Raw genomic sequence first — 55,376 nt, 5'->3', positions numbered from 1 at the left:
ATGGGAGCCGCCTTCATGGAAGGCTTCGCCTCCTGGTTGAACGGCGTCGTGCCGCTGCCCGTCTCCGTCGCCCGGGACGGCGAGCGGGCGGAGGCCGGCCGGGTCTACGTGGCGCCCGGAGACCGGCACCTCGAATACGCGCCGGGCGGCATCCTGCGCATCCTCGACAGCGCCCCGGTCGGCGGCCAGCGGCCGGCCGCGACCGTCCTGTTCCGATCCGTCGCGCGCCAGTCCGGGCCGCGGGGCATCGGCGTGCTGCTCACCGGCATGGGCGAGGACGGGGCGCTCGGCCTCCTCGACATGCGCCAGGCCGGCGCCGCGACGATCGCCGAGCACGAGAGCAGCGCGGTCGTCTACGGCATGCCCGCCGCGGCGGTGCGGCTCGCCGCCGCCCGCTCGGTGCTCCCGCTCGACCGCGTCGCGGGGCACATCCTGCGGAGCGTAGACCGAGCGCCCGAGCCGGGCCTGCCCGAATGAGCACGCCCCCGCCCCCCGCCGAGGTGCGGGCCCGGATCCTCCTCGTGGAGGATTCCGAGACCCAGGCCCTCGAACTGCGGCTGTTCCTGGAGGCCCAGGGCTTCGCGGTGGAGCGCTGCGCGACCGCCGAGGCCGCGCTCGATCACCTGAACACGACGCTGCCCGATCTCGTGGTGGCGGACTACCACCTGCCCGGGATGAACGGCGACGAGTTCACCCGCCAGCTGCGCCTCTCCCTGCGCACGCGGGGCCTGCCGGTCGTCATGCTGACGGGCGCGCGCGACAGCGAGCGCCAGGGCTTCGACAGCGGTGCCGACGCCTACGTGGAGAAATCCGCCGACCGCGATCTCCTGATCCTGCGCATCCGGGCGCTCCTGCGCGAGCGGAAGGCCGGGGTGGCCGGCGGTGCCGCGGAGGGGCCCGGAAGCGCAGCGTTCCGGCGCGGTCGCATCCTCCTCGTCGATGGCAGCGCCACCTACCGGACCTTCCTGTCGGGCCTGCTGACCCAGGAGGGCCACGCGGTCACGGCGGTCGACGGCGAGGCTCCGGCCCTCGCAGCCCTCGATGCCGAGGGCGCGGCCTTCGACTGCGTGGCCATCGACCTCCTCGCGACGGCCTATGACGGCCTGACGCTCTGCCGCGCCATCGACCAGCACCGGACCGCGGGCGAGGCCGGTCCCGTCTTCCAGCTCGTCGGCATGGCGGGCAGCACGCCCGCGAAGGACTTCCTGGTGAAGGCCTTCGCGGCCGGCGCCGACGACGTCGTCTCGAAGGCCGATGCCGAGGTGCTGGTGATGCGCGTCCGCAGCCTCGTGCGCCGCCGCCTCCTCGAAGAGGACGATCGCCGCATCGCGGGCGAGTTCGGCGCCCGCGAGCGCGCGGTGGAGCGGGCCCGCGCCGATGCCGAGGCGGCGGAATCCCGGGCTCGCCTGGCGGATGCCCTGGAGCGGGCGAACAGCGACCTCGCCACGGCGAACCGCAAGCTCACGGATGCGCAGGCGAAGCTCGTCCAGGCCGCCAAGATGGCCTCCCTCGGCGAGCTCGTTGCCGGCATCGCCCACGAGATCAACAACCCCCTGGCCTTCATCCTGGCGCACCAAGGCACCGTCGAGCGGCTCCTCGGCGAGCTGCCCCCGGCCGGCGACGAGCGCGCGCAGCGCTCGCTCGCCAAGGCCCGCGAGCGGATCGGGTCCATGCGGATGGGCATGACCCGGATCCAGGACCTCGTCCTGAACCTGCGGAAGTTCTCGCGCCTCGACGAGGGAGAGCGGTCCCGCGTCAACGTGCCGGAGGCGATCGATACGGTGCTGGCGCTCATCCAGCACCGGCTGGGCGGCCGCATCACCGTCGAGCGCGACCTCGCCGGACGCCCGGAGATCCACTGCACGCCGGCCCTCCTCAACCAGGTGGTGATGAACATCCTCGGCAACGCCGCCGACGCCATGCCGGAGGGCGGCACCATCCGGGTCGTCACCGAGGCGTTGCCGGACACCGATCTGATCCGGATCAGCGACACCGGCCCCGGAATCCCGGAGGCGCTGCGGGAGAAGATCTTCGAGCCGTTCTTCACGACGAAGCCCGTGGGCTCCGGCACGGGGCTGGGCTTGGCGATTGCCTACAGCGTCGTTCAGGCGCATAGCGGCTCGCTCACCGTGGAGACCGCGCCCGGGGGAGGTGCCTCCTTCGTGATCGGAATTCCGCGCCGGTCGGATTGAAGCTTGATCGGGATGCCGGAGGCTCCGCCGCGACCCCAGGGGCGGAGCGGCGACCTTCCAACCCGCTGGTGACGTTCAGGGCATGATCACGGGCATGAATGCAGGGCGCGGGACGATCCTCGCGGTCGACGACGAGCCGGACATCCTGGTTGCCCTCGAGGATCTGTTCGAGGACGATTACCGCATCGTCACGACGACGAAGCCGGCCGAGGCGCTCGAGATCCTGCGCCAGGACCCCGACATCGCCGTCATCCTGTCCGATCAGCGCATGCCAGGCATGACCGGCGACGCCCTGCTGGCCGAGGCGCGCGGCTTCCACGAGGCCCAGGCGATCCTGCTCACCGGCTACGCCGACATTACGGCCGTCATCGCCGCGCTCAACCGCGGCGGCATCATCGGCTACGTGACGAAGCCGTGGGATGCGACGCTCCTGCGCAGCACCCTGCGCAACGCCTTCGAGCGGCACCAGATGCGGCGCGATCTGGCGACCGAGCGGGCCCTCCTGCGCGGCCTCCTCGACCACGCGACGGACGCGATCTCGTTCAAGGATCCGGAGGGGCGCTTCGTGCGGCTGAACGCGCGCAAGGCCGCCCTCATGGGACGCGACCTCACGGAATGCCTCGGACGCACCGAGGCGGAGCTGCGGGACGCCGCGGAGCCCGGCGCGGCGGCCGATGCCGAGGCCCTGCGCTCCGGCGCCGTCACCGACCGGCTCACCGCGGAGGGGCCGATCGGCGCCGAGCGCTGGACCCACGTCATCCGCGTGCCGATCCGCGGGATCGGCGGTGCGATCGACCACCTCGCCACGATCGAGCGCGACGTGACCGAGCAGAAGAGCCTGGAAGCCCGGCTGCGTCAGTCGGACAAGATGCAGGCGCTCGGCACGCTCGCGGGCGGAATCGCGCACGACTTCAACAACCTGCTGACCGCGATCCTGGGCAGCCTCGAACTGGTGGGCCCGAAGGTCGAGGGGCAGCCGCGCGTCCAGCGCCTGATCGAGAACGCGACGGGCGCCGCACAGCGCGGCGCCTCGCTGACGAAGCGGCTCCTGAGCTTCAGCCGCTCACACGACCTGCGGGCCCGCCCCACCGACGTGAACGGCCTCATCGAGGGAATGGGCGAGCTGTTCGCCCGCAGCCTCGGCGGCCTCGTCACCGTGCGGACCGACCTCGCGCCGGAGCTGGCACCGACGCAGGTCGATCCCGATCAGCTCGAACTCGCGATTCTCAACCTCTGCATCAACGCCCGCGACGCGATGCCGGACGGCGGCGTCATCACCGTCGCCACCGCGCTCGAGACGGTGGCGCCGGACACCGTCCAGTCGGGCGACCTGGCGCCTGGCGACTACGTGCGCATCGCGGTCTCGGATACCGGCACGGGGATCGCGCCCGAGATCCTGCAGCGCGTCTGCGAGCCGTTCTTCACCACGAAGGCGGTGGGCCAGGGCACCGGCCTCGGCCTCGCGATGGTGTTCGGCCTCGCCCAGCAGTCGCAGGGACGCCTGCGCATCGAGAGTGCGCTCGGCGAGGGCACGCGCGTCGAGCTGCTGCTGCCGCGTGCGGAGGCCGTCGCGGTCGCCGAGCCCGATGCCGCCCTCGACCGGCCGACGGCGGTGCGCCCCGCCGACATCCTCGTCGTCGACGACGACCCCGAGGTCCGGCACGTCACGGCCTCCTTCCTGGCGAGCTTCGGCTACACGGAGACGGAGGCCTCCGACGGCACCGGCGCCCTCGCCCTCATCGAGCGCCGCGCCTTCGACCTCGTCGTCGCCGATCTCGCCATGCCGGGCATGACCGGCGTGGAGCTCGCCGCGGAGCTGCGCGCCCGCCGGCCCGGCTTGCCCATCCTGATCCTCACGGGCCACGCGGAGGCCGTGCAGATCCCGAGCGACGTCCCCGTGCTGACGAAGCCGTTCTCGTCCGCCGACCTCGCCACCCGTGTCGCTGCGCTCCTCGCGTCCGACGAGGATTGAGGGGCGTCCGCGGGGCCGTCCGCGAGCGCCGCGCAAAGAAAAAGGCGGCCCAGGGGCCGCCTCTCGTCCTTCCGAACCTGCGCGGCGATCAGGCCGCGGCGCTTTCGGTGCCCTGCACCGGGCCGGAATCCTTGCCGCGGGCGTCGACGTCGCGATCGACGAACTCGATCACCGCCATCGGGGCGTTGTCGCCGTAGCGGAAGCCGGCCTTCATGATCCGGCAATAGCCGCCCGGGCGCGCGTTGTAGCGCGGGCCGAGGACCGCGAAGAGCTTCTTCACCATCGCGTCGTCGCGGATCTGCGACATCGCGAGGCGACGGGCGTGGATGCTGTCGGTCTTGCCGAGGGTGATGAGCTTCTCGACGACCGGACGCAGGTCCTTGGCCTTCGGCAGCGTCGTGATGATCTGCTCGTGCTTGATCAGCGCGGCGGACATGTTGGCGAACATCGCCTTGCGATGCTCGGTGGTGCGGTTGAAGCGGCGACCGCGATAACCGTGACGCATGGTTGGCTCTCCTTATGATTGCGGCCGCCGTGCCACGGTACGGCCGTCCCTATGAGCGGACCCGGACTGCTCCGGGCCGCCGTGCTCTGCTCGACCGAGGTGCCTGCGGCGCCTCAGTAGTGCTCCTCGAAGCGCTTGGCGAGATCCTCGATGTTCTCCGGCGGCCAGCCGGGGACGTCCATGCCGAGGTGCAGGCCCATGCCGGCCAGCACTTCCTTGATCTCGTTGAGCGACTTGCGGCCGAAGTTCGGGGTGCGCAGCATCTCGCCCTCGGACTTCTGGATGAGGTCGCCGATGTAGACGATGTTGTCGTTCTTCAGGCAGTTCGCCGAGCGGACGGACAGCTCCAGCTCGTCCACCTTCTTGAGCAGCGCGGGGTTGAAGGGCAGCTGCGGCGCGAGCGGCGCGGCCTCCTCCTTGCGGGGCTCCTCGAAGTTCACGAACACCTGCAGCTGGTCCTGGATGATGCGCGCGGCGTAGGCCAGCGCATCCTCCGGCGAGACCGCGCCGTTGGTCTCGATCGTCATCGTCAGCTTGTCCTTGTCGAGATCCTGGCCCTCGCGGGTGGTCTCGACGCGGTAGCTGACCTTGGTCACGGGCGAGAACAGGGCATCGACTGGGATGAGGCCGATGGGCGCGTCCTCCGGACGGTTCCGCTCGGCCGGGACGTAGCCCTTGCCGGTGGCGACCGTGAACTCCATGCGGATCTCGGCGCCGTCATCGAGGGTGCAGATGACGAGGTCCGGGTTCAGGATCTGGATGTCGCCGACCGCGCCGATGTCGCCCGCCGTAACGAGGCCGGGGCCGGTCTTGCGCAGGGTCATGCGCTTCGGCTGGTCCGTCTGGGAGCGGATCGCGATCGTCTTGATGTTGAGGACGATGTCCGTGACGTCCTCGCGCACGCCCGGGATCGAGGAGAACTCGTGCAGCACGCCGTCGATCTGCACCGAGGTGACCGCCGCGCCCTGGAGCGAGGAGAGCAGCACCCGCCGCAGGGAGTTGCCCAGCGTCGTCCCGAAGCCGCGCTCCAGGGGCTCAGCCACGACGGTGGCGACGCGCTTCGGGTCGTCCCCGGTCGAAACCTGGAGCTTGTTCGGCTTGATGAGCTCTTGCCAGTTCTTCTGAATGACCACGATCCTACCTCTCGCCTCTCACGCGGATCCCGGGCCCGGGAACCGCGTTTCGGCCGGTCCGTGCGCAGCCCCCGTGCGCCGGACCGGTCCCGTATCGATTACTGTGCCGCGACCCAGAGCTCGGGCACGAAGCTGTAGCCGGCCCCGTCCCGCACGACGTAGCCGAGGGCCGGGAACTCCAAATGGTTGCCGGCGATGAAGGTGCGCTCGCCCGCCGCCATGTCGAGGACGCGCTTGCGCGTCGAGCGCGCCTGCTCCACGTCCACGTCGAAGGCCATGCCGGCCTCCGGCTGCTTGAACTGGATCGCCGGCAGATGCACCACGTCCGTCCAGCTGAAGAGGGACTTGTCCCCGGACGTGATGCGGAATCCCGTGTGTCCGGGCGTGTGTCCGGGCAGGTGCACCGCCTCGATGCCCGGCAGGACCTCCCCGCCGTCATGGATCCGCGTCCGGTCCGCGTAGGGCCCGACGGCCTTCTGCGCGTTCTCGAAGTAGGACCGCGCCTCCTCCGGCGCCCGCGACAGCGCATCCGCGCCGAGCCAGTGCGCCGCCTCGTCGGCGTGAAGCACGATCTCGGCGTTCGGGTAGCGCGCGGTGCCGGCCGCATCGATCAGGCCGCCGACGTGGTCGGGGTGGAGGTGCGAGACCAGGACGGTCCCGATCTCGTCCGGCGACACCCCGGTGAGGGCCAGGGCGTCCGGTACGCGGCCCAGCGTGTCGCCGCCGAAGCTGCCCATGCCGGTGTCGATCAGGACGGGCTTGCGGCCCGGGCCGGTGATCAGGAAGGCGTTGAGCGTGATCCGAGGAGCCTGGGACCGGAAGCCGGCAGCCTGGAGCTTGCCGGCCTCCTCCTTCGAGATGCCCGTGACGAGATCGAGGGACCCCTGCAGGTAGCCGTCGTTGAGCACGGTGACCGTGAGGTCGCCGAGGGGCCAACGCAGGGCGCCCGGAAGGGCCTTCGAACCGTCCGCCATGGGCGTCTCCGTTCCTTGCTCGTCCGTCCCGCCTCAGACGCGGCGGCGCTTGCGCGGCCGGCAGCCGTTGTGCGGGATCGAGGTGACGTCGCGGATCGAGGTCACCGTGAAGCCGGCGGCCTGGAGCGCCCGCAGGGCCGACTCGCGGCCCGAACCCGGCCCGGAGACCTCGACCTCGAGGGTGCGCATGCCGTGCTCGGACGCCTTGCGGCCGGCATCCTCGGCCGCGACCTGCGCGGCGTAGGGCGTCGACTTGCGCGAGCCCTTGAAGCCCATCGCGCCGGCGGACGACCACGAGATGGTGTTGCCCTGCGCGTCCGTGATGGTGATCATCGTGTTGTTGAACGACGCGTTCACGTGCGCGACGCCCGAGACGATGTTCTTCCGTTCGCGCCGGCGGACGCGGGTCGGTTCCTTGGCCATGCTCTCTTCTCTCGTCCTTCAATCACGCCCGTAACACCAGGCGCTCGGGATTTCTTTGAGTTCGACGGCCCGCCCTCGGGGTGGCCGTCGGAGGTGTGCGGGGTCCCGGAGGGGACACCTCGCACGATGGACGGGCGACCGGGCGCGAGCCTGGGCCGCCGGCGCCCGAACCTTACTTCTTCTTGCCGGCGATCGGCTTCGCCTTGCCCTTGCGGGTGCGGGCGTTGGTGTGGGTGCGCTGGCCGCGGACCGGGAGCTGCTTGCGGTGACGCAGGCCGCGATAGCAGCCGAGATCCATCAGGCGCTTGATGTTCATCGAGACTTCGCGGCGCAGATCGCCCTCTACCACGTAGTCGCGGTCGATCGCCTCGCGGATCTGGAGCACCTCGGCGTCGGTAAGCTGGTTCACGCGGCGCTCCGCCGGGATGCCGACCTTGCCGGTGATCTCCCCGGCCTTCTTGGGGCCGATGCCGTGGATGTACTGGAGCGCGATGACGACGCGCTTGCCGGTCGGGATGTTGACGCCTGCGATACGGGCCAAGGAACTTCTCCATGAGGCGCCGGGCTCGTGCCGGGCCGGTGTGGCTTGTCTCGACGCGCGTCCGGTGGAGGCCGGCCCCTGCGCGCCCGTTCAACGACAAATCGGCCCGCGGCCGCTCCTCATGGAGCACCTCGGACCAATTCCCGTATGGACGAAGACCGGCCTGCTAGCGCGGGCGGGTCACCCTGTCAACCCTGCGGGGTCAGGTGGCGGCGGCTGCCTCGTGCGGCGCGAGGACCGTCATCACCGCGTCCGTCACGGCATCGATCGGCATCATGCCGTCGATCGTCTGCAGGAGGCCGGTCTTCTCGTAATAGGCGGAGAGCGGAGCGGTTTGGCGCCGGTAGGCGTCGAGCCGGGTCTTGAAGACCTCGGGGGTGTCATCCTTGCGCACGGGCAGGCCGCGGGCCGCGGTCTCCTCTGCGCGCCGGGCGATGCGGCCGAGGAGGGCCTCCTCGTCCACCCTGAACTCGACGACGGTCGAGAGGGCGAGGCCCTTCTCGTCGAGCATCCGGTCGAGGGCCGCGGCCTGCTCGACGGTGCGCGGAAACCCGTCCAGGATGAAGCCCCGGCGGGCGTCCGGCTCCTCGATGCGGTCCGCCACGATGCCGACGACGACCGCGTCCGGGACGAGGCCGCCGCTCTCCATGATCGCCTTCGCCTCCAGCCCGACCGGCGTACCGGCCGCGACGGCCGCGCGCAGCATGTCGCCCGTGGAGAGCTGGGGGATGCCGAACCGCTCCACGATCCGCTCGGATTGCGTTCCCTTGCCGGCCCCGGGTGGTCCGAGCAGGATGATCCGCATGGCGCTTGCTCCCTCGTCCGACCCGCTTTCCCGGGCTTCATTGGCGTCCGGCGGCACCCCAGCGGCGCCGCCCTCGCGGCCCTTCTAGCCGTTTCTCGCGTCGGTGCGAGACGGAGAAAAGGCCGAGGCGTTGGAAACCGTCTGGAATGTCGCCCGGCTCAGCGGCGGCGCTGGGTCGTGGAGGCGCCGCGCAGCTTCGCCTTCTTCACGAGCCCCTCGTACTGATGAGCCATCAGGTGTCCGTGGATCTGGGCGACCGTGTCCATCGTGACGGACACCACGATGAGCAGCGACGTGCCGCCGAACCCGAGGCTCGCCGAGGCGTAGGAGGCCAGGATCTCCGGCACCAGGCAGACGAAGGTGAGGTAGAGCGCGCCGATCAGGGTGATGCGGGTCAGCACCTTGTCGATGAAGGCCGCGGTGCGCTCGCCGGGACGGATGCCCGGGATGAAGCCGCCATGCTTCTTCAGGTTGTCGGCCGTCTCCTGCGGGTTGAACACCACCGCCGTGTAGAAGAAGGCGAAGAAGATGATCAGCGCGGCGTAGAGCGCCATGTAGAGCGGCCGGCCGTGGCCCAGGTAGGTCGTGATCGTCGCCAGCACGCCGGTGCCGCCCTGGTTCGCCGAGAAGCTCGCCACGGTGGCGGGCAGCAGCAGCAGCGAGGAGGCGAAGATCGGCGGGATGACGCCCGAGGTGTTGAGCTTGAGCGGCAGGAACGAGGTCTGGCCCTCGTACATGCGGTTGCCGACCTGGCGCTTGGGGTAGTTGATCAGGAGCCGGCGCTGGGCGCGCTCCATGAACACGATGAAGTAGACCAGCGCCACAGCCGCGACGCCCACGCCGAGGATGACCGCCGACGAGAGCGCGCCGGTGCGGCTGAGCTCCAGGGCGCCGACGATCGCCACCGGCAGGTGGGCGACGATGCCCGCGAAGATGATCAGCGAGGAGCCGTTGCCGATGCCCCGCGAGGTGATCTGCTCGCCAATCCACATCAGGAACAGCGTGCCGCCCGTGAGCGTGATGACGGTGGAGAGCAGGAAGAACGGCCCGGGATCGATCGCCGCGCTGGAGGATTGCAGGCCGACTGCGATGCCCCAGGACTGGACCAGCGCCAGCACCACCGTGAGGTAGCGCGTGTACTGGTTGATAACCTTGCGGCCGGACTCGCCCTCCTTCTTCAGCGTCTCGAGGCTCGGGATCACCGAGGTCAGGAGCTGGATGATGATCGAGGCCGAGATATAGGGCATGATGTTGAGCGCGAAGATCGCCATGCGCTCCACCGCCCCGCCCGAGAACATGTTGAACAGCCCGAGCACGCCGCCCGCCTGCTGCTGGAAGTTCCGGGCGAACTGCTCCGGGTCGATGCCGGGGATCGGGATGTAGGTCCCGAGGCGGAACACCACGAGCGCACCGAGGGTGAACCAGATGCGCTTCTTCAGCTCATCGGCCTTGGCGATCGCCCCGAAGTTGAGGTTGGCGGCAAGCTGCTCGGCGGCTGAGGCCATGGCCGGTATCCTGAAGGTGGGCTTCGCCGGGCGGCACGGGGCGCGCACCGGGACCAGAAACGAGAGCGGCGGCCGCGCGAGGTCGCACGGGCCGCCGCTCGATGCTCCGACTTAAGGGCTGCGGGGAGCCGGTGCAACCGGCTCCCGAACCCGGCAGCCTCAGGCCGAGGCCGTGGCGGTGCCGCGCGTCGCGACGCCCGCGGCGTAGGCCACGGTCACCGTGCCGCCGGCCTTCTCGACCGCCTCGACCGCCGACTTCGACGCGCGGGTCACCTCGAAGCTGAGCTTCGTGGTGAGCTCGCCGACGCCGAGCAGCTTCACGCCGTCGCGGGCGCGGCTGATGATGCCGGCCTCAACGAGGGCGTCGACCGTGACGGTGGCGGCCTTGTCGAGCTTGCCCGCATCCACCGCGGCCTGCACCCGGCCGAGGTTCACCTCGTTCAGGTCGGCGGCGTGGATGTTGTTGAAGCCGCGCTTCGGCAGGCGACGATGCAGCGGCATCTGACCGCCCTCGAAGCCCTTGATGGACACGCCGGTCCGGGCCTTCTGGCCCTTCACGCCGCGCCCGGCGGTCTTGCCCTTGCCGGAGCCGATGCCCCGGCCGACGCGCATCCGGTTCTTGGTGGCGCCTTCGTTCTCACGGATTTCGTTGAGCTTCATGGTGCCCTCCTCAAGCCGCGCCGTCGATGACGCGCACGAGGTGCTGCACCTTGCGGATCATGCCGCGGACGGAGGGCGTATCCTCCAGCTCGGCGACCCGGTGCAGCTTGTTGAGCTTGAGGCCGACCAGCGTCGCGCGCTGGGAGGCCTCGCGGCGGATCGGCGAGCCGATCTGCTCGACGCGGAGAGTCTTGGTAGCCATTCCACCCTCCCCTTACGCGACCGCGGCTTCGGACTGGTCGGCCGGATCGGCATCGCGGCGGCGCGCCTGAAGCGCGGACACCTTGAGGCCGCGGCGGGCCGCCACGGAGCGCGGGCTGTCCTCGTTCTTGAGCGCCTCGAAGGTGGCGCGCACGAGGTTGTAGGGGTTCGAGGACCCGAGCGACTTCGCGACGACGTCCTGCATGCCGAGCGTCTCGAAGACGGCACGCATGGGGCCGCCCGCGATGATGCCGGTGCCCTGCGGGGCAGCGCGGAGGATCACCTTGCCGGCGCCGTGGCGGCCGTTGACGTCGTGGTGCAGGGTGCGGCCCTCGCGCAGCGACACGCGGATGAGCCCGCGCTTGGCGGCCTCGGTCGCCTTGCGGATGGCCTCCGGGACCTCGCGGGCCTTGCCGTGGCCGAAGCCGACGCGGCCCTTCTGGTCACCGACGACGACGAGGGCGGCGAAGCCGAAGCGCCGGCCGCCCTTCACCACCTTGGCGACGCGGTTGATGTGGACGAGCTTGTCCACGAACTCGCTGTCGCGCTCCTCGCGGTCGTCGCGGCGGCCGCGGCCACCGCCTTCACGTTCACGTGCCATGTATCCTGATCCGTCTCACTGACGCGGGCGGCGGGCCCGCTCGCTTGATGATGTGACGGCCCGCCTCGCGCGGGCCCCGGGAGGGCGCGGACGCCCTCCCCCGCCGAGCCTCAGAATTCGAGTCCGCCCTCGCGGGCCGCCTCGGCGAGCGCCTTGACGCGCCCGTGGTAGAGATAGCCGGAGCGGTCGAAGATGACCTTGGTGACGCCGGCGGCCTTGGCGCGCTCGGCGACGAGCTTGCCGACCGCGGTGGCGGCGGCGACGTCGGCGCCGGTCTTCAGGCTGCCCTTGAGGTCCTTCTCCAGGGTCGAGGCCGAGGCGAGGGTCTTGCCCTGCGCGTCGTCGATGACCTGAACGTAGATCTGCTTGGACGACCGGAACACCGACAGGCGGGGACGCCCGTTGGCGGCCGCGCGCAGGGCGCGACGGACGCGCGCCTTGCGGCGATCGAGGGCTTCGAGCTTGCGAGACATGATGCCCTCCTTACTTCTTCTTGCCTTCCTTGCGGAAGATGAACTCGCCGGCGTAGCGCACGCCCTTGCCCTTGTAGGGCTCGGGACCGCGATAGTCGCGGATCTCGGCGGCCACCTGGCCGACGCGCTGGCGATCGATGCCGGTGACGACGATCTCCGTCGGCTTCGGCGTCGCGATGGTGATGCCGGCCGGGATCTCGTACTCGATGTCGTGGCTGTAGCCGAGCGACAGCTTGAGGGCCTTGCCGGCCATGGCGGCGCGGTAGCCGACGCCGGTGATCTCGAGCTTCTTCTCGAAGCCCTTCGACACGCCCTCGACGAGGTTCGCGACCTGCGCCCGCGAGGTGCCCCACAGGGAGCGCGCCTGCTTCGACTGGTCCTTCGGCTGCACCGAGACGGCGCCGTCCTTCAGCTCGACGTTCACCAGGGTGGGAACCACGAACTGCAGCTCGCCCTTCGAGCCCCTCATCTTCACGGTCTGACCGGTCACGGTCGCCGTCACGCCGGACGGGACGGTGACGGGCTTCTTGCCTACGCGAGACATCTGCCTTCCTCCTCTCGTCCGATCAGAACACCTGGCAGAGCACTTCACCGCCGACGTTGCGCTCGCGCGCCTCGTGGTCGGCCATGACGCCCTGCGGGGTGGATACGATGGTGACGCCGAGACCGTCGGCGACGCGCGGCAGCTCGCCGACCGACGAGTAGACCCGGCGGCCGGGCTTCGACACGCGCTGGATCGAGCGGATGACCGGACGGCCGTCGTAGTACTTCAGCTCGATCGCGAACTCGGTGCGCCCGTTGCCGAGCTCCGTGGTCGCGTAGTCGCGGATGTAGCCCTCGGACTTCAGGACGTCGAGGACGCTGGCGCGCAGGCGCGAGCCGGGCGTCTGCACGACGTTGCGGCGGCGCTGCTGGCCGTTGCGGATACGGGTGAGCATGTCACCCACGGGATCGTTGACCATGGATGCGCCTCCTTACCAGCTCGACTTGACGAGACCCGGGATCAGGCCCCGGTTCCCGAGCTCACGCAGCGCCACGCGCGAGATGCCCATCTTGCGATAGAAGGCACGCGGGCGGCCGGTGATCTCGCAGCGGTTGCGGATGCGCGTGGCCGACGAGTTGCGAGGAAGTTCCGCGAGCTTGAGGCGCGCCTCGAAGCGCTCCTCCATGTCGAGGGACTCGTTGTTCGCCACCGCGAGCAGGGCGTTGCGCTTCTCGGCGAAGCGCTTCACCAGCGCCCGGCGGTGGTTGTTCTTCTCGACTGAGCTTTTCTTTGCCATGTGTGCTCTCTCCAGTGTCCGCGTCTAAGGTCCGGGGACCTTACTGCCGGAACGGGAACTTGAAGGCGGCCAGCAGGGCGCGGGCCTCCTCGTCGGTCTTGGCCGAGGTCTGGACCACGATGTCCATGCCCCACATCTGCTCGGCCTTGTCGTAGGAGATCTCCGGGAACACGAGGTGCTCCTTGAGACCGAGCGCGTAGTTGCCGCGCCCGTCGAACGACTTCGGGTTCAGGCCGCGGAAGTCGCGCACGCGCGGCAGCGCAATGGTGATCAGCCGGTCCATGAACTCGTACATGCGCTGCTTGCGCAGCGTCACCTTGCAGCCGATCGGCATGCCCTCGCGGACCTTGAAGGTCGCGATGGCCTTGCGGGCCCGGGTGATCACGGGCTTCTGGCCGGCGATCAGCGCGAGGTCGCCCGCGGCGACCGTGGCCTTCTTGGAGTCCGCGGTGGACTCGCCGACGCCCATATTGATGACGATCTTCTCGATCTGCGGCACCTGCATGGGGTTCTTGTAGCCGAACTGCTCGATGAGCTGCTGGCGAACCACCTCGTCGTAGTGCTTGCGCAGGCGCGGAGCGTACGCGTCCTTATTTGCCTCAGCCATCGATCAGATCCCCCGAGCGCTTGGCGAACCGAACCTTGCGGCCGTCCTCGAGAATACGGAAACCAACGCGCGTCGCCTTGCCGTCCTTGGGATCGGCCACCGCGATGTTGGACAGGTGAATGGCGGCCTCCTTGGAGATGATGCCGCCCTCCTGGTTCTGCGTCTGCTTCTGGTGACGCTTGACCAGGTTGATGCCGCGCACCAGGGCCTTCTCGTCCTTGGGCAGCACCTGGATGACCTCGCCGGAGCGACCCGCGTCGCGGCCGGTGAGAACGACGACCGTGTCGCCCTTCTTGATCTTGGCAGCCATCACAGCACCTCCGGGGCGAGCGAGATGATCTTCATGTGATTGCGTGCGCGGAGCTCGCGCGGCACGGGCCCGAAGATGCGGGTGCCGATCGGCTCCTTCTGATTGTTGATCAGGACGGCGGCGTTCTTGTCGAAGCGGATCACCGAGCCGTCGGGGCGCTTCACTTCCTTGGCGGTGCGCACGACGACCGCCTTCATGACGTCGCCCTTCTTCACGCGGCCGCGCGGGATCGCCTCCTTGACGGAGACGACGATGACGTCGCCGACGCCGGCATACTTGCGCTTCGACCCGCCGAGGACCTTGATGCACATCACGCGACGCGCACCAGAATTGTCGGCGACGTCCAGATTCGTCTGCATCTGGATCACGGGAGTGACCTTTCCTTGTTTCAGGCGGGTTTCCGCACGCGGGCGGTATTGCCCGGCGGACGACGCCTGATGGGGATCTGATGTCCCCGGCTCATATGAACGACCGCGCTAGCGGCGCTGGAGAGCGCCGGCGCGGTCACCGCAATCGAAGGAGGACGCGCGGCGTCCCCGCAGATCTGTCGCGAAGGCCGGTCGGTTACACCGAACGGCCGCCCCGCGCAAGGGGTTGACGGGCGCCGATCAGGCGCCCGCGGCCTCGGCCACCGCAGCCTCGCCCTCGATGAGCTTCCAGGTCTTGGTCTTCGAGTAGGGGCGCGACTCCTCGATGAACACCGTCTGCCCGACCTTGGCCGCGTTGGCCTCGTCGTGCGCGTGGTAGTTCTTGGAGCGGCGGACGGTCTTCTTCATCACCGGGTGGGTGAAGCGGCGCTCCACCTTCACGACGATCGTCTTCTCGCCCTTGTCGCTGACGACGACGCCTTGCAGGACGCGCTTCGGCATGGGTTTCTCCTTCAGGCCTGCGCCGACGCGAGCGTCTTCTGACGCTGCAGCGTGCGGACGCGGGCGATGTCGCGGCGGACCTCGCGCACGCGGGCAACGTTCTCGAGCTGGCCGGTGGCCCCCTGGAAGCGCAGGTTGAACTGCTCCTTCTTCAGGTTGAGCAGCTCGTCGCTCAGCTGATCCGCGGACAGGGCCTTCAGATCAGACAGTCTCTGGGATGACTTCATGATCTCCCTCCTCAGTCTGCGATGCGGGCGACGACGCGGGTGCGCACGGGGAGCTTCGCGGCGCCCAGGCGCAGGGCCTGGCGGGCGATGTCCTCGGCGACGCCGTCGACCTCGAACATGATGCGGCCGGGATGGACGCGGGCCGCCCAGTAATCCGGCGCGCCCTTGCCGGAGCCCATGCGGACCTCGGTGGGCTTCGACGAGACCGGCACGTCCGGGAACACCCGGATCCACACGCGGCCCTGGCGCTTCATCTCGCGCGTGATCGCGCGGCGGGCCGCCTCGATCTGCCGCGCGGTGACCCGCTCCGGCTCGACGGCCTTCAGGCCGAACTGACCGAAGTTCAACTCGAAGCCGCCCTTGGCCGCACCGTGGATGCGGCCCTTGAACTGCTTACGGAACTTCGTCTTCTTGGGTTGCAGCATGGCAGCCTCTCAACTCTCTCTCGCGGCCAGCGGTCACGCGTTGGCGTGATCGCGGCGACCGCGCTCGCGACCGCCGTCACCGTCGCGCTCGCGACGGCCGCCGGACCGGCCACCCTCTTCCTGCGCGCGCTTGTCCTGGGCCATCGGGTCGTGCTCGAGGATCTCGCCCTTGAACACCCACACCTTGATGCCGCAGGTGCCGTAGGTCGTGAACGCCGTGGCGGTCCCGTAATCCACGTCCGCCCGCAGGGTATGCAGGGGCACGCGGCCCTCGCGGTACCACTCGGTGCGGGCGATCTCGGCGCCGCCGAGGCGACCCGAGCAGGTGATGCGGATGCCCTCGGCGCCGAGGCGCATGGCCGACTGCACCGCCCGCTTCATGGCGCGACGAAAGGCGACGCGACGCTCGAGCTGCTGAGCGATCGAGTCGGCGACGAGGGTCGCGTCGATCTCGGGCTTGCGCACCTCGACGATGTTGATGGTCACGTCGGCCTTGGTCATGGTGTTGACCAGCTTGCGCAGCTTCTCGATGTCCGCGCCCTTCTTGCCGATCACCACGCCCGGACGGCCCGAGTGGATGGTGACGCGGCACTTCCGGTGCGGGCGCTCGATGACGATCTTGGAGACCGCGGCCTGCTTCAGCTGCTTCATGAGCGCGGCGCGGATCGCCACGTCCTCGTGCATCAGCTTGGCGTACTCGCCCTTGTTGGCGAACCAGCGGGAGTCCCAGGTCCGGTTGATGCCGAGCCGGAGACCGATCGGGTTGACTTTCTGACCCATCAGATCCTCCTCAGGCCGCTTCGGCCCGGACTTCGCGAACCACGATGGTGAGGTTCGAGAAGGGCTTCAGGATGCGCGCGCCGCGGCCGCGGGCGCGGGCGTGGAAGCGCTTCAGGACGAGCGCCTTGCCGACGAAGGCCTGGCTGACGACGAGGTCGTCCACGTCGAGGTCGTGGTTGTTCTCGGCGTTGGCGATCGCGCTCTCGAGGCACTTCTTGACCTCGCGGGCGATCCGCTTGCGGGAGAACTCGAGGTCGGCCAGCGCGCTGTCGACCTTCTTGCCACGGATCAGCGCCGCGACGAGATTGAGCTTCTGGGGGCTGACGCGGAGCATCCGCGCGACCGCCTTGGCCTCGTTCTCGGGGAGCGCGCGGGGGTGAGCCTGCTTGCCCATATCAGCGCCTCTTCGCCTTCTTGTCGGCCGCGTGACCGTGGAAGGTGCGGGTCGGCGAGAACTCGCCGAACTTGTGGCCGACCATTTCCTCGGAGACGTAGACCGGGATGTGCTTCTGTCCGTTGTGCACACCGAAGGTGAGCCCGACGAACTGCGGCAGGATCGTGGAGCGGCGGCTCCAGATCTTGATGACTTCGTTGCGGCTGGATCCGCGCGCGGTGTCAGCCTTCTTGAGGAGGTAGCCGTCGACGAACGGCCCCTTCCAGAGGGAGCGTGCCATGATGGTTACTTCTTGCGGTTGTGGCGGCTGGACAGGATGAAGACGTCGGTCCGCTTGTTCGAGCGGGTCTTCTTCCCCTTGGTCGGGACGCCCCACGGCGTCACCGGGTTACGGCCGCCCGAGGTGCGTCCCTCGCCGCCGCCGTGCGGATGGTCGACCGGGTTCATGGCCACGCCGCGGTTGTGCGGGCGCTTGCCGAGCCAGCGGTTGCGACCGGCCTTGCCGAGCGAGATGTTCATGTGGTCCGGGTTCGACACCGCACCGACGCTCGCGAAGCACTGGCCGTGCACGAGGCGCTGCTCGCCGGAGTTCAAGCGCAGCGTCACGTAGCCCTGGTCGCGGCCGACGATCTGGGCGTAGTTGCCCGCGGACCGCGCGATCGCGCCGCCCTTGCCGATCTTCAGCTCGACGTTGTGGACGATGGTGCCGACCGGCATGTTGCCGATCGGGCCTGCATTGCCCGGCTTGATGTCGACGGTCTCGCCGGCCACCACCTTGTCGCCCGGCTGCAGGCGCTGCGGCGCGAGGATGTAGCTCTGCTTGCCGTCCGGGTAGGCGATGAGCGCGATGAACGCGGTGCGGTTCGGATCGTACTCGATCCGCTCCACGTTCGCGGCCACGCCCAGGTTCTCGCGGCGCTTGAAGTCCACGTTGCGCAGGACGCGCTTGTGGCCGCCGCCGCGGAAGCGGACGGTGATGCGACCGAGGTTGTTGCGGCCGCCCGAGGACGTCTTGCCCTCGGTGAGCGCCTTAACCGGCTTGCCCTTGTAGAGCTCACGGCGGTCGACCAGCACGAGCTGGCGCAGGCTCGGCGTGACCGGTTTGAATGTCTTCAAGGCCATCGGCTTGTATCCCTACCCGGTCTTGTCTCAGAGGCCGGTCGTGACGTCGATCGTGTGACCCTCGGCGAGGGTAACGATCGCCTTCTTCACGTCCGAACGCTGTCCGCGGAGTCCGCGGAAGATCTTCTTCTTGCCCTTGGTCACGAGGGTGTTCACCGCCGTGACCTTGACGTCGAACAGCTTCTCGACCGCTTCCTTGATCTGCGGCTTGGTGGCCTTCGGGGCGACCCGGAAGACGACCTTGTTCTGCTCGGTGAGGTTCGTCGCCTTCTCGGTGATCACCGGGGAGACGATGATGTCGTAGTGGCGTGGATCGAGGCTCATTTGAAACGCTCCTCCAGCGCATCGATGGCGGCGCGCGTCAGCACGAGCGTGTCGCGGCGCAGGATGTCGTAGACGTTGATGCCCTGCACGGGCAGGACGTCGATCTGCGGGATGTTGCGGGCGGCGCGACCGAAGTTCACGTCGACCTCCGCCCCGCCGATGATCAGCGCGCTCGACAGGCCGAGCTTGCCGAAGCGCTCCACGAGGCCCTTGGTCTTGTGGTCGTCGACCCGGATGTCGTCCACGACGATCAGGGTCGATGCCTTGGCCTTGGCCGAGAGGGCGTGCTTCAGGGCGAGCGCCCGCACCTTCTTGGGCAGGTCGTGCCCGTGGTCGCGGACCACCGGACCGAAGGCCCGGCCGCCGCCGCGGAACTGCGGCGCCGAGGCCGCGCCGTGGCGGGCGTTGCCGGTGCCCTTCTGCTTGTAGAGCTTCTTGCGGGTGCGGTTCACGTCCGAGCGGTTCTGCACGGCGTGGGTCCCGGCGCGGCGCTTGGCGAGCTGATAGCGCACCATGCGCTGCAGCAGGTCGGCGCGGGGCTCGAGGCCGAAGATCGCCTCGTTGAGCTCGACCGAGCCGGCGCCCTGGCCGTCAAGGGTGGTGATATCGAGCTTCATCACGCGGTCTCCTCGGTGGAGGCAGCCTCGGGAGCCGGAGCCTGGGACGCGGCGGAGCCGGTCTCACGGAACTTGCCCGGCAGCGGAACGTCGGCGGGGAGCTTGCGCTTCACCGCGTCGCGGATCTGGATCCAGCCGCCGGCGACGCCCGGAACCGCACCCTCGACGAGGATGAGGCCGCGCTCCGGATCGGTGCGAACGACGCGCAGGTTCTGGGTCGTGACCCGCTCGACGCCGAGGTGTCCCGGCATCTTCTTGTTCTTGAAGGTCTTGCCCGGATCCTGGCGACCGCCGGTCGAACCGATCGAGCGGTGCGAGATCGAGACGCCGTGGGTGGCGCGCAGGCCCCCGAAGTTCCAGCGCTTGATGCCGCCCGCGAAGCCCTTACCCGTGGTAGTGCCCGTGATGTCCACGAACTGGCCCGGGATGAAGTGGTCCGCGGTGATCTCGGCGCCGACCGGGATCAGCGAGTCCTCGGACACGCGGAACTCGGCGAGCTTGCGCTTCGGCTCGACCTTGGCGACCGCGAAGCGGCCGCGCTCGGCGGCGGACACGTTCTTGACCTTGGCCTTGCCGACGCCGACCTGCAGCGCGACGTAGCCGTTCTTCTCGACGGTGCGGTGGGCAACCACCTGGCATTGATCGATCTTGAGCACGGTGACGGGGACATGCTCGCCCGCTTCCGTGAAGACGCGGGTCATGCCGACCTTCTGTGCGATGACGCCTGAGCGCATAGGTGTCTCCCTCGCGCGATGATACGGTAAGCTCTAAGCCTCAGCGGCTCAGAGCTTGATCTCCACGTCCACGCCAGCGGCGAGGTCGAGCTTCATCAGCGCGTCCACGGTCTGGGGGGTCGGATCGACGATATCGAGGACGCGCTTGTGGGTGCGCATCTCGAACTGCTCGCGCGACTTCTTGTCGATGTGCGGCGAGCGGTTGACGGTGAAGCGCTCGATATGGGTCGGCAGCGGGATCGGGCCCCGGATCTGAGCACCCGTGCGCTTGGCAGTGGAGACGATCTCGCGGGTCGACGCATCGAGGATGCGATGATCGAACGCCTTGAGGCGGATGCGGATGTTCTGACCGTTCATGACCTGTTGCCTTCAGCAGGACGACGCGGGGGCGGGCACGAGGGCCTGCCCCCGATCGATCCCTGTCGGACGTTTGCGGTGTTGCTTACTCGACGATGGCTGCGACGACGCCAGCTCCGACGGTGCGTCCGCCCTCGCGGATGGCGAAGCGCAGCTTCTCCTCCATGGCGACCGGCACGATCAGGGCGACGTCCATGGTGACGTTGTCGCCCGGCATCACCATCTCGGTGCCCTCCGGCAGCGTGCACACGCCCGTCACGTCGGTGGTGCGGAAGTAGAACTGCGGCCGGTAGTTGGTGAAGAACGGCGTGTGGCGACCGCCCTCCTCCTTGGTCAGGATGTAGGCCTCGGCCTTGAACTTAGTGTGCGGCTTCACCGAGCCCGGCTTGCACACCACCTGGCCCCGCTCCACGTCTTCGCGCTTCGTGCCGCGCAGCAGGACGCCCACGTTGTCGCCAGCCTGGCCCTGGTCGAGCAGCTTGCGGAACATCTCCACGCCCGTCACCGTCGTCGTCGTGGTCGCCCGGATCCCGACGATCTCCACCGTCTCGCCGACCTTCACGATGCCGCGCTCCACGCGACCCGTCACCACCGTGCCGCGCCCCGAGATCGAGAACACGTCCTCGATCGGCATCAGGAACGGCAGGTCGATCGGACGCTCCGGCTGCGGGATGTACTCGTCCACCGTCGCCATCAGCGCCAGCACCGCCTCGCGGCCGATCTTCGGCTCCTTGTCCTCGAGCGCCATCAGGGCCGAGCCCTTGGTGATCGGGATGTCGTCACCGGGGAAGTCGTACTTCGAGAGAAGCTCGCGCACCTCGAGCTCGACCAGCTCCAGGAGCTCCTCGTCGTCGACCATGTCGACCTTGTTGAGGAACACCACCAGCGCCGGCACGCCCACCTGGCGGGCCAGCAGGATGTGCTCGCGCGTCTGCGGCATCGGGCCGTCGGCGGCCGAGACCACCAGGATCGCCCCGTCCATCTGCGCCGCACCCGTGATCATGTTCTTCACGTAGTCGGCGTGGCCGGGGCAGTCCACGTGCGCGTAGTGGCGGTTCTGCGTCTCGTACTCCACGTGCGCCGTCGAGATGGTGATCCCGCGCGCCTTCTCCTCCGGCGCCTTGTCGATCTGGTCGTAGGCCGTGAACGTCGCGCCACCCGACTCCGCCAGCACCTTCGTGATCGCCGCCGTCAGCGACGTCTTGCCGTGGTCGACGTGGCCGATCGTCCCAATGTTGCAGTGCGGCTTCGTGCGCGAAAACTTCTCTTTGGCCATGGTAGCCTCCGTCAGCGTGGGGTTTCGCGCGGGTGGCCTGCGTTCAGGCCGCTCCGCGCGGAGGATGCGTGTGAGGGTCGTGCCTCAGGCGTACTTCGCGATGACCTTGTCGGCCTCGCCGCGCGGCACTTCCTCGTAGTGGTCGAACTGCATCGTGAAGTTCGCGCGCCCCTGGGACATCGAGCGCAGGTTGTTCACGTAGCCGAACATGTTGGCGAGCGGCACCATCGCGTTGATGACGTTCGCGTTGCCGCGCATGTCCTGGCCCTGGATCTGCCCGCGGCGGGAATTGAGGTCGCCGATGACCGAACCCGTGTAGTCCTCGGGGGAGACGACCTCGACCTTCATGACCGGCTCGAGGAGCACCGAGCCGCCCTTCTGGAGGGCTTCGCGGAGCGCCGCACGGGACGCGATCTCGAAGGCGAGGGCCGAGGAGTCGACGTCGTGGTAGGCGCCGTCGATGAGCTCGACCTTGATGTCGACCACCGGGAAGCCCGCCAGGATGCCCGCGCCGAGGACCGAGTTGAGGCCCTTCTCGACGCCGGGGATGTACTCCTTCGGCACCGCGCCGCCGACGATCTTCGACTCGAACTCGAAGCCCTTGCCGGGCTCGTTCGGCTCGACCACGAACTTCACGCGGGCGAACTGGCCGGTACCGCCGGTCTGCTTCTTGTGCGTGTAGTCGATCTCGGTGCGGCGGGTGAGCTTCTCGCGGTAGGCAACCTGCGGCTGGCCGATATTCGCGTCGACCTTGTAGGTGCGGCGCAGGATGTCGACCTTGATGTCGAGGTGCAGCTCGCCCATCCCGCGAAGGATGGTCTGGCCCGACTCCTGGTCCGTGGAGACCCGGAAGGACGGATCCTCGGCGGCGAGCTTCGAGAGCGCGATGCCGAGCTTCTCCTGGTCTGCCTTGGACTTCGGCTCGACGGCGATCTCGATCACCGGCTCGGGGAATTCCATGCGCTCGAGGATCACGGCCTTCTGCGGATCGCAGAGGGTGTCGCCCGTGCGGGTGTCCTTGAGGCCGGCCAGCGCGACGATGTCGCCCGCGAAGGCTTCCTTGATGTCCTCGCGGTTGTTGGCGTGCATGAGGAGCATCCGCCCCACCCGCTCCTTCTTGTCGCGGGTCGAGTTGATGACGTTGGCCCCCGACTCGACCTTGCCGGAGTAGACGCGGCAGAAGGTGATCGTGCCGACGTGGGGATCGTCCATGATCTTGAAGGCGAGCATGGAGAAGGGATCCGAGTCGGTCGGGTGGCGGACCACCTCCTCTTCGGTCTTGAAGTCGATGCCTTCGACGTCGCCGCGATCGGCGGGCGAGGGCAGGTAGTCCACGACGGCGTCGAGGAGGGGCTGCACGCCCTTGTTCTTGAAGGCCGAGCCGCAGAGCACCGGGTGGAAGGCGCGCAGCTGCACGGCGCGGCGGACGAGGCGGTGCATCGTCTCCACGTCCGGCTCGGTGCCGTCGAGGTAGGCGGCCATGGCGTCATCGTCGAGCTCGACGCAGGCCTCGATCAGCTTCGTGCGGTACTCGACGGCCTGGTCCTGCAGGTCGGCCGGGATCTCCTCCTCGGAGAAGTTCGCACCGAGAGCCTCACCCGACCAGACGATCGCCTTCATCTTGATGAGGTCGATGACGCCCTGGAAGCTCGACTCGGCGCCGATCGGCAGCTGCAGGCAGACGGGCTTGCCGGCGACGCGGTCGATGATGTCGGCGACGCACTTGAAGAAGTCGGCGCCGATCTTGTCCATCTTGTTGACGAACACGACGCGCGGCACGTCGTACTTGTCGGCCTGGCGCCACACGGTCTCGGTCTGGGGCTCGACGCCCTGGTTGCCATCGAGCACGCACACGGCGCCGTCGAGCACGCGCAGGCTGCGCTCCACCTCGATGGTGAAGTCGACGTGGCCGGGGGTATCGATGATGTTCAGGCGCTTCTCGCGCCAGAAGCACGTCGTCGCGGCCGACGTGATCGTGATGCCCCGCTCCTGCTCCTGCTCCATCCAGTCCATCGTGGCGGCGCCCTCATGGACCTCGCCGATCTTATGGGACTTGCCGGTGTAGTAGAGGATCCGCTCGGTCGTCGTGGTCTTGCCGGCATCGATGTGGGCCATGATGCCGAAGTTGCGGTAGTCCTCGATCGCGTGCGTGCGGGGCATCGGGGTAACTCCGAAGATGGGTTGGGCCGCTGGTTACCAGCGGTAGTGCGAGAAGGCGCGGTTGGCCTCGGCCATCCGGTGCGTGTCTTCCCGCTTCTTCACGGCGTTGCCGCGGTTGTTGGCGGCGTCGAGGAGCTCGGCGGAGAGCCGCTCGACCATGGTGCGGTCGTTGCGCGAGCGCGCGGCCTGGATCAGCCAGCGGATCGCCAGGGCCTGGCGGCGCTCGGTGCGGACCTCGACCGGGACCTGGTAGGTCGCGCCGCCGACGCGGCGGGAGCGGACCTCGATCGCCGGGGCGACGTTGTCGAGGGCGGCGCGGAACACCTCGATCGGGTTGGCGCGGGCGCGGCTCTCGACAAGGTCGAAGGCGCCGTACACGATCCGCTCGGCGGTCGACTTCTTGCCCTCGTACATGATCGAATTCATGAACTTGGTGAGGACGATGTCGCCGTACTTGGCGTCGGGGATGATCTCACGCTTCTCGGCACTGTGGCGGCGGGACATGCGCGCGCTCCGTCGAATCTTGGTCTGTCATCAAACCACCCCGCGCAGGCCGCCTTGAGCTCCATGGAAGCCGGCGACATCCTTGCGGGGTGCGCGAAAGTCTTACTTCGGGCGCTTGGCGCCGTACTTGGAGCGGCGCTGCTTGCGGTTCTTGACGCCCTGCGTGTCGAGCACGCCGCGCAGGATGTGGTAGCGCACGCCCGGAAGGTCCTTCACGCGGCCGCCGCGGATCATCACCACGGAGTGCTCCTGAAGGTTGTGGCCCTCGCCCGGGATGTAGCCGATCACCTCGAAGCCGTTGGTGAGGCGGACCTTGGCGACCTTGCGGAGCGCCGAGTTCGGCTTCTTCGGGGTCGTGGTGTAGACGCGGGTGCAGACGCCGCGCTTCTGCGGGCAGGCATCGAGGGCCGGCACCTTGTTGCGGGCCTTTTGCGCCTTACGCGGCTGGGCGATCAGCTGGTTGATCGTCGGCATTCTCTGCCCTCTTCCTCAGGCCCGACGGGGTGGGCCGCAAAACGAATATGCGCCAGGGGTCGGTCAGGACCCGTGGCGCGGTGTCGGCAGAGGAGCACTCCGGTGCAGGCGCGCTCGTACCTACTGATCTGACATGGGCGTCAGGCGATGTGAGCCCCGGCGTCGCGATGGCGATGGTCTGAAGCCTGAGCTTCGACCCGTCGGCGGCGTGCGTCCGACCGGAGTGGCGCGCTTCTACGCGCCGAGTTGGTCAACGTCAATCCCGATCAGGGATTTTCTTGCCCGATCCCGGGCGGATCCGCGCTCGCGTTCGGAACGCCGGGAGCGTCGAAACGAGAAGGGGCGGCCTCGCGGCCGCCCCCTGCCCGTCTCATGGTGTTTCCCGTCGCCTCACTCGGCGGCGGGAAGCTCCTGATAGGCCTGCGCGCCGCTCTCCGCCTGCTTCTGCTGCAGGATGAGGTTGTCGCGCCGGCGGGCCACCGCGCGGATGTCCGCGGCCATGGAGCCCGTGCCCGCCGGGATGAGCGAACCGACGATCACGTTCTCCTTGAGGCCCTCGAGGTGGTCCACCTTGCCGTTGACCGCGGCCTCCGTGAGGACGCGCGTGGTCTCCTGGAACGAGGCCGCCGAGATGAACGACTTCGTCTGCAGCGAGGCCTTGGTGATGCCGAGCAGGACCGGGACGCCCTGGATCGGCTTCTTGCCCTCGGCGGTGAGCCGCTCGTTGATGTCGGTCAGCTCCGTGCGATCGATCTGGTCACCCGAGAGGATGTCCGAATCGCCGCCGTCGGTGACCTCCACCTTCTGCAGCATCTGGCGGACGATCACCTCGATGTGCTTGTCGTTGATGGACACGCCCTGGAGCCGGTAGACCTCCTGGATCTCGTTGACGAGGTAGGCGGCGAGCTCCTCCACGCCCTTGATCGCCAGGATGTCGTGCGGCGCCGGGTTGCCGTCGACGATGTAGTCGCCGAGCTCCACCACGTCCCCGTCCTGCAGGTGGATGTGCTTGCCCTTGGGGATCAGGTACTCGACCGCGTCGGTGCCGTCGTGCGGGGTGAGCGTCAGGCGGCGCTTGTTCTTGTAGTCCCGCCCGAACGCGATGGTGCCGGACTTCTCGGCGATGATCGCCGCGTCCTTCGGACGGCGCGCCTCGAACAGCTCCGCCACCCGCGGCAGACCGCCGGTGATGTCGCGGGTCTTGGCCGAATCGGTCGAGACGCGGGCGAGGATGTCGCCGGCCTTGACCTTGCCGCCCGGATCGAAGCCGATGATGGCATCCACCGGCAGGAAGTAGCGGGCGTCCGAGCCGCGGGGCAGCTTGATCGCCTTGCCGTCCCGGTCCGTGATGACCATCGCGGGCTTGAGGTCCGAGGTACGGGCCGAGCCGCGCCAGTCGATGACGACGCGCTTGGCGATGCCGGTCGACTCGTCGGTGGTCTCCGTGATGGACTGGCCATCGTAGAGATCCTCGTAGGCCACCACGCCGTCGACCTCCGTGAGGATCGGACGGGTGTAGGGGTCCCACTCCGCGATGCGCTGGCCGCGCTTGATCTTGTCGCCGTCGTCCACCCGCACCTTCGCGCCGTACTGCAGACGGTGCACGGCGCGCTCGGTCCCGTCGGCGCCGACGATCACCACCGCCACGTTGCGGCCGGTGGCGATCAGGTCGCCGTCCGAGTTCTTGGCGAGCGCCCGGTTGCGGATCTTGATCGTGCCCTCGAAGCTCGACTCGATGAAGGACGAATCCGCGATCTGGGCCGCACCGCCGATGTGGAAGGTGCGCATGGTGAGCTGGGTGCCGGGCTCGCCGATCGACTGCGCCGCGATCACGCCGACGGCCTCGCCCATGTTCACGGGCGTGCCGCGGGCGAGGTCGCGCCCGTAGCAAGTGGCGCAGACGCCGCTCTTCGTCTGGCAGACGAGGACCGAGCGGATCTTCACCTCCTGGATGCCCGCGGCCTGGATGGCCGGCAGGTGCTTCTCCTCGATGGTCTCGCCGGTGGCGACGATGACGCTGCCGTCCTGGGCCACCAGGTCCTCGGCCGTGGCGCGGCCCAGGATGCGGGTGGCCAGCGTCGCGACGACCTGGCCGGCGTCGATGATCGCCCGCATGCGGATGCCGTTCTCGGTGCCGCAATCCGTCTCGCGGATCACGGCGTCCTGCGCGACGTCCACGAGGCGGCGGGTCAGGTAGCCCGAGTTCGCGGTCTTCAGCGCCGTGTCCGCGAGGCCCTTGCGGGCGCCGTGGGTGGAGTTGAAGTACTCGAGAACGTCGAGGCCCTCCTTGAAGTTCGAGATGATCGGCGTCTCGATGATCTCGCCGGAGGGCTTGGCCATCAGGCCGCGCATCGCCGCGAGCTGCTTCATCTGCGCCGGCGAACCGCGGGCGCCCGAGTGGCTCATCATGTAGATCGAGTTGACCTGCTTGTCGGCGCCCTTCTCGTCCTTCTGGACGGCGGAGATCCGACCCATCATCTCGGCGGCGAGCTTGTCGGAACACTTCGCCCAGGCGTCGACGACCTTGTTGTACTTCTCGCCCTGGGTGATCAGGCCGTCGTTGTACTGCTGCTCGTAGTCTTTCACGAGCGCGCGGGTGTCGTCGACGATCGACCACTTGTTCTCTGGCACCACCATGTCGTCCTTGCCGAACGAGATGCCGGCCTTGAACGCGTGGCTGAAGCCGAGCGCCATGATGCGGTCGCAGAAGATCACCGACTCCTTCTGACCGCAGTGGCGGTAGACGGTGTCGATCATCGCCGAGATCTCCTTCTTGGTCATCAGCTTGTTGACGACGTCGAAGGGCACCTTCCGGTGCAGCGGCAGCGCGCCCGACAGGATCACCCGGCCCGGCGTGGTGTCGTAGGTCTTGGTCAGGGGCTCGCCGTCCGGGCCGATGCCCTTCCAGCGCCACTTGATCTTGGAGTGCAGCGAGACGGCCTTGGCGGCCAGGGCGTGCTCGAGCTCGCCCAGGTTGCCGTAGACGCCCTGCATCGGGTTCTCTTTGTTGCCGGGCTTGAACTCGCCCGGCGCGCCCTCGGCCACGATCGACAGGTAGTAGAGGCCGAGCACGATGTCCTGGCTCGGCACGATGATCGGCTGGCCGTTGGCGGGGTGCAGGATGTTGTTCGTCGACATCATCAGCACGCGCGCTTCGAGCTGAGCCTCGAGGCTCAGCGGCACGTGCACGGCCATCTGGTCGCCGTCGAAGTCCGCGTTGAAGGCGGCGCAGACGAGCGGGTGCAGCTGGATCGCCTTGCCCTCGATCAGCTTCGGCTCGAAGGCCTGGATGCCGAGGCGGTGGAGCGTCGGGGCGCGGTTGAGCATCACGGGATGCTCGCGGATCACCTCGTCCAGGATGTCCCAGACCTCGGGCTTCTCCTTCTCGACGAGCTTCTTGGCCTGCTTGACGGTGGCCGAGAAGCCCTTGGCGTCGAGGCGCGCGTAGATGAAGGGCTTGAACAGCTCCAGGGCCATCTTCTTCGGCAGGCCGCACTGGTGCAGCTTCAGCTCAGGGCCGACCACGATGACCGAGCGGCCCGAGTAGTCGACGCGCTTGCCGAGGAGGTTCTGGCGGAAGCGGCCCTGCTTGCCCTTCAGCATGTCGGCCAGCGACTTCAGCGGGCGCTTGTTGGCGCCCGTGATGACGCGGCCGCGGCGGCCGTTGTCGAACAGCGCGTCGACGGCCTCCTGAAGCATGCGCTTCTCGTTGCGGATGATGATGTCCGGCGCGCGCAGCTCGATCAGCCGCTTCAGGCGGTTGTTGCGGTTGATGACGCGGCGGTAGAGGTCGTTGAGATCGGACGTGGCGAAGCGGCCGCCGTCCAGGGGGACGAGCGGGCGCAGGTCCGGCGGGATCACCGGCACCACGGTGAGGATCATCCACTCGGGCCGGTTGCCCGACTGCTGGAAGGCCTCGATGATCTTGAGCCGCTTGAGGAGCTTCTTGGGCTTCAGCTCGGAGGTCGTGGTGGCGATCTCCTCGCGCAGCGAATTCGCGATGCCGTCGAGGTCGAGCTCCTGCAGGATCCGGCGGATCGCCTCGGCGCCGATCATCGCCGTGAAGGAATCCTCGCCGTACTCCTCCTGGGCGCGCAGATACTCCTCCTCCGACAGGAGCTGGCGCTCCTTGAGGGGGGTGAGGCCCGGCTCGATGACGCAGTAGGACTCGAAGTAGAGGATCCGCTCCAGGTCCTTGAGGGCCATGTCGAGCAGCAGGCCGATGCGGCTCGGCAGCGACTTCAGGAACCAGATGTGCGCGACCGGGGCGGCCAGCTCGATGTGGCCCATGCGGTCGCGCCGGACGCGCGCGAGGGTGACCTCGACGCCGCACTTCTCGCAGATGACGCCCTTGTACTTCATGCGCTTGTACTTGCCGCACAAGCACTCGTAGTCCTTGATGGGCCCGAAGATGCGCGCACAGAACAGGCCGTCACGCTCGGGCTTGAAGGTGCGGTAGTTGATCGTCTCGGGCTTCTTGATCTCTCCGTAGGACCAGGAGAGGATCTTCTCCGGGCTTGAGATCGAAATCTTGATCTGGTCGAAACTCTGAGGCTGGGCCTGCTGGTTGAAAAGATTCATGACCTCTTGGTTCATGATCTACTCCTTGATGAGCGGGCCGTGCCCCACGCCTGCGGGCCGCCGCGCTTGAAAACCGAAGGCGCGACGCCCGCCGAGGCGCCGCTGGCCCTGAAGAACCGTGACGGAGGCCCTTCCCCTCCCCGCTCGGACCGTGCCGGCATCGCCTGCCGGCACGGGAAGTGTCGTCCGTCCTACTCGGCCGCGTCCGCAGGCGGCTCGATCTGGTCGTTGGCGGCGTTCTGCTTCGAGGAGGTGAGCTCGACGTTGAGGCCGAGCGAGCGCATCTCCTTGACGAGCACGTTGAAGCTCTCGGGAATGCCGGCCTCGAAGGTGTCGTCGCCGCGCACGATCGCCTCGTAGACCTTGGTGCGGCCGGCCACGTCGTCCGACTTCACCGTGAGCATCTCCTGCAGCGTGTAGGCCGCGCCGTAGGCCTCCAGCGCCCAGACCTCCATCTCGCCGAAGCGCTGCCCGCCGAACTGCGCCTTGCCGCCCAGCGGCTGCTGGGTGACCAGGGAGTACGGACCGATCGAGCGCGCGTGGATCTTGTCGTCCACGAGGTGGTGGAGCTTCAGCATGTAGATGTAGCCCATGGTGACCTTGCGGTCGAAGGGCTCGCCGGTTCGCCCGTCGTAGAGCGTCGACTGCGCCGAGCGGTCGAGCCCGGCCATCTCCAGCATCTGCTCGATGTCGGCCTCCTTGGCGCCGTTGAACACCGGGGTGGCCATCGGCACGCCGCGGCGGACGTTGTTGCCGGCCTCCGCGAGGTCCTCGTCCGACAGGCCTTCGAGCTCGGCCGGCGAGTAGATGCTCGCCATCTCCGCCCGCAGGGGCTTGATGTCCTGCGTCTTCAGATAGGCGTCCACCGCCTTGGCCACCTTGCGGCCCAGGCCCGCAGCCGCCCAGCCGAGGTGGGTCTCCAGGATCTGGCCGACGTTCATGCGGCTCGGCACGCCGAGGGGGTTGAGCACGATGTCGGCGTGCGTGCCGTCCTCGAGGAACGGCATGTCCTCGATGGGGACGATGCGCGACACGACGCCCTTGTTGCCGTGGCGGCCGGCCATCTTGTCGCCCGGCTGGATCTTGCGCTTCACCGCCACGAAGACCTTGACCATCTTCATGACGCCGGGCGGAAGCTCGTCGCCGCGCTGCAGCTTCTCGACCTTGTCGAGGAAGCGCTGCTCCAGGCGCTTCTTCGACTCGTCGTACTGCTTCTGCATCGCCTCCATCTCGGTCATGAGACGGTCGTCGACGACGGCGAACTGCCACCACTGCGAGCGCGGGTACTCGCTGATGAGCTCGCGGGTCAGGGTGGTGTCCTTGCGGAAGCCCTTCGGGCCGGCGATGGGGGCCTGTCCCATCAGGACGTCCGAGAGGCGCGCGTAGGTGTTGCGGTCGAGGATCGCCTGCTCGTCGTCGCGGTCCTTGGCGAGCCGCTCGATCTCCTCGCGCTCGATCGCCTGGGCGCGCTCGTCCTTGTCGACGCCGTGCCGGTTGAACACCCGCACCTCGACGATGGTGCCGGTGACGCCCGGGGGCACCCGCAGGGACGTGTCGCGCACATCGGAGGCCTTCTCGCCGAAGATGGCGCGCAGGAGCTTCTCCTCCGGCGTCATCGGGCTCTCGCCCTTCGGCGTGATCTTGCCGACGAGGATGTCGCCGGCATGGACCTCGGCGCCGATATAGACGATGCCGGCCTCGTCGAGGTTCTTGAGCGCCTCCTCCGAGACGTTCGGGATGTCGCGGGTGATCTCCTCCGGCCCGAGCTTGGTGTCGCGGGCCATCACCTCGAATTCCTCGATGTGGATCGAGGTGAACACGTCATCCTTCACGATCCGCTCGGAGAGCAGGATCGAGTCCTCGAAGTTGTAGCCGTTCCAGGGCATGAACGCGACGAGGACGTTGCGGCCGAGCGCCAGCTCGCCGAACTCCGTGGACGGCCCGTCGGCGATGATCTCGCCCTTCCGGACCGGCTCGCCGACGCGCACCAGCGGCTTCTGCGTGATGCAGGTCGACTGGTTGGAGCGCTGGAACTTCTGCAGGCGGTAGATGTCGACGCCGGGCTTGTTGGCGTCGGCCTCCTCGGTGGCGCGGATGACGATGCGGGTGGCGTCCACCTGATCGACGATGCCCGTCCGGCGCGCCGCGATGGCGGCACCCGAATCACGGGCGACCACGGCCTCCATGCCGGTGCCGACGAACGGCGCGTCGGCGCGAACCAGCGGCACCGCCTGGCGCTGCATGTTCGAGCCCATCAGCGCGCGGTTGGCGTCGTCGTTCTCGAGGAACGGGATCAGCGCCGCCGCGACCGACACGAGCTGCTTCGGGCTCACGTCCATGAGATCGACGCGCTCGGGCCCGACGACGATCACCTCGCCGGCGCGACGGCAGACCACGAGGTCCTCCGTGAGCTTGCGACCCTCGTCCATGGCGGCGTTCGCCTGGGCGACGTAGTACTTCGCCTCCTCCATGGCCGACAGGTAGGCGACCTCGTCCGTGACGACGCCGTCCTTCACGCGCCGGAAGGGGGTCTCGATGAAGCCGTACTTGTTCACCCGCGCGAAGGTCGCGAGCGAGTTGATCAGGCCGATGTTCGGGCCTTCCGGCGTCTCGATCGGGCAGATGCGGCCGTAATGCGTCGGGTGCACGTCGCGCACCTCGAAGCCCGCGCGCTCGCGGGTGAGGCCGCCCGGGCCGAGCGCCGAGAGGCGGCGCTTGTGGGTGACCTCGGAGAGCGGGTTCGTCTGGTCCATGAACTGCGAGAGCTGCGACGAGCCGAAGAACTCGCGCACGGCGGCCGCCGCCGGCTTCGCGTTGATCAGGTCCTGCGGCATCACCGTGTCGATGTCGACCTGGCTCATGCGCTCCTTGATGGCGCGCTCCATGCGCAGGAGGCCCAGGCGGTACTGGTTCTCCATCAGCTCGCCGACCGACCGCACGCGGCGGTTGCCGAGGTGGTCGATGTCGTCGATCTCGCCCTTGCCGTCGCGCAGGTCCACCAGCGCCTTGACGACCGCGAGCATGTCCTCGCGGCGCAGCGTCCGCACCGTGTCGGCGGCGTCGAGGTCGAGGCGCATGTTCATCTTCACGCGGCCGACCGCGGAGAGGTCGTAGCGCTCGGCGTCGAAGAACAGCGAGTGGAACATCGCCTCCGCCGTATCGAGGGTCGGCGGCTCGCCCGGGCGCATCACCCGGTAGATGTCGAACAGCGCGCCCTCGCGGGCCGAGTTCTTGTCCACCGCGAGCGTGTTGCGGATGTAGGGGCCGACGTTGACGTGGTCGATGTCGAGCACGGGCAACTCGGTGACGCCCACCTCGTCGAGGCTTTTCAGGAGCTTCTCGGAGATCTCGTCGCCGGCCTCGGCCCAGATCTCGCCGGTCTTCAGGTTGACGAGGTCCTCGGCGATGTACTGCCCGACGAGATCCTCGTCGGTGGCGCGCAGGAACTTGGTGCCCTTCTCGGCGATCTGGCGGGCGTTGCGGGCGTTGAGCTTCTTGCCCGCCTCCAGCACCACCTCGCCGGAATCGGCGTCGATCAGGTCCACGCTCGCCTTGAAGCCCTTCAGGCGCTCGGCGTCGTAGGGCACGCGCCAGTCCGCCCCGTCGCGGTCGTAGGCGACGCGCTTGTAGAAGGTCGACAGGATCTCCTCGCCGTCGAGGCCGAGGGCGAACAGCAGCGACGTGACCGGCAGCTTGCGCTTGCGGTCGATGCGCACGTGCACGATGTCCTTGGCGTCGAACTCCACGTCGAGCCAGGAGCCCCGGTAGGGGATGATGCGCGCGGCAAACAGCAGCTTGCCCGAGGAGTGCGTCTTGCCCTTGTCGTGGTCGAAGAACACGCCCGGCGAGCGGTGCATCTGCGAGACGATGACGCGCTCGGTGCCGTTGACGATGAAGGTGCCGTTGTCCGTCATGAGCGGCATGTCGCCCATGTAGACGTCCTGCTCCTTGATGTCCTTGACGGACTTGGCGCCGGTGTCCGGGTCCACGTCGAACACGATCAGGCGCAGCGTCACCTTGAGGGGCGCCGCGAAGGTGATGCCGCGCTGGCGGCACTCGTCGACGTCGTACTTCGGCGCCTCGAAGGTGTAGCGCACGAACTCGAGGAGCGAGGTCGCGGCGAAGTCCGAGATCGGGAAAACCGACTTGAAGACGCTCTGCAGGCCCTCGTCCGCCCGGCCGCCCTCGGGCTCGTCCACCATCAGGAACTGGTCGTAGGACGCCTTCTGAACCTCGATGAGGTTCGGCATCTCGGCGACTTCCCGGATCTTACCGAAGAACTTGCGAATGCGCTTGCGACCGACCAGCGTGTTGGCCATGGGTTGACCTCGCTCCACCATCTCAGCGTCCTGGTTGCCCGGGGAAAGCGTCCTGCTTCCCGCGCCGGGCCGTGGCACGCGCCCCGCCGGACCGCGCCACCCGAATCGATTGTCGTCGGACCCGTTCCGGGGCCCACCGGCCGCTCCCGCGGCCTCGCCTCGTCCAGCGCCTGTCCTGAAAGCGCTGTAGCCCGCGGGTGAATCACCCGCGGGCTCCGGTCACGGACGGCCCGCGAAGGCCGCCCGCGCGGTGATGGGCCTGAGGCGGCCCATCGGGGTCTTACTTGAGCTCGACCTTGGCGCCGGCCTTCTCGAGCTGGGCCTTGATCTTCTCGGCCTCGTCCTTGGCCACCGACTCCTTGACGGGCTTCGGGGCGCCCTCGACGAGGTCCTTGGCCTCCTTGAGGCCGAGGCCGGTGATCGCGCGGACCTCCTTGATGACCTCGATCTTCTTGTCGCCGGCGCCAGCGAGCACGACCGTGAACTCGGTCTGCTCCTCGACGGCGGCGGCAGCGCCGCCACCGGCGGCGGGGCCGGCGGCCACGGCGACGGCCGCGGCGGCGGAGACGCCCCACTTCTCTTCGAGCATCTTGGCGAGGTCAGCGGCCTCGAGGACGGTCAGCGACGAGAGGTCGTCGACGAGCTTGGCGAGATCAGCCATGATTGTATCCCTTCAGATATCGGTTTGAACGCTGTGGTTGTTCAAGGGGGTGAGACGGCCTCAGGCCGCTTCGTCCTTGGTGGCATAGGCCCCGAACACGCGGGCGAGCTTGGCCGCCGGCGCATTGACGACCTGGGCGATCTTGGTCGCGGGAGCCTGCACGAGGCCCACGATCTTGGCGCGCAGTTCGTCGAGGGACGGGAGCGAGGCGAGGGCCTTCACGCCGTCCGGGTTCAGGGCTGTCGTTCCCATGGCGCCGCCGAGGATCACGAGCTTGTCGTTCACCTTGGCGAAATCCACCGCCACCTTGGCGGCCGCGACCGGATCGCTCGAATAGGCGAGCAGGGTCGGGCCCTTCAGGAGGGGCTTGATGGAGGCGACGTCCGTGCCATCGAGAGCGATGTTGGCGAGGCGGTTCTTGGCGACCTTCACGGTGGCGCCGGCCTGCTTCATCTGCGAGCGCAGCTTCTGCATGTCGGCGACCGTGAGGCCCTTGTAGTGGGCCACGACGACCACGGCGCTCGATGCGAACACGCCGTTGAGCGTCGAGACGAGATCAGCTTTAGCTGTCCGGTCCACTGGGGCTCTCTCCGGTTGGCGGAACCCGGGATCGGGTCCGCCGGTTGCACATGCCGCCCGGAACGGAACTCGGCCTTGATCAGACCGGAACGTCCTGGACGACGCTTCGCGGCCCTGTCCCCGGACGCCGCCCGCTTGGGGCGCCGACCTGGGCGAGATGGTTCAAACCGATACCCCGCAGCCCCGCGGGAAGCGGGCCGGCGAGGCAACTTCAATTCGGTCATCCCCGTCTGTGCAGGCTGGGGAATTAAGCCGGCGAGCCGGCGCCTGCAGTCTCGGACAGGACATGGCCGGACGCGGCTGCGGCGGGTGTTTCGCCCTCCGAGCCCTTCCGGCCATAGCCACCCGGTTGCCCGGGCGACACCTCATGCGGAATGCGACCGATCGGTCGCCTCCCTACGAAAGTGTGAATTCGTGGAGCGCGGTGTATAGAGCCTAGCAAGCGGCCTGCCAAGGCCCAAAGCGCGACTTTTCGGTCGCAGGCAAGCGCCCTCGCCGCGCCGCAGCACGCCGGGGTGCGACGCCCCTCCCACGCCCCGCGCCCGTCTCAGGCGGCCTCGCGCTCCGGGGTCAGGCGGCGGCGGGCATTCTCCCACCAGGTCCGCTGCCGCGCCGCCTCCGTCTCGGCGGCCTTGGCCGCGTAGAACGAGGCGTTGTGCTCGCCGCGCAGGGCCTCGCGGGTGAAGCGGATCAGGTGGTGGGCGACGAAGCCCATGTTGAACACCGCCTCGATCTGACCTTTCCGCAGGGCATGCGCGGCCGCCCGCCAGAAGGGGCCGCGGTAGTCCGAGAACAGCCCGACCCGGGTGATGATGTTGAAGCCGAGGATCAGGCCGCGCCGCAGGTTCGTGGCGGTGAGCTTGCCCTTCGTGGGCGTCGTGATCCGGTGCGGGTAGGTCACGTCGCACTGGTGCTTGAAGCGCTCGAAGATCTTCTCCGGTGCGTAGGCATGGGCGATCGCTCGGCGCCAGCTCGCCACCACGCTGTCGTGGGGGCGCTTGAACAGCACGTTCGATTCGAGGGCGGCGTCGTGCACGAGGCGGTTCTCCCGCTCCAGCCGGTCCCACAGGGGCGTCTTCGGCAGGGCCTGGAGCAGGTTGATCGTCAGCACCGGGATGGCGGAGCGGTCGATGAAGTCGATCAGGTTGTCCTCGGACCGGTCGGTGTCGGTGTCGAGGCCGAGGATGATGCCCGAGGTCACCTCCAGACCGTAGCTGTTGAGGGTCTCGATCGCCTCGTACATCGGCACCGCGGCGTTGTGCTTCTTGTCGATGCCGGCGAGGGCCTCCTCCTCCGGTGTCTCAATGCCGACGAAGACGGTCATGAAGTTCGCCTGGCGCATCAGCTCGAGGATCTCGGGCTGCTTGGCCATGTTGAGGGTCGCCTCGCAGGCGAACTGCAGCGGGTAGTCGTTCCGCTTCTGCCAGGCGACGAGGTGAGGGAGCATGTCCCGCGTCGCCTTGCGGTTGCCGATGAAGTTGTCGTCGACGAAGTAGACCACCGCCGGGTGGCCGGGCTGGCTGATGATGGCGTCGAGCTCGGAGCACATCTGCTCCGGGGTCTTGAGCCGGGGCTGGCGACCGTAGAGCTGTGGGATGTCGCAGAACTCGCAGCGATAGGGGCAGCCCGACGAGAACTGCAGGGAGCCGATCAGGTAGCGCTTCAGCGGTGCCGCCTCGTAGGCCGGGGCCGGGAAGTCGGCCAGCGCCAGGCGGTCCTTCGTCTCGAGCCGCACCGGGCCGGCGGGCCGCGCGACGCTGCGATCGAGGATCTCCACGAGCTGGTCCGTGGCGTCCCCGATCTCGCCGAGGTGGAGGTAGTCGAAGTCGTCGTACTTCTCGGGGCAGCCGGACACCGAGGGACCGCCCAGCACCGTCACCTTGCCGGCAGCGTGCGCGCGGGCGCGGATCTCGTGGATCTGCGGCTCCTGGATGTGCATCCCCGAGACGAACACCGCGTCGGCCCACCCGAACTCGTCGGGCGTGGTGCGCCGGATGTTCTCGTCGATGAAGCGGCACTCCCACGCCTCGGGCATGTAGGCCGCGATCAGCAGGAGCCCCTGGGGCGGCATGAACGCCTTCACGCCGCCCATCAGGGGGTAGGCGTGTGAGAACGTTCCGAAGGACGGCGTGTAGGCGGGAAAGACGCAGAGGATGCGTCGGCGGGACGTGACCGGGAGGGAGCAGCGCATGGGCCGCTGTCTAGCACGCTACGGCGCAGGTGGTCTTCCCCCGGCACGAAATCGTTTGTGCCGCACGGCTGCGATTTCGTCGCCCTCGCGGTCCCTTGAACGCGAGAGCGCCCGGCCGCGGACGGCCGGGCGCTCTCTAGGTCTGGTCGAGACCGCTCAGGCGGTCAGGACGGTGCCGGGCTCCACCTTGACGCCCGGGCCCATCGTCGAGGTGACGGCGATGCGCTGGATGTAGGTGCCCTTGGCGCCCGCGGGCTTCGCCTTGGCGACGGCGTCCGCGAAGGCCTTGATGTTCTCGACGAGCTTCTGCGCGTCGAACGAGACCTTGCCGATGCCGGCATGCACGATGCCGGCCTTCTCGACGCGGAACTCGACGGAGCCGCCCTTGGCGCCCGCGACCGCACCCTTCACGTCCATCGTGACGGTGCCGACCTTCGGGTTCGGCATCAGGCCGCGCGGGCCCAGCACCTTGCCGAGGCGGCCCACGAGGGGCATCAGATCCGGCGTCGCGATGCAGCGGTCGAACTCGATCTTGCCGCCCTGGACGATCTCGAGGAGGTCCTCGGCGCCCACGATGTCGGCGCCGGCGGCCTTGGCCTCGTCGGCCTTGGCGCCGCGGGCGAACACCGCGACGCGCACCGTGCGGCCGGAACCGTTCGGCAGGTTGCAGACGCCGCGGACCATCTGGTCGGCGTGGCGGGGGTCGACGCCGAGGTTCATCGAGATCTCGACGGTCTCGTCGAACTTCGCGTTCGCCCGCTCCTTCACCAGGGCGATCGCGTCGCCGAGGGCGTAGAGCTTGGTCGGCTCGATGCCCTCGCGGGCCGAGCGGATGCGCTTTCCTTCACGTGCCATGATGCCCTCCCTTACGCGACGACGTCGAGGCCCATGGCCCGCGCGGAGCCACGGATCATCGCGACGGCCGCTTCGACCGAATCGCAGTTGAGGTCGGGCATCTTCCGCTCGGCGATCTCGCGGAGCTGGGCTTCCGTGACCTTTCCGACCGTCGGGCCCTTGCCCGGGGTCTTCGAGCCGGAGGCCGGCTTCTTGCCGAGCTTCAAGCCGGCGGCCTTCTTCAGGAAGAAGGTGACCGGGGGCTGCTTCATCTCGAAGGTGAAGCTGCGGTCCTGATACGCGGTGATGATCACCGGGATCGGGGTGCCCTTCTCCATCTGCGCGGTCTTCGCGTTGAAGGCCTTGCAGAATTCCATGATGTTGAGGCCGCGCTGACCGAGCGCGGGACCGATCGGCGGCGACGGGTTGGCGGCGCCGGCCGGGACCTGAAGCTTCACGTAGCCCGTGATCTTCTTCGCCATGGGACTGCTCCCAAATCTTGCCCGCCGCCGGGCTGCCTAGGGCTCCGGCGGTGCGGACGGTTGCAGGTCGCGGTGCGGCCCGTGGCTCCCGGCGGCGAACCGGGCGGACCTCCCGCGGGGTTTTGAGCGAGTAGGGAGTAGCGAATAGCGAATAGGGCTGCCGAGCCCGGCATGACGGCCGGAGCCTGCGGAGACGCCCGCTACGCGCTATTCGCTACTCCCTACTCGCTCTACGTTCAGGCCTTCTCGACCTGCGCGTATTCGAGTTCCACCGGAGTGGCGCGCCCGAAGATCGACACGGCGACCTTGAGGCGCGAACGGCTCTCGTCGATCTCCTCGACGGTGCCGTTGAAGCTCGCGAAGGGGCCGTCGGCGACCCGCACCGTCTCGCCGATCTCGAAGGAGATCGACGGCTTCGGCCGGTCGACGCCCTCGGCGACCTGACCCTTGATGCGCTCGGCCTCGGCATCCGGGATCGGAACCGGCTTCGACTTGTCGGCTCCGAGGAAGCCCGTGACTTTCGGGGTGTTCTTGATGAGGTGGTAGACCTCGTCGGTGAGGTCACACTTCACCAGGACGTAGCCGGGGAAGAACTTGCGCTCGGCATCGACCTTGCGGCCGCGGCGCACCTCCACGACCTTCTCGGTCGGGACCATGACCTCGTCGAAGAGCTCCAGGAGTCCGCGCTGCGCCGCCTGATCCTTGATGGACTGGGCGACCTTGTTCTCGAAGTTCGAGTAGGCGTGGACGATGTACCAGCGCTTCGACACGGCTCAGTTCAACTCCGGACGTCCGCGCGCCGCCGAGGCGGCCCGCACCAATCTTTGCGAGACTTCAGACCCCGAGGATCAGGCCGACGAGGTAGCGCAGGGCCTGATCCACCACGGTGAAGAACAGGCTCGCGAGCACCACCATGATGAACACCATGATGGTTGTGACCGTGGTCTCCTTGCGGGTCGGCCAGGTGACCTTGCGGCCCTCGTCCCGGACCTGCGCGAGGAACTCCATGGGGCCGACGCGCTTCTGCGCGGGGCGTGCCGGCGGCGTCTGACGCGGCGGCGTCGGCGTCGACGCTCCGCGCGGGGCGCCGCGCGTCACGTCCAGTTTCTTCGTCGCTTCGTTCGATGCCATGGCGTCGGGGACCGCGTCTGTCCGAGAATGAGGCAGTCCGGTGTCGGGCAGGACCCGCACCGGCAACCTTCGAGGATCTCGGAATGCGCCCGCTCTAGCGCAAGTCGGACGCCTTGTCGACAGGGCGTCGACGCGGGACGGAGCGGAGGAGCAGGCCGGGAATGAACTGGCAGGAGTGGAGGGACTCGAACCCGCAACCTCCGGTTTTGGAGACCGGCGCTCTGACCAGTTGAGCTACACTCCTAGGCGCCACGCTCCATGCCCCATCGCGGCGCGAGGCGCAAGAGGTGCGGGCCGCGCGGTCCTCACCGCCCGTGGTCGGTGAGCTCGCGCCCGGCGAGGGGGCGCAGGCCGGCGGCGTCGGAGCGGAACAGCTCGTCGCTGCGGCCGTAGGGACCCCGCCGCATCTGCGCCCGCACGTCCGCCGCGAAGGCTGCCCGGGCCGGGCTGTCCGCCGGCCACGCCATGAGAAGGTCCCGCGTCGGGGCCGCGACGGTCAGCGCATCCGCCTTGAGGGCCCTGCGCAATGAGCCCAGGTAGCCCGGCAGGAGGAGGCGGGCGGCGTCGTAGCCGTCGCCCGTCATCACCATGGCGAGGACCGGCACACCGTCCGCCACGGCGAGGGAGATGTCCGCATCGGCGGAGGCCGTCTCGAGGTTGGCGCTCGCCTGTCCTTCGAGGGCGGCGGCCTCGATGCCCCAATCCTCGAACATCGCCCGGGTCACGTACTGATAGCGGTCCTTGTCGTCGAGGACGTAGGTGACCGCCAGCTGGTCGGAGAAGGGCCGATGCACCAGCAAGTCGGTCCCGCCGAGTGCCGCCTTCGACGAGAGCTGGATGCGCAGGCGCGCCTTGGCCTCGGCGAAGCTCGGACCCTCGCCGCCGCAGCGCGGTCCGCAGGCGGCCGCGAGGGCGCGCGTCAGGTGCGTCTCGATCGTCCTGCGCCGGTCGGCGGGAGCCAGGCCCTCGACCGTCTTGTACAGGTCGCCAAGGTACAGGGTCTGGCGATCGATGCGGATCTGCAGCGGGTCCGGATCGGGGATGATCCGCGCGTCGGGCCGCACGGCCCGGAGGATCCCCGCGACCTCGCGGTGGAAGCGGCCATCCGTCAGCGCGTCGGCCCGCGCCGCGGCCGGCAGGAGGAGGCCGAGCCCGAACCCCAGCCCGAACCCCAGGATGCTGCGACGGGACGGCCGCGCGGCCGGAGCGTTCACCACCATCCTGCACCCCCGTCGATCGGCGACGAAGCAGGAAGACAATTTCGCCGGCGCCTCGTCAAGACGAGGGCCGGCGAAGGATTGATAAAACGCACCCTTGCAGCGATTAATGCAAGTCGAGCGCGTAGTGATGTCAGGTCAGATCGCGTCGCGGGTGTATTCTCACCCGCGCCCCGATCCTACTCGACGATGGCTGCGACGACGCCAGCTCCGACGGTGCGTCCGCCCTCGCGGATGGCGAAGCGCAGCTTCTCCTCCATGGCGACCGGCACGATCAGGGCGACGTCCATGGTGACGTTGTCGCCCGGCATCACCATCTCGGTGCCCTCCGGCAGCGTGCACACGCCCGTCACGTCGGTGGTGCGGAAGTAGAACTGCGGCCGGTAGTTGGTGAAGAACGGCGTGTGGCGACCGCCCTCCTCCTTGGTCAGGATGTAGGCCTCGGCCTTGAACTTAGTGTGCGGCTTCACCGAGCCCGGCTTGCACACCACCTGGCCCCGCTCCACGTCTTCGCGCTTCGTGCCGCGCAGCAGGACGCCCACGTTGTCGCCAGCCTGGCCCTGGTCGAGCAGCTTGCGGAACATCTCCACGCCCGTCACCGTCGTCGTCGTGGTCGCCCGGATCCCGACGATCTCCACCGTCTCGCCGACCTTCACGATGCCGCGCTCCACGCGACCCGTCACCACCGTGCCGCGCCCCGAGATCGAGAACACGTCCTCGATCGGCATCAGGAACGGCAGGTCGATCGGACGCTCCGGCTGCGGGATGTACTCGTCCACCGTCGCCATCAGCGCCAGCACCGCCTCGCGGCCGATCTTCGGCTCCTTGTCCTCGAGCGCCATCAGGGCCGAGCCCTTGGTGATCGGGATGTCGTCACCGGGGAAGTCGTACTTCGAGAGAAGCTCGCGCACCTCGAGCTCGACCAGCTCCAGGAGCTCCTCGTCGTCGACCATGTCGACCTTGTTGAGGAACACCACCAGCGCCGGCACGCCCACCTGGCGGGCCAGCAGGATGTGCTCGCGCGTCTGCGGCATCGGGCCGTCGGCGGCCGAGACCACCAGGATCGCCCCGTCCATCTGCGCCGCACCCGTGATCATGTTCTTCACGTAGTCGGCGTGGCCGGGGCAGTCCACGTGCGCGTAGTGGCGGTTCTGCGTCTCGTACTCCACGTGCGCCGTCGAGATGGTGATCCCGCGCGCCTTCTCCTCCGGCGCCTTGTCGATCTGGTCGTAGGCCGTGAACGTCGCGCCACCCGACTCCGCCAGCACCTTCGTGATCGCCGCCGTCAGCGACGTCTTGCCGTGGTCGACGTGGCCGATCGTCCCAATGTTGCAGTGCGGCTTCGTGCGCGAAAACTTCTCTTTGGCCATCGTCTCACTTCCCAAGAAGCAGGGTGCGCGCCCGCGCGCCCGAACGGTCGCCCTCACGGTCGTCGAGCCGGGCGAAAAGCGCGGATCGCTTAGAGGCTCGCCGTCCTTTGATCAAGGGGCGCCCGGCCGGCCGCGGCGCGCCGACCTGCATCGCCCCGGCCGAGGCAGGGAAAAAAATCGGCGGAAGGCCCCCGGGCGGGCCGCATTCTGTCCAGAGTGTGGCACGACGGGCATAGCTGATGAGGAGGCCGCCAGCTTAACTGGGTACAGCTTACGATAGCTGACGGGGAACCTCGGGACATCATCATGATCAGGCAGATTCTTCTCGCGGGCGCCGCCACGGCCGTCCTCGCCGGTGCGGCCTCCGCCGCCGACCTGCCGCGCCGCGCCGCGCCGCCGGTCTTCACGCCCATCCCGGTCTTCACCTGGACCGGCTTCTACGCGGGTACCTACGCGTCCTACGGCATCACCGACAACGGCGCGATCCGCACCGTCGGCAACAACGGCGCCGGCGCCGGCCCGCTGCTGGCCCCGAACTTCACCAACACGGTCTCCAACGTCGCGCTCGGCCGCCGCGCGCCGTCCTTCAGCGCCGAGACCGACAAGGTCGGCCGCATCGGCGGTAACATCGGCTACAACTACCAGTTCACGCCGGGCTCCGGCATCGTGGTCGGCGTCGAGGCCTCCTGGACCTGGACGGACCTGACCCGCGGCCGCACCTACATCAGCGGCCTCAATGATCCGAGCGTCTACCGCCAGAGCCTCGACTGGCTCGGCACCGCCACGGGCCGCGTCGGCTACGCCTTCGACCGCTTCCTGGTGTACGGGACCGGCGGCTTCGCCTACGGCAACGTGTTCTACGATGCCCGCTTCCTCAGCAACAACGCCGCGGCCGGCTTCCCGCTCGCCTACGCGGGCCGCTACGACGATCTCGAGACCGGCTACGCCTACGGCGGCGGCATCGAGTACGCCATCCCGACCGACAGCTTCCTGAACGTCTTCAGCATCGGCAAGTACCTCGGCATCAAGTCCGAGGCGGTCACCTTCAAGGCCGAGTACCTGCACTACGACCTCGGCAGCCGCAACGTGCTCGTGAGCAGCATCAACCCGTCGACGGGCGCCCAGTTCGTCGCCACGGCGAACGGCTCCTACACGACCCGCTTCCGCACCGAGGGCGACATCATCAAGGCCGGCCTGAACTACAAGTTCGGCGGCTTCTGAGACGCTGCCGGGTCCCGCGCGGACCCGGTCGCTTCATGAGAGGGCGGTCACCCTGCCGGGTGGCCGCCCTTCTTGCTTCTCGCAAGACCCGCAGGGGGGATCCGGACGCGCGGACGCGACCCCACGTGCCTGCGCGGGCGTCACGGGCGCCGAGGGGGCGGACTATTCGACGGAAGGTATGCCGGAGTGCCGATCAGCCTCGGGGGACGCCGCAGGGGCGAGGAGGCGTGGAGCGGGTGAAGGGAATCGAACCCTCGTATTCAGCTTGGAAGGCTGCTGCTCTACCATTGAGCTACACCCGCGTGGGCCGCCGGATAGCACGGCCCCGTCGCCTTGAGAAGGCGCCGCGCACGACATCGTTCGGTCGGGACGACCGCCGGGAGGTTCGTGCGAGGATGGATGCTTGGTGGGGGAAGTAGGACTCGAACCTACGAAGCTTACGCAGCGGATTTACAGTCCGCCCCCTTTGCCGCTCGGGACATTCCCCCAAACAGCGTGGCCCGCCGGGCCGCGCGACGTCCTTATGGTGAGGGGGGAGGCGGGTGTCAACCGGCGAGATTCCCACTGCTCCCTGCCCTCTCGCCCCACCGTTCTTCAGCTCGTGGGCGCGAGGTCGCAGATGCGGAGCTGGGCGCGCTCCGCCCCGCGCCAGCGGTCGCAGGCGAGCGTGCCGGCCACGTGGAACTCGCGGCCGATACCCTCCAGAAGAGCGCGGCCGAGGGGCCCTTGCGCCGCCCGGAAGCTGATCGCCCCGAGGGCCTGCCCGTCGCGGCTGCGCAGGCGGGCGCGGACGTGCCCATTGCCGACCACGCCCGCATCGACCACGCGATGGCGCGGCAGGGCGAAGACGGGCTCCGGCGCCCCCTGGCCGAAGGGACCGGCGCGCTGGATCAGGCGGACGGTCTCCGCGGTCGCTCCGCCGGCGCTGAGGCTGCCGTCGACCAGCAGGGCGTCGACGGCCCGCGCGGCGCCCACCGCCGGGGCGAGGATATCGCGCAGGTGCCGCTCGAAGGCCGCGAGGCCGCCCTCCCCCAGGGTGGCGCCCGCCGCCATGGCGTGGCCGCCGCCCTTCAGGGCGAGGCCGGTCTCGACGCCGAGGCGCACCGCCTGGCCGAGGTCGACGCCGAGGATCGAGCGGCCCGAGCCGGTCGCGGTGCCGTCCGGCCGCTGCGCGAACGCGAAGGCGGGGCGGCCGAACCGCTCCTTGAGGCGCGCGGCGATCAGCCCGACGATCCCGGGGTGCCACTCGGTCGAGGCCGCGACGAGGATCGGGCGATCCGGGTCGTCGGCGAGGGCGCGGTCCATCTCCGCCTCGGCCTCGGCCACAGCCAGCGCCTCGATGGCCTGCCGCTCCCGGTTGAGCCGGTCGAGCTCCGCCGCGATGCGGGCCGCCTCGCCCGGGTCATCCGTGGTGAGCAGGCGGGCACCGAGCCCGGCATCGCCGATGCGCCCGCCCGCGTTGATGCGGGGCCCGAGCAGGTAGCCGAGGTGCCAGGCCTCCGGGGCCTCGCTCAGCGCCGCCGCATCGAGGAGGGCCGCGAGGCCTCGCCGCCCCCGCCCGCGCATCACCGCGAGGCCCTGGACCACGAAGGCCCGGTTGAGGCCGACCAAAGGCACCACGTCGGCCACGGTGGCGAGCGCCACGAGATCGAGGGCGTCGGTGAGGACGGGTTCGCGGCGGTCCTGGAAGAAGCGCTCCCGGCGCAGGGTGCGGTTGAGGGCGACGAGGGTCAGGAAGACGATCCCCGCCGCGCAGAGGTGGCCGAGGCCCGACAGGTCGTCGAGCCGGTTCGGGTTCACCACGGCGCGGGCCGGCGGCAGCTGCTCGGGCGCGCCGTGATGATCGAGCACCACGACGTCGAGGCCGATCTTCTGGGCGACCTCCAGCGGGCCGTGGCCGGCCGTGCCGCAATCGACGGTGACGAGGAGGCTCGCGCCCCCCTCGGCGAGGGCCCGCACGGCCTCGGCATTGGGGCCGTAGCCCTCCGTGATCCGGTCGGGGATATGGATGCGCACCGGCACCCCGAGATCGCGCAGGTAGCCCGCCATCAGGGCGGCGCTCGCGGCGCCGTCGACGTCGTAGTCGCCGAAGATCGCCACGGTCTCGCCGTGGCGCACCGCGCGGGCGAGGCGCCGGGTCGCCGCCTCCATGTCGAGGAGGCAGTCCGGGTCCGGCATCAGGTCGCGCAGGCGCGGGCGAAGGTAGGCCTCCGCCTCGACCGGCAGGACGCCGCGCCCGGCGAGCACGCGCGCGAGCAGGTCCGGCAGGCCGTGGGCCTGCGTCATCACTGCCGCGTGGGCCTGGATGGCGGGAGCCTCGCAGCGCGCGCGCCAGGGCCGCCCGAGGATCGAGGCGGTGACGTCGAGGAAGGCGCGCGGGTCGGGCATGGCGGCAGCGGCGGACACGGGGGCCACCATAGCCGCATCCGGCGGCCCGCGCTGCGGCGCGGCTGCGACGCCTCGGCCCCAAAACGCGTGGGGGCGGGCGCTCCGAGCGCCCGCCCCGCGGCCGGACCGATTTGCGGACCGTCAGAGGTTCTTGAGGATCGAGTCCACGACCTTCTTGGCGTCGCCGAACAGCATCATGGTGTTGTCGCGGAAGAACACCTCGTTCTCGACGCCCGCGTAGCCGGAGCCCATGCCGCGCTTGATGAACAGCACGGTCTTGGCCTTCTCGACGTCGAGGATCGGCATGCCGTAGATCGGCGAGGCCTTGTCGGTCTTGGCGGCCGGGTTCGTGACGTCGTTGGCGCCGATCACGAAGGCGACGTCGGCCTGCGGGAACTCGCCGTTGATGTCCTCGAGCTCGAACACCTCGTCGTAGGGCACGTTGGCCTCGGCGAGCAGCACGTTCATGTGGCCCGGCATGCGGCCCGCCACCGGATGGATGGCGTACTTCACGTCCACACCCTCCTTCTTGAGGAGGTCGGCCATCTCGCGCAGGCTGTGCTGCGCCTGCGCGACCGCCATGCCGTAGCCCGGCACGATGATGACGCGCTCGGCGTTCTTCATGATGTAGGCCGCATCGTCCGCCGAGCCCTGCTTGACGGGCCGCGTCTCGACCTCGCCGCCGCCGGCCGCGGCGGTGTCGCCGCCGAAGCCGCCGAGGATGACCGAGATGAACGAGCGGTTCATCGCGTGGCACATGATGTAGGACAGGATCGCGCCCGAGGAGCCGACCAGCGAGCCGGTGATGATCAGCGCGAGGTTGCCGAGGGTGAAGCCGATGCCGGCCGCGGCCCAGCCCGAGTAGGAGTTCAGCATCGACACGACGACGGGCATGTCGGCGCCGCCGATCGGGATGATGAGCAGGCCGCCGAGCACCAGCGACACGAGCACGATCAGCCAGAACGCCGCCTTGCTCTCGGTGCCGATGAAGATCGCGAGCAGCGCGACGAGGGCGATGGCTAGCGCGATGTTGATGGCATGGCGCTGGGGCAGGATGATCGGCTTGCCGGACATGCGCCCGTCGAGCTTGGCGAAGGCGATGACCGAGCCCGTGAAGGTGATGGCGCCGATGGCCACGCCGAGGCCCATCTCGAACAGGGACTGCCCGTGGATGTGGCCGCCCTCGACGATGCCGAAGGCCTGCGGGGCGTAGAGAGCGCCGGCCGCCACCGCCACGGCCGCGAGGCCGACCAGGGAGTGGAAGGCGGCGACCAGCTGCGGCATCGCCGTCATCGGCACGCGCTTGGCGATCACCGCGCCGGCGCCGCCGCCGATGCCGAGGCCGAGCAGCACCAGGATCCAGGCGCCGAAGCCGGCCGGCGGATGGCCGACCAGGGTCGTCAGGATCGCCAGCCCCATGCCGATCATGCCGTACAGGTTGCCCTGCCGGGAGGTCGTGGGGTGGGAGAGCCCCCGCAGCGCCATGATGAACAGGACGCCGGAGACGATGTAGAGAAGGGACGAGACGTTCTCGGACATCGCCTCAGCCCTTCTTCTTGTACATGCCGAGCATGCGCTGGGTGACCAGGAAGCCGCCGAAGATGTTCACGCTGGCGAGGATGATGGCGATGAAGCCGAAGAACCGCGCCCAGCCGGTGCCGTGCTCCACGAGGGGCACGCCGGCGGCGAGGATCGCGCCGACGATGATCACCGACGAGATCGCGTTGGTGACCGACATCAGCGGCGTGTGCAGGGCCGGCGTCACCGACCAGACCACGTAGTAGCCCACGAAGATCGCGAGCACGAAGATCGCGAGGCGGAACACGGTGGGGTCGACGGCGCCGTGCGTGGCGGCGGCGACGCCGTGGCCGAGGCCGTCGGCGATCGACTGGGCCTGGTCGGCGGCGTTGCGGGCGGCGGCGGCGGCGGCGCGGGCCGTGTCCGCGAGCACGCGGGTCTGGTCGGCCGCCTGGTCAGCGGGAAGGGTAGCCATCGGTTGTCGTCCCCCTGATCAGGCTGCTTTGGGCTGGAAGGAGGCGTGCACCACCGACCCGTCGCGGGTGAGGTTCGTCGCCTTGACGAGTTCGTCGTCCCACTTGATCGCGAGCGCCTTCGTCTCCTTGTCGATCAGGGTCTCCAGGAAGGCGTAGAGGTTGCGCGCGTAGAGGCTGGAGGCCGTGGCGGCGAGCCGGCCCGGCACGTTGAGGTGGCCGACGATCTTCACGCCCTTGTCCGTGGTGACGATCTCGCCCGCCTTGGCACCCGCGACGTTGCCGCCGCGCTCGACCGCCAGGTCGATGAGGACCGAGCCCGGCTTCATCGAGGCGACCATCTCCTCGGAGACGAGCTTCGGGGCGGGGCGGCCCGGGATCAGCGCCGTGGTGATGACGATGTCCTGCTTGGCGATGTGGCCCTTCACGAGTTCGGCCTGCTTCGCCTGGTACTCGGCCGACATCTCCTTGGCGTAGCCGCCCGAGGTCTCGGCCTGCTTGAACTCGTCGTCCTCGACGGCCACGAACTTGGCGCCGAGGGACTCGACCTGCTCCTTGGTGGCGGGCCGCACGTCCGTGGCGGTCACGACGGCGCCCATGCGGCGGGCGGTGGCGATGGCCTGGAGACCGGCGACGCCGACGCCCATCACGAAGACGCGGGCCGCCGGCACTGTGCCGGCCGCCGTCATCATCATGGGCATCGAGCGACCGTATTCGGAAGCGCCGTCGACCACGGCGCGGTAGCCCGCGAGGTTCGCCTGGGAGGAGAGAACGTCCATCACCTGCGCGCGGGTGATGCGGGGCATCAGCTCCATGGCGAAGGCGGAGACACCCGCCTCGGCCATGGCCTGGAGCTCGGCCTCGTGGCCGTAGGGGTCCATGATGGCGACCACGACCGTGCCGGGCTTGAGGAGCTTCAGCTCCTCGGCCGCCGGGCGGCGCACCTTGAGCACGAGGTCGGCGTCGCGGGCCGCTTCCTCGGCCGAGGCGGCGAGCGTCGCGCCCACGGCCTCGTACTCGCTGTCCGGAACGCCGGCCTTCAGCCCGGCTCCGGACTGGACCACGACGTCGGCCCCGAGGGCCATGAACTTCTTGACCGTTTCCGGCACCGCCGCCACCCGCGGCTCCGCGGCATCGACCTCCGACAGCACAGCGATGCGCATGCGGGAACCCCCTATCGATTGACCGCAACCGAATGCGCGAAGTCCCACGACTTTTCGAGGCAGGCGATCCGGTTGGGCTGATGGAAACGGTCTAAATGTAACTCCCGGTCGGTGAGGCCGGAAGCTCAGGCGAAGGCGAGATAGAGCGCGAGGAGCACGCCGACAACGAAGGGGGCCTTCCAGCCGATGCTCGGCGAGAGCGCGCCCAGGGTGCCGGCGCCGGCCGACAGCACCACGCCGACGATCGCGGTGATCCAGGCCTCGCGGACGCCGCCGACGGCGAGGGCGAGGACCCAGCAGATCACCACGCCGGTCGCGATCTCAACGAACCGAACGAAGCCCCGATAGGTCTGCTCGTGGGTGCTGCCGTCCATCGCCGGGCTGTAGGGCACCCCAGAGGATACGGTCTTCGTCTCGGCCATCGCGCGCTCGTTCCCTAGACGTCATCTCATTGAGGTCGAGCGGATTTAACGCAAGCATTGCCGTGTCGCAATCGGCAACGGCCCGCCGCCTGCCTGCGCTCAACCGAATTGCGCGCGGCCGCGCGCCGGGACGGCCGCGCCCATTTCAGGCCGGCTGCGGCAGCTCCACGGCCGACAGCGCCTCGGCCTGCCGGGCGGCCAGCGCGTCGAGCGAGAAGCTCTCGATCTCGGCCTCGAACAGCCGGTGATAATTCAGCTCCGAGCGCAGGTGCAGGAACACCGCCCCGAGCCCGACCGCCGCCCGGTCCATGAAGACGAATTCCTGCGGCACCGTCACGGGGCCGCGCTCCTTCAGGGCCTGGTGCACCTCGAAGGCCTGCCGCCTTCCGTACTCCCCGGGCTTCACGCCGTCCGCCACCGTGCGGGTGCGGTCCTCCAGGAGGGGCCCGTAGATGAAGCGCGCCCAGATGTTGAGGATCTCGATCAACTCGCGATTGAGGTTCTTGAAGCCCCACACCTCGTAGGCGTGGACGATGCGCGGCTCGTCGCCGGTGAGGAGCCCGCGGTAGAGGTCGACCACGCCGCCCACGAAGCGTGGATGGAAGATGCGCACGCAGCCATAGTCGAGGAGGTTGATGCCCTGGGCCTCGCCGCCCTCGGTGAAGACGGTGTAGTTGCCGAGGTGGGGGTCGCCGTGGATGACCGCGGCGCGGCTGAAGGGGTGCCACCACGCCTTGAACATCGCCTGGGCGATGCGGTTGCGGATCTCGACCGGCTCGTCCGAGAAGCTGAGGATGCGCTCGCCGTCGAGCCAGCCGAGGGTGAGGAGGCGCCGCGTAGAGAGGTCCGTGTGCACGCTCGGCACCCGGACAGCCTCGATGTCGCGTAGGACCGCACCATAGAGCGCGGCGTGCTTCGCCTCGCGGGCGTAGTCCAGTTCCTCCCGCACCCGGTCGCCGATTTCCTTAGCGATCTCACGGGTATCGAGCCAGGAGTTCATGCGGCGGTGGAGCGCGAAGGCTGCGCCGAGCTGCTTGAGGTCCGCCTCCACGGCCGATTGCATGTCGGGGTATTGAAGCTTGCAGGCAAGGTCCTGGCCGTCCAGGGATTTCGCCCTGTGGACCTGGCCGAGCGAAGCGGCCGCGGCGGGCTTCAGGTCGAAGGCCGCGAACCGGGTCTGCCAGTCGGCCCCGAGCTCCGCCATCATCCGCCGCTTCACGAAGGCCGCGCCCATGGGGGGCGCGTCCGCCTGGAGCTTCTGCAGCTCGGCGGCGTACTCGGGCGGCAGCAGGTCCGGCACGGTGGCGAGGAGCTGCGCCACCTTCATGATCGGGCCCTTCAGCCCGCCCAGCGCCTGCGCGAGGGCGGCGGCGTTGGTGGTGCCCTCCTTGCCGAACAGCCGCGCGCCGGCCATCCGGGCGGCGACGCCGCCCACGTTGGCGCCGACCCGGGCGTAGCGGCTCGCGCGGGCGGTGAAGCGGTTCGCTTCGCGGTCGGTCTCGGACATGGGGCAGGACTCTGTCGGGGCTCCGTCAGCAGATAAGCCGCGCCCGGCCCCGCACCAGGGCGCTGGGGCGCGGCGCCGCGGCCTGCCTTCGGGCTCAAGCCGGCCAGTTGTCCCGGATCCAGCGGGTGAGGCCGGCTTCGTCGATCTCGCCCGCTGTGAGGCTGAGGATGATGGCCGTGGCTTGGGCCGGGTCCGGCCGGAAGGCGACGTCGTTCAGGCGCAGAAACAGCATCATCGCCACGAAGGCGATGCGCTTGTTCCCGTCCACGAAGGCGTGGTTGCGCGCGAGACCGAACGCGTAGGCGGCCGCGAGGGCGGCGAGGTCGCCCTCCTCGTATCGCCAGCGGTTGACGGGTCGTTCAAGCGCCGAACCGAGGGCGTTCGCGTCGCGGATGCCGGGGGGGCCGCCGAAGCGCTTGAGCTGCTTTTCGTGCGCGACGGTGACCTCCTGAAGGGTCAGCCAGCGTGGCTCGCTCATTGGGCGAGGACCCGGAGCGTGTCCTTGTACTCCTCCATGATCTCCTCGACCGCGGCCATCGCTTGGTCGAAGTCCGGGTCGTAGGGCGTCAGGCGCACGCCGCCGTCCGGCAGCTCGGTCACGTGGAGCCACTGGCCCTGCTGGAGATTGAGCTTCGTCAGCAACTCCCGCGGCATGATCAGACCGGTCGAGTTGCCGATCTTCTTAACTTCCAGTTTCATCGCGAGCCTCGCCGGTTGTTATACGTCCTGTATAACATCGCGCGGGGCCCGCACCAAGGGGCGCTCAGCCCTGCCCCTCCATGGCCTCGAGTTCGGCGATCATCCCCTCGATCATCGACAGGCCGATTTGCCAGAAGCCGGGATCGCCGGCATCGAGGCCAAAGGGCGCGAGCAGCTCGCCGTAGGGCTTCGAGCCGCCGGCGGAGAGCAGGGCGAAGTAGCGGTCGACGAAGCCGTCCTCCGCGCTCGCGTAGACGCCGTAGAGCGAGTTCACGAGGCAGTCCCCGAACGCGTAGGCGTAGACGTAGAAGGGCGAGTGGATGAAGTGCGGGATGTAGGCCCAGAAGGGCTCGTAGCCGGCGTCCAGCCGGATCGCCGGCCCGAGGGACTCCGCCTGCACCGACATCCAGAGCGCGTTGATCTGCTCCGCCGTCAGCTCGCCCTCGGCGCGGGCGAGGTGGACCTTCCGCTCGAAGGCGTAGAAGGCGATCTGGCGCACCACGGTGTTGATCATGTCCTCGACCTTGGCGGCGAGCATCGCGCGCCGCTGGATCGTGTCCGTGGTGGCGGCCAGGAGCCGCCGGAAGGTGAGCATCTCGCCGAAGACGCTCGCGGTCTCGGCGAGCGTGAGGGGCGTCGGGGCCATCAGGGCGCCGTTCGGCCCCGCCAGCACCTGGTGGACGCCGTGGCCGAGCTCGTGGGCGAGCGTCATGACGTCCCGCGGCTTGCCCTGGTAGTTCACCAGCACGTAGGGGTGCGCGGAGGGGACGGTCGGGTGCGCGAAGGCGCCCGGCGCCTTGCCGGGGCGGGTCGGGGCGTCGATCCAGCGCCGGTCGAAGAACTGCTTGGCGATCGCCGCCATGTCCGGCGAGAAGGCGCCGTAGGCGTCGAGCACGGTGTCACGGGCCTCGGTCCACGGGATGGTCCGCTGCTCGACGCGGGGGAGCGGGGCGTTGCGGTCCCAGTAGGGCAGCGCCTCGACGCCGAACCACTTGGCCTTGAGGCGATAGTAGCGGTGCGACAGGCGCGGATAGGCGGCCTGCACGGCCTCGACGAGGGCGCCGACCACCTCGGGCTCGACGCGGTTGGCGAGGTGGCGGGCATCCGCCACGTCCTTGAAGCCCCGCCAGCGGTCCGAGATCTCCTTGTCCTTGGCGAGCGTGTTGGTGATCAGCGTGAAGATGCGCAGGTTCGCCCGGAAGACTTCGCTCAGGGCGGCCGCCGCGTCCTGCCGGACCGTCCCGTCCGCGTCCTGCAGCTTGTTGAGGGTGGGCTCCAGCGTCAGCTGCTCCCCCCGCACCGTGAAGCGTAAGGAGGCGATCGTCTCGTTGAACAGCCGGTCCCAGGCCGCGTTGGCGGTGACCGACTTCTCGAGGAAGAGCTTCTCGATCCGGTCCTCGAGCTGGAACGGCTTCTCCCGGCGCAGGTCCTCGATCCAGGGGGCGTAGTGCGCGAGCGGGCCGCCGGCCATGGCCGCGTCCATCGCCGCGTCCTCGACGCGGTTCATCTCGAGGGCGAAGAACAGCAGGTCCCCGGAGGCGGCGGTAAGGCGCTCGCGGGTGTCGCCGTAGAACTTCGCGCGGCGCTCGTCGGTGGTGTCGCCCGAGTAGACGAGGCCCGCGTAGGACATCAGCTTGCCGAGCAGCTCCTCGATCGCCTCGTAGGCGCGCACCGCCTCCCCGAGGCGCTCCGAGGCGTCGGGGCCGGTGGCCAGCGCGCCGATCCGGCCGGCGTAGCGCGTCGCGAAGTCCCGGCAGGCGGCCTCGGCGCGGGCGAGGTCGTCGCGGAACTCGGGCGCGTCGAGCCCGGCATAGAGGTCGGAGAGGTCCCACTCGGGCAGCACGCCGAGGTCGACCGCGCGGGCGGCGGCCCGGGCCGCCTGCGTTCCCTCCGCGCTGCGGGCGGGCTCGATCATCGCGGCGGCTCGGCTCGACATGGATTTGAGTTTCCTTCCCGCGGCCATGGCGGCCGCACCTTCGCCCGCGGCCGCTCCAGCCGCACCCTTCGCACGCGGATCGCCGGCGCGCGCCCCGCACCCCGTCATATCGAGCGCGACCACCCCGCGATCAACAGAGGCGGCTGGCGCATTCGATGGATCCCCGCCCCTGCGGACAAGGGGTCACAGCCCAGGAAAACCGGGCAGCGTCGTTAAGCGGGGCTTTACGCTCTTCAGCCACCCTGCGGATCGAAACGAAACAGGTGAGCCGGCCGCGCCGGCCCGGGGCCTTGGCCCGGGGCCGGGTGGATCGCGCCGCCGAGCCCTCGAGGGATGCCCGCATGTCGACAACGGTCCTCATCGTCGACGACGATCCCGTGCAGCGCCGCCTGGCCGAGGCCGCCGTGCGCCGCTTCGGCTTCGAGGCCCGGGTCGCCGAGAACGGCGAGGAGGGTCTCGCCCTGCTGCGGGCCGAGAGCGGCATCGACGTGGTGCTCCTCGACCTCGTGATGCCGGGCGGCCTCGACGGGCTCGGCGTGCTCGCCGAGATGCGCAAGGGCGGCCTCGACACGCCCGTGATCGTGCAGACCTCGAACGGCTCGATCGACACGGTGGTGACCGCCATGCGGGCGGGCGCCGTCGACTTCGTGGTGAAGCCCGCGGGCGCCGAGCGGCTGCAGGTCTCGATCAAGAACGCCCTGCGGGTCGACCAGCTCGAGGAGGAGGTGCGGCGGATGCGCCGCCGCGCCTCGGGTTCGCTGACCTTCAAGGATCTCGCCTCGAAGAGCCCGGACATGGACCGGGTGATCCGCCTCGCGGAGCGCTCCGCGAAGTCGAACATCCCGGTCCTCATCGAGGGCGAGTCGGGCGTCGGCAAGGAGGTGCTGGCCCGGGCGATCCAGGGCTCGGGCGACCGGCGCGGCAAGCCCTTCGTCACGGTCAATTGCGGGGCGATCCCCGAGAACCTCGTGGAATCCACCCTGTTCGGCCACGAGAAGGGGGCCTTCACGGGCGCCACCGAGCGCCACGTCGGCAAGTTCGTCGAGGCCTCGGGCGGCACCCTGTTCCTCGACGAGATCGGCGAATTGCCCCTCGACGCCCAGGTGAAGCTGCTCCGCGCCCTGCAGGAGGGCGAGGTCGACCCCGTCGGCGGCAAGCGCAGCGTGCGGGTCGACATCCGCCTCGTCTCGGCGACCAACCGCTCGCTCCTCGACCTCGTGAAGCAGGGCCGCTTCCGCGAGGACCTCTACTACCGCCTGAACGTCTTCCCGATGACCCTGCCGCCCCTGCGGGCGCGCCGCGAGGACATCCCGGACCTCGTCCGCTCGTTCTGCGCCCGCTTCGCGGCGGAGGAGGGCAAGCGCATCCGGGCGATTACCCCGGAGGCGATGGCGCTGCTGACCCGCTACGGCTGGCCCGGCAACGTGCGCCAGCTGGAGAACGCCCTGTTCCGGGCCGTGGTGCTCGCCGACTGCGACGAGCTGACGGTGGCGGAGTTCCCGCAGATCGCCGCCCAGGTGCAGGGTTTCGACGTGCGCATCCCGCCGGCCCCGAGCCAGCCGATCGTCGCCGTCAACGCGCCGGAGCCGGTGCGCGAGATCGTCCGCGTCGAGGTGCGCGATCCCCACGCCCTCTCCCTCGTGGTGGAGGACACGGGCGAGATGAAGCCGATGGATGCCCTGGAGGCGGAGATCATCCGCTTCGCCCTGCAGTTCTACCGCGGCCGGATGTCCGAGGTGTCCCGCCGCCTTGGAATCGGCCGATCGACGCTCTACCGCAAGCTCAAGGACCTCGGCCTCGACGGGGACGAGAAGTCCGAGGACGCCGCCGCCTGACGCGCCCCGCGCGCCGTGCGATTGCGCACGGCTGCGCTTGAGACGATAATCATACGAAGGGTTTGGCCGCCGCGCGGCCAGTTCCCGGAGGGACCGGACATGGGCGTCTCGCGCTCGCGTATCGCCGCCTTGGCGGCCCTGCTCGCCGCCGGCACCGCCCTGGTGCCGGCCCCCCGCGCCCGCGCGGAGGGCGGCGCTGCCGGTCCCGCCGCGGCCGCTTCCCCCGCGGATGCCGGCGCCCGCACGATCTCGCTCGACGAGCCCGCCCCCGACGCGGGCGGCGCCCGGTCGGAGGAGACGGGTCCGGCGCCGGCCGCCGACGCCGCGGCTCGGGACGGGCTGAGGCGACGGGTCATACCAGATCCCATTGGTCCCTTCCGGGTGGCGGGGCTGGGGTTCGCTCC

The 55,376-nt window shown here is 69.1% G+C and carries 57 protein-coding genes, 3 tRNA genes and 1 pseudogene (1 of these 61 running past the window's edge); 6 read left to right on the top strand and 55 right to left on the bottom strand.

The window, feature by feature from the left end:
* The 3 genes from cheB to ACLBXP_RS14490 form a co-directional block, all read left to right on the top strand.
* Positions 1–477: the end of a chemotaxis-specific protein-glutamate methyltransferase CheB gene (gene cheB / locus ACLBXP_RS14500; protein ID WP_447668636.1), read on the top strand. The gene continues 591 nt to the left of window position 1, outside the view; only the last 477 of its 1,068 coding nucleotides appear in the window; its start codon lies beyond the left edge, outside the window; the stop codon is at positions 475–477.
* Positions 474–2,192: a response regulator gene (locus ACLBXP_RS14495; protein ID WP_447668428.1), complete on the top strand. Its 1,719-nt coding sequence runs from the start codon at positions 474–476 to the stop codon at positions 2,190–2,192. Before cheB ends, ACLBXP_RS14495 begins: the two co-directional genes overlap by 4 nt.
* A 94-nt stretch (positions 2,193–2,286) precedes the next feature.
* Positions 2,287–4,164, top strand: a complete 1,878-nt coding sequence (locus tag ACLBXP_RS14490; protein ID WP_447668427.1) for a response regulator — start codon at positions 2,287–2,289, stop codon at positions 4,162–4,164.
* 88 nt (positions 4,165–4,252) lie between these two features.
* On the opposite strand, the gene rplQ is transcribed toward ACLBXP_RS14490, so the two are convergent.
* The 44 genes from rplQ to tuf (ACLBXP_RS14270) all read right to left on the bottom strand — a co-directional run bounded on the left by rplQ (position 4,253) and on the right by tuf (ACLBXP_RS14270) (position 41,810).
* Positions 4,253–4,669 (bottom strand): 50S ribosomal protein L17, encoded by a 417-nt coding sequence (gene rplQ, locus ACLBXP_RS14485; RefSeq protein ID WP_447668426.1) that lies wholly within the window; start codon positions 4,667–4,669, stop codon positions 4,253–4,255.
* Positions 4,670–4,782: 113 nt separating this feature from the next.
* Positions 4,783–5,802 (bottom strand): DNA-directed RNA polymerase subunit alpha, encoded by a 1,020-nt coding sequence (locus ACLBXP_RS14480; RefSeq protein WP_447668425.1) that lies wholly within the window; start codon positions 5,800–5,802, stop codon positions 4,783–4,785.
* A 98-nt stretch (positions 5,803–5,900) separates the two neighbouring features.
* A complete protein-coding gene (locus ACLBXP_RS14475) occupies positions 5,901–6,776 on the bottom strand; it encodes an MBL fold metallo-hydrolase (RefSeq protein WP_447668424.1) in 876 nt (291 codons plus the stop codon).
* Positions 6,777–6,809: 33 nt separating this feature from the next.
* Positions 6,810–7,199, bottom strand: a complete 390-nt coding sequence (rpsK, locus tag ACLBXP_RS14470; RefSeq protein ID WP_183437615.1) for a 30S ribosomal protein S11 — start codon at positions 7,197–7,199, stop codon at positions 6,810–6,812.
* A 172-nt stretch (positions 7,200–7,371) separates the two neighbouring features.
* Positions 7,372–7,740, bottom strand: a complete 369-nt coding sequence (gene rpsM, locus ACLBXP_RS14465) for a 30S ribosomal protein S13 (protein ID WP_447668423.1) — start codon at positions 7,738–7,740, stop codon at positions 7,372–7,374.
* Between the two features lie 202 nt (positions 7,741–7,942).
* Positions 7,943–8,545, bottom strand: a complete 603-nt coding sequence (locus ACLBXP_RS14460; protein WP_447668422.1) for an adenylate kinase — start codon at positions 8,543–8,545, stop codon at positions 7,943–7,945.
* Between the two features lie 158 nt (positions 8,546–8,703).
* Positions 8,704–10,050, bottom strand: a complete 1,347-nt coding sequence (secY, locus tag ACLBXP_RS14455) for a preprotein translocase subunit SecY (protein WP_447668421.1) — start codon at positions 10,048–10,050, stop codon at positions 8,704–8,706.
* Positions 10,051–10,209: 159 nt separating this feature from the next.
* A complete protein-coding gene (gene rplO, locus ACLBXP_RS14450; protein WP_447668420.1) occupies positions 10,210–10,710 on the bottom strand; it encodes a 50S ribosomal protein L15 in 501 nt (166 codons plus the stop codon).
* Positions 10,711–10,720: 10 nt separating this feature from the next.
* Complete coding sequence (gene rpmD / locus ACLBXP_RS14445; RefSeq protein WP_447668419.1) at positions 10,721–10,912, bottom strand: 50S ribosomal protein L30; 192 nt, start codon at positions 10,910–10,912, stop codon at positions 10,721–10,723.
* Between the two features lie 12 nt (positions 10,913–10,924).
* Complete coding sequence (gene rpsE, locus ACLBXP_RS14440; RefSeq protein WP_447668418.1) at positions 10,925–11,512, bottom strand: 30S ribosomal protein S5; 588 nt, start codon at positions 11,510–11,512, stop codon at positions 10,925–10,927.
* Positions 11,513–11,622: 110 nt separating this feature from the next.
* Positions 11,623–11,985, bottom strand: coding sequence for a 50S ribosomal protein L18 (gene rplR, locus ACLBXP_RS14435; protein WP_447668417.1), 363 nt, complete (start codon positions 11,983–11,985; stop codon positions 11,623–11,625).
* A gap of 10 nt (positions 11,986–11,995) precedes the next feature.
* Entirely contained in the window at positions 11,996–12,529 is a 534-nt protein-coding gene (gene rplF, locus ACLBXP_RS14430) for a 50S ribosomal protein L6 (protein ID WP_447668416.1), read from the bottom strand.
* A 22-nt stretch (positions 12,530–12,551) separates the two neighbouring features.
* Positions 12,552–12,947: a 30S ribosomal protein S8 gene (rpsH, locus tag ACLBXP_RS14425; RefSeq protein WP_447668415.1), complete on the bottom strand. Its 396-nt coding sequence runs from the start codon at positions 12,945–12,947 to the stop codon at positions 12,552–12,554.
* Positions 12,948–12,959: 12 nt separating this feature from the next.
* Entirely contained in the window at positions 12,960–13,265 is a 306-nt protein-coding gene (gene rpsN, locus ACLBXP_RS14420) for a 30S ribosomal protein S14 (RefSeq protein WP_447668414.1), read from the bottom strand.
* A gap of 40 nt (positions 13,266–13,305) precedes the next feature.
* Entirely contained in the window at positions 13,306–13,872 is a 567-nt protein-coding gene (rplE, locus tag ACLBXP_RS14415) for a 50S ribosomal protein L5 (RefSeq protein ID WP_447668413.1), read from the bottom strand.
* Positions 13,865–14,182 (bottom strand): 50S ribosomal protein L24, encoded by a 318-nt coding sequence (gene rplX, locus ACLBXP_RS14410; protein ID WP_447668412.1) that lies wholly within the window; start codon positions 14,180–14,182, stop codon positions 13,865–13,867. The genes rplE and rplX overlap by 8 nt, the downstream gene beginning before the upstream one ends.
* Positions 14,182–14,550, bottom strand: a complete 369-nt coding sequence (rplN, locus tag ACLBXP_RS14405; RefSeq protein WP_447668411.1) for a 50S ribosomal protein L14 — start codon at positions 14,548–14,550, stop codon at positions 14,182–14,184. Before rplN ends, rplX begins: the two co-directional genes overlap by 1 nt.
* A 240-nt stretch (positions 14,551–14,790) precedes the next feature.
* Entirely contained in the window at positions 14,791–15,051 is a 261-nt protein-coding gene (gene rpsQ, locus ACLBXP_RS14400) for a 30S ribosomal protein S17 (RefSeq protein ID WP_447668410.1), read from the bottom strand.
* 11 nt (positions 15,052–15,062) lie between these two features.
* Positions 15,063–15,278, bottom strand: a complete 216-nt coding sequence (rpmC, locus tag ACLBXP_RS14395) for a 50S ribosomal protein L29 (protein WP_447668409.1) — start codon at positions 15,276–15,278, stop codon at positions 15,063–15,065.
* 11 nt (positions 15,279–15,289) lie between these two features.
* Positions 15,290–15,703, bottom strand: a complete 414-nt coding sequence (gene rplP, locus ACLBXP_RS14390) for a 50S ribosomal protein L16 (RefSeq protein ID WP_447668408.1) — start codon at positions 15,701–15,703, stop codon at positions 15,290–15,292.
* Between the two features lie 33 nt (positions 15,704–15,736).
* The gene (gene rpsC, locus ACLBXP_RS14385) at positions 15,737–16,483 is read right to left on the bottom strand and encodes a 30S ribosomal protein S3 (RefSeq protein WP_447668407.1); all 747 of its coding nucleotides are present in this window, start codon (positions 16,481–16,483) and stop codon (positions 15,737–15,739) included.
* A 10-nt stretch (positions 16,484–16,493) separates the two neighbouring features.
* A complete protein-coding gene (gene rplV / locus ACLBXP_RS14380; RefSeq protein ID WP_447668406.1) occupies positions 16,494–16,877 on the bottom strand; it encodes a 50S ribosomal protein L22 in 384 nt (127 codons plus the stop codon).
* 1 nt (position 16,878) lies between these two features.
* A complete protein-coding gene (rpsS, locus tag ACLBXP_RS14375) occupies positions 16,879–17,157 on the bottom strand; it encodes a 30S ribosomal protein S19 (protein ID WP_150965287.1) in 279 nt (92 codons plus the stop codon).
* A 5-nt stretch (positions 17,158–17,162) separates the two neighbouring features.
* Positions 17,163–17,999 carry a 50S ribosomal protein L2 gene (gene rplB / locus ACLBXP_RS14370; protein WP_447668405.1) on the bottom strand — a complete coding sequence of 279 codons (837 nt, stop codon included), beginning with the start codon at positions 17,997–17,999 and terminating at the stop codon, positions 17,163–17,165.
* 27 nt (positions 18,000–18,026) lie between these two features.
* The gene (locus ACLBXP_RS14365; protein ID WP_447668404.1) at positions 18,027–18,323 is read right to left on the bottom strand and encodes a 50S ribosomal protein L23; all 297 of its coding nucleotides are present in this window, start codon (positions 18,321–18,323) and stop codon (positions 18,027–18,029) included.
* A complete protein-coding gene (gene rplD / locus ACLBXP_RS14360) occupies positions 18,320–18,940 on the bottom strand; it encodes a 50S ribosomal protein L4 (protein WP_447668403.1) in 621 nt (206 codons plus the stop codon). Before rplD ends, ACLBXP_RS14365 begins: the two co-directional genes overlap by 4 nt.
* Positions 18,940–19,674: a 50S ribosomal protein L3 gene (gene rplC, locus ACLBXP_RS14355; RefSeq protein WP_447668402.1), complete on the bottom strand. Its 735-nt coding sequence runs from the start codon at positions 19,672–19,674 to the stop codon at positions 18,940–18,942. Before rplC ends, rplD begins: the two co-directional genes overlap by 1 nt.
* Before the next feature lie 48 nt (positions 19,675–19,722).
* On the bottom strand, positions 19,723–20,031 hold the full coding sequence (gene rpsJ / locus ACLBXP_RS14350; protein WP_066927377.1) for a 30S ribosomal protein S10: 309 nt from the start codon (positions 20,029–20,031) through the stop codon (positions 19,723–19,725).
* Between the two features lie 85 nt (positions 20,032–20,116).
* Positions 20,117–21,307 carry an elongation factor Tu gene (gene tuf, locus ACLBXP_RS14345; protein WP_447668389.1) on the bottom strand — a complete coding sequence of 397 codons (1,191 nt, stop codon included), beginning with the start codon at positions 21,305–21,307 and terminating at the stop codon, positions 20,117–20,119.
* Between the two features lie 84 nt (positions 21,308–21,391).
* Positions 21,392–23,467, bottom strand: a complete 2,076-nt coding sequence (fusA, locus tag ACLBXP_RS14340; protein WP_447668401.1) for an elongation factor G — start codon at positions 23,465–23,467, stop codon at positions 21,392–21,394.
* Positions 23,468–23,500: 33 nt separating this feature from the next.
* Positions 23,501–23,971 carry a 30S ribosomal protein S7 gene (gene rpsG, locus ACLBXP_RS14335; protein ID WP_447668400.1) on the bottom strand — a complete coding sequence of 157 codons (471 nt, stop codon included), beginning with the start codon at positions 23,969–23,971 and terminating at the stop codon, positions 23,501–23,503.
* A 102-nt stretch (positions 23,972–24,073) separates the two neighbouring features.
* Positions 24,074–24,445: a 30S ribosomal protein S12 gene (rpsL, locus tag ACLBXP_RS14330; protein ID WP_109895591.1), complete on the bottom strand. Its 372-nt coding sequence runs from the start codon at positions 24,443–24,445 to the stop codon at positions 24,074–24,076.
* A 390-nt stretch (positions 24,446–24,835) separates the two neighbouring features.
* Positions 24,836–29,041: a DNA-directed RNA polymerase subunit beta' gene (gene rpoC, locus ACLBXP_RS14325; RefSeq protein WP_447668399.1), complete on the bottom strand. Its 4,206-nt coding sequence runs from the start codon at positions 29,039–29,041 to the stop codon at positions 24,836–24,838.
* A gap of 176 nt (positions 29,042–29,217) precedes the next feature.
* Positions 29,218–33,345 carry a DNA-directed RNA polymerase subunit beta gene (gene rpoB, locus ACLBXP_RS14320; RefSeq protein ID WP_447668398.1) on the bottom strand — a complete coding sequence of 1,376 codons (4,128 nt, stop codon included), beginning with the start codon at positions 33,343–33,345 and terminating at the stop codon, positions 29,218–29,220.
* A gap of 280 nt (positions 33,346–33,625) precedes the next feature.
* Entirely contained in the window at positions 33,626–34,006 is a 381-nt protein-coding gene (gene rplL, locus ACLBXP_RS14315; RefSeq protein ID WP_447668397.1) for a 50S ribosomal protein L7/L12, read from the bottom strand.
* Between the two features lie 60 nt (positions 34,007–34,066).
* A complete protein-coding gene (gene rplJ / locus ACLBXP_RS14310) occupies positions 34,067–34,585 on the bottom strand; it encodes a 50S ribosomal protein L10 (RefSeq protein ID WP_447668396.1) in 519 nt (172 codons plus the stop codon).
* A 547-nt stretch (positions 34,586–35,132) separates the two neighbouring features.
* Complete coding sequence (locus ACLBXP_RS14305) at positions 35,133–36,776, bottom strand: B12-binding domain-containing radical SAM protein (RefSeq protein WP_447668395.1); 1,644 nt, start codon at positions 36,774–36,776, stop codon at positions 35,133–35,135.
* A gap of 156 nt (positions 36,777–36,932) precedes the next feature.
* On the bottom strand, positions 36,933–37,631 hold the full coding sequence (gene rplA, locus ACLBXP_RS14300) for a 50S ribosomal protein L1 (protein WP_447668394.1): 699 nt from the start codon (positions 37,629–37,631) through the stop codon (positions 36,933–36,935).
* Between the two features lie 11 nt (positions 37,632–37,642).
* A complete protein-coding gene (gene rplK, locus ACLBXP_RS14295; RefSeq protein ID WP_447668393.1) occupies positions 37,643–38,092 on the bottom strand; it encodes a 50S ribosomal protein L11 in 450 nt (149 codons plus the stop codon).
* A 236-nt stretch (positions 38,093–38,328) separates the two neighbouring features.
* A complete protein-coding gene (nusG, locus tag ACLBXP_RS14290; RefSeq protein WP_447668392.1) occupies positions 38,329–38,862 on the bottom strand; it encodes a transcription termination/antitermination protein NusG in 534 nt (177 codons plus the stop codon).
* A 64-nt stretch (positions 38,863–38,926) separates the two neighbouring features.
* On the bottom strand, positions 38,927–39,223 hold the full coding sequence (gene secE, locus ACLBXP_RS14285) for a preprotein translocase subunit SecE (protein WP_447668391.1): 297 nt from the start codon (positions 39,221–39,223) through the stop codon (positions 38,927–38,929).
* A 167-nt stretch (positions 39,224–39,390) separates the two neighbouring features.
* Positions 39,391–39,467: transfer RNA gene (locus ACLBXP_RS14280), tRNA-Trp, on the bottom strand.
* 61 nt (positions 39,468–39,528) lie between these two features.
* Complete coding sequence (locus ACLBXP_RS14275) at positions 39,529–40,437, bottom strand: DUF1444 family protein (RefSeq protein ID WP_447668390.1); 909 nt, start codon at positions 40,435–40,437, stop codon at positions 39,529–39,531.
* A gap of 182 nt (positions 40,438–40,619) precedes the next feature.
* Positions 40,620–41,810: an elongation factor Tu gene (gene tuf, locus ACLBXP_RS14270; protein ID WP_447668389.1), complete on the bottom strand. Its 1,191-nt coding sequence runs from the start codon at positions 41,808–41,810 to the stop codon at positions 40,620–40,622.
* 306 nt (positions 41,811–42,116) lie between these two features.
* On the opposite strand from tuf (ACLBXP_RS14270), the gene ACLBXP_RS14265 reads away from it, so the two are divergent.
* Positions 42,117–43,031 (top strand): outer membrane protein, encoded by a 915-nt coding sequence (locus ACLBXP_RS14265; protein ID WP_447668388.1) that lies wholly within the window; start codon positions 42,117–42,119, stop codon positions 43,029–43,031.
* Positions 43,032–43,259: 228 nt separating this feature from the next.
* Here ACLBXP_RS14265 and ACLBXP_RS14260 read toward each other — a convergent pair.
* From ACLBXP_RS14260 to ACLBXP_RS14210, 11 genes are all read right to left on the bottom strand, one after another.
* A tRNA-Gly gene (locus ACLBXP_RS14260) sits at positions 43,260–43,333 on the bottom strand.
* 102 nt (positions 43,334–43,435) lie between these two features.
* A tRNA-Tyr gene (locus ACLBXP_RS14255) sits at positions 43,436–43,519 on the bottom strand.
* 106 nt (positions 43,520–43,625) lie between these two features.
* Positions 43,626–45,449, bottom strand: coding sequence for a single-stranded-DNA-specific exonuclease RecJ (recJ, locus tag ACLBXP_RS14250; RefSeq protein ID WP_447668387.1), 1,824 nt, complete (start codon positions 45,447–45,449; stop codon positions 43,626–43,628).
* A 111-nt stretch (positions 45,450–45,560) separates the two neighbouring features.
* Positions 45,561–46,958: an NAD(P)(+) transhydrogenase (Re/Si-specific) subunit beta gene (locus ACLBXP_RS14245; RefSeq protein ID WP_447668386.1), complete on the bottom strand. Its 1,398-nt coding sequence runs from the start codon at positions 46,956–46,958 to the stop codon at positions 45,561–45,563.
* 4 nt (positions 46,959–46,962) lie between these two features.
* Complete coding sequence (locus ACLBXP_RS14240) at positions 46,963–47,412, bottom strand: proton-translocating transhydrogenase family protein (protein ID WP_447668385.1); 450 nt, start codon at positions 47,410–47,412, stop codon at positions 46,963–46,965.
* An 18-nt stretch (positions 47,413–47,430) separates the two neighbouring features.
* Positions 47,431–48,573: a Re/Si-specific NAD(P)(+) transhydrogenase subunit alpha gene (locus tag ACLBXP_RS14235; RefSeq protein WP_447668384.1), complete on the bottom strand. Its 1,143-nt coding sequence runs from the start codon at positions 48,571–48,573 to the stop codon at positions 47,431–47,433.
* Between the two features lie 125 nt (positions 48,574–48,698).
* A complete protein-coding gene (locus ACLBXP_RS14230) occupies positions 48,699–48,995 on the bottom strand; it encodes an aa3-type cytochrome c oxidase subunit IV (RefSeq protein WP_447668383.1) in 297 nt (98 codons plus the stop codon).
* A 145-nt stretch (positions 48,996–49,140) separates the two neighbouring features.
* Positions 49,141–50,502 carry an ABC1 kinase family protein gene (locus tag ACLBXP_RS14225; protein ID WP_447668382.1) on the bottom strand — a complete coding sequence of 454 codons (1,362 nt, stop codon included), beginning with the start codon at positions 50,500–50,502 and terminating at the stop codon, positions 49,141–49,143.
* Positions 50,503–50,596: 94 nt separating this feature from the next.
* Positions 50,597–50,980, bottom strand: coding sequence for a type II toxin-antitoxin system death-on-curing family toxin (locus tag ACLBXP_RS14220; protein ID WP_447668381.1), 384 nt, complete (start codon positions 50,978–50,980; stop codon positions 50,597–50,599).
* On the bottom strand, positions 50,977–51,201 hold the full coding sequence (locus tag ACLBXP_RS14215) for an AbrB/MazE/SpoVT family DNA-binding domain-containing protein (protein ID WP_447668380.1): 225 nt from the start codon (positions 51,199–51,201) through the stop codon (positions 50,977–50,979). Before ACLBXP_RS14215 ends, ACLBXP_RS14220 begins: the two co-directional genes overlap by 4 nt.
* A gap of 64 nt (positions 51,202–51,265) precedes the next feature.
* Positions 51,266–53,137 (bottom strand): M3 family oligoendopeptidase, encoded by a 1,872-nt coding sequence (locus ACLBXP_RS14210; protein ID WP_447668379.1) that lies wholly within the window; start codon positions 53,135–53,137, stop codon positions 51,266–51,268.
* 341 nt (positions 53,138–53,478) lie between these two features.
* On the opposite strand from ACLBXP_RS14210, the gene ACLBXP_RS14205 reads away from it, so the two are divergent.
* Positions 53,479–54,972: a sigma-54-dependent transcriptional regulator gene (locus ACLBXP_RS14205; protein WP_447668378.1), complete on the top strand. Its 1,494-nt coding sequence runs from the start codon at positions 53,479–53,481 to the stop codon at positions 54,970–54,972.
* 99 nt (positions 54,973–55,071) lie between these two features.
* A pseudogene (locus tag ACLBXP_RS14200) lies at positions 55,072–55,376 on the top strand (hypothetical protein); the annotation flags it as partial.

The organism is Methylobacterium sp. A54F (assembly GCF_053346035.1).
The sequence above is the reverse complement of the archived record's forward strand: the minus strand, read 5'-3'. Positions and strand labels throughout refer to the sequence as shown.

Bases quoted from the DNA above. Each gene is read 5' to 3' on its own strand.
- ACLBXP_RS14210 (WP_447668379.1), bottom strand. From the start codon at position 53,137: ATGTCGAGCCGAGCCGCCGCGATGATCGAGCCCGCCCGCAGCGCGGAG.
- rplV (WP_447668406.1), bottom strand. From the start codon at position 16,877: ATGGGCAAGCAGGCTCACCCCCGCGCGCTCCCCGAGAACGAGGCCAAG.
- ACLBXP_RS14240 (WP_447668385.1), bottom strand. From the start codon at position 47,412: ATGGCTACCCTTCCCGCTGACCAGGCGGCCGACCAGACCCGCGTGCTC.
- rplF (WP_447668416.1), bottom strand. From the start codon at position 12,529: ATGTCTCGCGTAGGCAAGAAGCCCGTCACCGTCCCGTCCGGCGTGACG.
- tuf (WP_447668389.1), bottom strand. From the start codon at position 21,307: ATGGCCAAAGAGAAGTTTTCGCGCACGAAGCCGCACTGCAACATTGGG.
- rplR (WP_447668417.1), bottom strand. From the start codon at position 11,985: ATGTCTCGCAAGCTCGAAGCCCTCGATCGCCGCAAGGCGCGCGTCCGT.
- rplE (WP_447668413.1), bottom strand. From the start codon at position 13,872: ATGGCTGAGGCAAATAAGGACGCGTACGCTCCGCGCCTGCGCAAGCAC.
- rplB (WP_447668405.1), bottom strand. From the start codon at position 17,999: ATGGCCTTGAAGACATTCAAACCGGTCACGCCGAGCCTGCGCCAGCTC.
- rpoC (WP_447668399.1), bottom strand. From the start codon at position 29,041: ATGAACCAAGAGGTCATGAATCTTTTCAACCAGCAGGCCCAGCCTCAG.
- rpsG (WP_447668400.1), bottom strand. From the start codon at position 23,971: ATGTCCCGCCGCCACAGTGCCGAGAAGCGTGAGATCATCCCCGACGCC.
- rpsH (WP_447668415.1), bottom strand. From the start codon at position 12,947: ATGGTCAACGATCCCGTGGGTGACATGCTCACCCGTATCCGCAACGGC.
- ACLBXP_RS14265 (WP_447668388.1), top strand. From the start codon at position 42,117: ATGATCAGGCAGATTCTTCTCGCGGGCGCCGCCACGGCCGTCCTCGCC.
- rpmC (WP_447668409.1), bottom strand. From the start codon at position 15,278: ATGAAGTCATCCCAGAGACTGTCTGATCTGAAGGCCCTGTCCGCGGAT.
- rpsL (WP_109895591.1), bottom strand. From the start codon at position 24,445: ATGCCGACGATCAACCAGCTGATCGCCCAGCCGCGTAAGGCGCAAAAG.
- ACLBXP_RS14305 (WP_447668395.1), bottom strand. From the start codon at position 36,776: ATGCGCTGCTCCCTCCCGGTCACGTCCCGCCGACGCATCCTCTGCGTC.
- ACLBXP_RS14245 (WP_447668386.1), bottom strand. From the start codon at position 46,958: ATGTCCGAGAACGTCTCGTCCCTTCTCTACATCGTCTCCGGCGTCCTG.
- ACLBXP_RS14460 (WP_447668422.1), bottom strand. From the start codon at position 8,545: ATGCGGATCATCCTGCTCGGACCACCCGGGGCCGGCAAGGGAACGCAA.
- ACLBXP_RS14220 (WP_447668381.1), bottom strand. From the start codon at position 50,980: ATGAGCGAGCCACGCTGGCTGACCCTTCAGGAGGTCACCGTCGCGCAC.
- rpsJ (WP_066927377.1), bottom strand. From the start codon at position 20,031: ATGAACGGTCAGAACATCCGCATCCGCCTCAAGGCGTTCGATCATCGC.
- ACLBXP_RS14225 (WP_447668382.1), bottom strand. From the start codon at position 50,502: ATGTCCGAGACCGACCGCGAAGCGAACCGCTTCACCGCCCGCGCGAGC.
- ACLBXP_RS14365 (WP_447668404.1), bottom strand. From the start codon at position 18,323: ATGAGCCTCGATCCACGCCACTACGACATCATCGTCTCCCCGGTGATC.
- rpoB (WP_447668398.1), bottom strand. From the start codon at position 33,345: ATGGCCAACACGCTGGTCGGTCGCAAGCGCATTCGCAAGTTCTTCGGT.
- rpsQ (WP_447668410.1), bottom strand. From the start codon at position 15,051: ATGCCGAAGCGCGTCCTGCAAGGCGTCGTCGTCAGCGACAAGGGCGAG.
- ACLBXP_RS14205 (WP_447668378.1), top strand. From the start codon at position 53,479: ATGTCGACAACGGTCCTCATCGTCGACGACGATCCCGTGCAGCGCCGC.
- ACLBXP_RS14495 (WP_447668428.1), top strand. From the start codon at position 474: ATGAGCACGCCCCCGCCCCCCGCCGAGGTGCGGGCCCGGATCCTCCTC.
- rpmD (WP_447668419.1), bottom strand. From the start codon at position 10,912: ATGGCTACCAAGACTCTCCGCGTCGAGCAGATCGGCTCGCCGATCCGC.
- rplC (WP_447668402.1), bottom strand. From the start codon at position 19,674: ATGCGCTCAGGCGTCATCGCACAGAAGGTCGGCATGACCCGCGTCTTC.
- rplL (WP_447668397.1), bottom strand. From the start codon at position 34,006: ATGGCTGATCTCGCCAAGCTCGTCGACGACCTCTCGTCGCTGACCGTC.
- rpsS (WP_150965287.1), bottom strand. From the start codon at position 17,157: ATGGCACGCTCCCTCTGGAAGGGGCCGTTCGTCGACGGCTACCTCCTC.
- secY (WP_447668421.1), bottom strand. From the start codon at position 10,050: ATGGCCTCAGCCGCCGAGCAGCTTGCCGCCAACCTCAACTTCGGGGCG.
- ACLBXP_RS14475 (WP_447668424.1), bottom strand. From the start codon at position 6,776: ATGGCGGACGGTTCGAAGGCCCTTCCGGGCGCCCTGCGTTGGCCCCTC.
- rplQ (WP_447668426.1), bottom strand. From the start codon at position 4,669: ATGCGTCACGGTTATCGCGGTCGCCGCTTCAACCGCACCACCGAGCAT.
- rplP (WP_447668408.1), bottom strand. From the start codon at position 15,703: ATGCTGCAACCCAAGAAGACGAAGTTCCGTAAGCAGTTCAAGGGCCGC.
- rplO (WP_447668420.1), bottom strand. From the start codon at position 10,710: ATGAAGCTCAACGAAATCCGTGAGAACGAAGGCGCCACCAAGAACCGG.
- recJ (WP_447668387.1), bottom strand. From the start codon at position 45,449: ATGGTGGCCCCCGTGTCCGCCGCTGCCGCCATGCCCGACCCGCGCGCC.
- secE (WP_447668391.1), bottom strand. From the start codon at position 39,223: ATGGCATCGAACGAAGCGACGAAGAAACTGGACGTGACGCGCGGCGCC.
- ACLBXP_RS14490 (WP_447668427.1), top strand. From the start codon at position 2,287: ATGAATGCAGGGCGCGGGACGATCCTCGCGGTCGACGACGAGCCGGAC.
- rpsE (WP_447668418.1), bottom strand. From the start codon at position 11,512: ATGGCACGTGAACGTGAAGGCGGTGGCCGCGGCCGCCGCGACGACCGC.
- ACLBXP_RS14215 (WP_447668380.1), bottom strand. From the start codon at position 51,201: ATGAAACTGGAAGTTAAGAAGATCGGCAACTCGACCGGTCTGATCATG.
- rpsN (WP_447668414.1), bottom strand. From the start codon at position 13,265: ATGGCAAAGAAAAGCTCAGTCGAGAAGAACAACCACCGCCGGGCGCTG.
- fusA (WP_447668401.1), bottom strand. From the start codon at position 23,467: ATGCCCCGCACGCACGCGATCGAGGACTACCGCAACTTCGGCATCATG.
- rplA (WP_447668394.1), bottom strand. From the start codon at position 37,631: ATGGCACGTGAAGGAAAGCGCATCCGCTCGGCCCGCGAGGGCATCGAG.
- rpsK (WP_183437615.1), bottom strand. From the start codon at position 7,199: ATGGCCAAGGAACCGACCCGCGTCCGCCGGCGCGAACGGAAGAACATC.
- rplX (WP_447668412.1), bottom strand. From the start codon at position 14,182: ATGGCTGCCAAGATCAAGAAGGGCGACACGGTCGTCGTTCTCACCGGC.
- ACLBXP_RS14230 (WP_447668383.1), bottom strand. From the start codon at position 48,995: ATGGCCGAGACGAAGACCGTATCCTCTGGGGTGCCCTACAGCCCGGCG.
- rplD (WP_447668403.1), bottom strand. From the start codon at position 18,940: ATGAAGCTCGATATCACCACCCTTGACGGCCAGGGCGCCGGCTCGGTC.
- rplK (WP_447668393.1), bottom strand. From the start codon at position 38,092: ATGGCGAAGAAGATCACGGGCTACGTGAAGCTTCAGGTCCCGGCCGGC.
- tuf (WP_447668389.1), bottom strand. From the start codon at position 41,810: ATGGCCAAAGAGAAGTTTTCGCGCACGAAGCCGCACTGCAACATTGGG.
- ACLBXP_RS14235 (WP_447668384.1), bottom strand. From the start codon at position 48,573: ATGCGCATCGCTGTGCTGTCGGAGGTCGATGCCGCGGAGCCGCGGGTG.
- rpsC (WP_447668407.1), bottom strand. From the start codon at position 16,483: ATGGGTCAGAAAGTCAACCCGATCGGTCTCCGGCTCGGCATCAACCGG.